The following is a 55,951-nucleotide window of genomic DNA, read 5'->3' on the forward strand; positions in this document are numbered from 1 at the left end:
GGTCACCGAGGAACAGCTCGAAGCGCTTGGCGCGGAACCGGGCATGGCGTTCTGGCTGGGCTGGGCGCCCGAGGCCGCGCATGAGATGGAGGGGTGAGGATGGACTGGCCCAATGGGGCGGGATTTGCCGCCGCGATCACCTTCGACATGGATGCCGACAGCCTGATCCACGCCGCCGGGCCGGACGGGTGGAAAAACGCCTATGCGGTATCGATGGGCCAATACGGGCCGCATGTCGCCATCCCGCGCATCCTGGAAACCTATCGCCGGCTGGGGATGAAGCAGAGCTTCTTCATCCCCGGCTGGTGTGTGCAGACCTATCCCAAGGCGGTCGAGGCGATCCTGGAAGGCGGGCACGAAATCGGCTGCCACGGCTGGATTCACGAAAACCCGGCCAATCGCAGCGCCGATCAGCAGGCCGAGGATCTGGACAAGGCGATCGAGGCCTTGGCGGCGTTTTCCGGCTACCGCCCGCGCGGCTATCGCGCGCCGGTCTACCAGATCACCAACGACCTGCCGGGGCTGCTGCTGGACAGGGGTTTCACCTATGACAGTTCGATGATGGCCGATGACGATCCTTACGCGCTGGACGTGTCGGGGCGGAAGCTGATCGAAATCCCGCCGCATTGGGGTATCGATGATTGGCCGCCCTTCGCTCATTACGAGGAAATCGGCTACATGATGCCGGTGCGGGGCCCGTCCGAGGGGCTGGCACCGTTTTTCGAGGAATTCGTGGCCGCCAAGAAGGATGGCGGGCTGTGGCACGCGGTCTGGCATCCGTTCCTGACCGGGCGGCGGGCGCGCTGGCAGGTGGTCGAGGAATGGCTGGAAACCGCGCTGACCGAAGGCGCATGGTTTGCCACGCTGGGCGAGATCGCCGATCATTCCGCGAAACTGGATGCCGAGGGCGGGCTGCGCGTGTTGCCCTTCCCGGCCTATGAAGGACCCCAGACATGAGTTTTGATCTGATCGTGAAGGGCGGCACCCTGCCCGACGGCACAGTGGCGGATATCGCCATTCAAGGCGACCGGATCGCCGCGGTGGAACCCGGGATCGCGGCCGACGCGGGTGAGGTGATCGACGCCAGTGGCAAGCTGGTCAGCACCCCCTTTGTCGACTCGCATTTCCACATGGATTCGACGCTCAGCTATGGCCGGCCGCGGGTCAACGCGTCGGGCACCCTGCTGGAAGGGATCGCGCTTTGGGGCGAGTTGAAACCGATCCAGACGCGCGAGGAAATCGTCACCCGCGCGCTGGACTATTGCCGCCAGGCGATCGGCAAGGGCATCCTTGCGATCCGCAGCCATGTCGATGTGACCGACCCGGATTTCAAGACGGTCGAGGCGCTGCTGGAAGTGCGCGATCTGGTGAAGCATGTCCTGGACCTGCAACTGGTCGCCTTTCCACAGGACGGCTGGTATCGCGCAAAAGGCGCGGAAGCGCAGGTGATCCGCGCGCTGGACGCTGGTGTCGACGTGGTCGGCGGCATCCCGCATTTCGAACGCACCATGGCCGACGGCGCGGCCTCGGTCCGGGCGGCCTGCGAGCTGGCCGCCGAGCGGGGGCTGATGGTGGACCTGCATTGCGACGAAAGCGACGACCCGATGTCGCGCCATGTCGAAACGCTGGCCGCCGAAACCACGCGGCTTGGCCTGCAGGGGCGGGTGGCCGGGTCGCACCTGACCTCGATGCATTCGATGGACAATTACTATGTCGCCAAGCTGATCCCGCTGATGGCCGAGGCCGAACTGGCCGCCATTCCCAATCCGCTGATCAACATCACCCTGCAGGGGCGGATGGAAAGCTATCCCAAGCGGCGGGGCATGACGCGGGTGCCGGAACTGCGCGCGGCCGGGCTGACCGTCGCCTTCGGTCAGGATTGCGTCAAGGACCCGTGGTATCCGCTGGGATCGGGCGACATGCTGGACGTGGCGCATATGGGGCTGCACGTGGCGCAAATGACATCGCCCGACCAGATGCGCGCGGCCTTCGGCATGGTCACCGAAACCCCGGCGAAGATCCTAGGGCTCGATTATGGCCTGTCCAAGGGTGCAAGGGCGAGCCTGGTGGTTCTGGACGCCCCCAACCCGATCGAGGCGCTGCGCCTGCGCCCGGCGCGGCTGTCGGTGATTTCGAACGGCAAGGTGGTCGCGCAGACGCGGCCAAGCGAAACCACGCTGCAGGCCGGTCTGTAACTTGGGGCCTGTGTCATCGGGGATGCGGCCGGGGTGTTCCGGCCGTGGCCCGGCCGGAGGTAGCGCGCCACGGCGGTCGTTCACCGGCCGCGACTCGGTCCCGGGTGAGTCGCTGAGCAAAATGTAAAAAGACATTGATCATGCACATTTTCTGAGCAGATTGCCGCATTGCAGCATGAGCTGACACCCGCCAGAAAATATCCCTATAGCTAAATCAAATATCTATAGCCAAAATTAATAATGCAGACGTGTTTTAAATTGGTCATTCTTTCCGCCGTTTCGTAAAAGCCATCTGACCCTTACAACCGGGAGGAACCCATGAAACGTTTCCTGAAGACATCCTTTGCGGCGCTTGCCGTACTGGGCGCAGCCAGCGCCGCCCACGCGCAGGAAGTGACGCTCAGCGTTCATCACTTCATGTCGCAGAAAGCCCCGCTGCACGCGAAATTCCTCGTGCCGCTGGCCGAAAACATCGCCAAGGCCAGCGACGGCCGCATCAAGCTTGAACTGTTCGACAGCATGTCGCTGGGCGGCCGTCCGGGCGACCTGTACGACCAGGCCGTCGACGGCGCCGTCGATATCGCCCTGACCCTGCCGGGCTATACCTCGGGCCGCTTCAACCAGTCCGAAGTGTTCGAACTGCCCTTCATGATGCAGGATCCGGTGGCCACCTCGAAAGCCTTCTATGATCTGGTCGAAAGCGACCTGCAGGACGGCGAATTCGAAGAAGCCAAGATCCTCACCGGTTGGGTTCACGGCCCCGGCGTGATCCACTCCGAAGAACCGATCACCAAGCTGGAAGACCTGGCCGGCAAGGAAATGCGCGGCCCGACCCGCCTGGTCACCGACCTGCTGGGCGAACTGGGCGCGACCCCGGTTGGCATGCCGCTGCCGAAGATCCCGGAAAACCTGTCCAAGGGCGTGATCAGCGGCGCCGTGGTGCCGTGGGAAGTGACCCCGTCGATCCGTCTGGCCGAGCTGGTTCACAACCATACCGAGCTTGGTGGCGACAAGGCGCTTTACACCGCGACCTTCGTTCTGGCGATGAACTGGGACGTCTATGAATCGATGCCCGAAGACCTGCGCGCTATCCTGGACGAACAGACCGGCAAGGCGCTGGCGGAATTCGCCGGTAACGTGATGGTCGAAGCCGATGCATTCGGCCGGTCCAAGGCGGAAGGCAACAACATCATCCAGCTGGACGAAGCCGAAGTGGCCCGCTGGATCGACGCGGCGAAGCCGGTCTATGACCGCTGGATCGAACGCGCCAACGGCGAAGGCTTCGACGGCGCCGCCGCCATCGAAAAAGCCAAAGCGCTGATCGCGGAAAACCAGTAATCCGCTCACCCTACGCAGGTCCGGCCCGCCACAGCGGGTCGGACCACCCCCTTTGCTGGATGATTTCATGACAATCTACGAACGTACCGAAAGGGCGATCACGCGCTTTGCGGCCGGTTTGGCCCTGCTGGGCGGATTGGGGCTGATCTTCGCCACTCTCGTCACCTGCCTGAGCATCATTCTGAAACTGGTCCGGCGCGTGCTGGACGGGATGTTCGGTTCCGGCCCCATCGGCGACGCCCTGCCCTGGCTGCACGCCATCCTCGGCGAGGAAGAGCTTGTCACCTATGGCGTCGGCTTCGCCCTGTTCGCGGCGCTGCCCTGGGTGATGATCCGGTCCGGCCATATCCGGATCGACCTGTTCGAACCGGTTTTCGGCCGCCGCCTGAACCGGTTCCTGAACCTGATCGCGGATATCGCGCTGGCGGCGATCGCCTATCTGATCCTGACCCGGCAATGGTTCCTGATCATCAAGAAGGCCCGTGGGTCGAAAGAACCCTTCGGCAACCTTCTGCTGCAGGGCGATTTCGCCCAGGCCGCCGACCGGATCAGCACCAACCAGGAATCGCAAATCCTCGGCCTGCCGCTCTGGCCCACCTATATCGTGGCCGAAATCTGCGTCGCCGCCTTCCTCATCGTCGCTTGCTTCTGCGTCTGGCGCAGCGCCCGCGACCTGTTCAAAAATCCTCAGGCGGGGCAGTGATCCATGTTCGAATTCCTGACATCCACTTTCACTGATTTCCAGCTGGGCCTGCTCAGCTTCCCGGTTCTGCTGCTGCTGATCGCGCTGCGCGTACCACTGGCCGCCGCGATGTTCATCGTCGGCCTGGTCGGTACCTACCTGGTCGCCGGCAACATGCGGATGATGGACAGCCAGCTGAAGACCTTCACCTACGGCACGCTGACCAACTATTCGCTGTCGATCATCCCGCTATTCCTGCTGATGAGCGAATTCGCCACCCGCGGCGGCATGTCCACATCGCTGTTCAAGGCCGCCGAAGCCTGGCTGGGTCACCGCCGCGGCGGGCTGGCCATGGCGGCGATCGGCGCCTCGGCCGGGTTCGGCGCGGTCTGCGGTTCGTCGCTGGCCACCGCGTCCTCGATGGGCCGGGTGGCTTTGCCGGAACTGGACCGCGCGGGCTATAGCGGGGCGCTGTCCACCGGCGCGCTGGCCGCGGGCGGCACACTGGGCATCCTGATCCCGCCCTCGGTGGTTCTGGTCGTCTATGCGATCCTGGCCGAGGAAAACATCGAGAAGCTGTTCACCGCGGCCTTCATCCCGGGCATCCTGGCCATGCTGGGCTACATGGTCACCGTGTCGATCTATACCCGCATGGTGCCGGGGTCGGGCAACGCGCTGCCGCGGATGCCCTATCGCGACCGCTTCCAGGCGCTGTTCCAGGTCTGGCCCGTCATGCTGATCTTCGCGCTGGTGATCGGCGGCATCTATACCGGTGCGTTTTCGCCCACCGCCGCCGCCGCCGTTGGCGTAGCCGGCACCGCTGTCGTGGCCTGGTCCAAGCGCAGCCTGAACCTTGAGGTGATCAAGGAAGCCCTGCTGAACACCGCGCAGTCCTCGGCGATGATTTTCTTCATCATCCTGGCGGCGGGCGTGTTCAATTCCTTCCTGTCCTCGGCGCAGTTGCCGCAGACGCTGGCCGCCTATTTCCTCGAGGCCGACGTCAGCCCGTGGACGATCCTGATCGGGATGCTGCTGCTGTACCTGATCCTGGGAACGGTGATGGATTCTCTGGCGATGATCTTCCTGACCGTGCCGATCTTCATTCCGATCGTGACGCAGCTGGATTTCGGTATCCCGCAGGCGGAAATCGGCATCTGGTTCGGCATCCTGGTGCTGATGTCGGCGGAAATCGGTCTGATCACCCCGCCGGTCGGCATGAACCTGTTCGTCATCAACGCGATGTCCAAGGGTGTCAGCATCGGTCACACCTATCGCGGGGCAATGCCCTTCGTGGCCTCGGACATCATCCGGATCGGGATCCTGGTGCTCTTCCCGTCGATCACGATGTGGCTGGTGCGGCTGTTCTACGGCTGATCGCGCAATCGCGGCTTGACGGCAGCCGCCGTCGCGGATTTCAATCTGAAACGGCCCGGCCCATCGCCGGGCCGTTTTTATTTATTCGCAAGACGGGACGCATCGCATTGGCCGCGACCTTGAATTCCGCCCTCGACCTGCTTGACGATCTGGTCCGCTTTCCCGGCCTGCCGGGGCAGTCCAACCTGGACATCGCGGGTTATGTCCAGGCCTATCTCAAGGATCACGGCGTCTATTCCGAACTCATCTTCGACGACAGTGGCGAACGGGCCAACCTGCTGGCCACCATCGGCCCGGCGGTGGATGGCGGTATCGCCCTGTCGGGACATATGGACGTGGTGCCGGTCGACGGGCAGGCCTGGACACGGCCCGCGTTCGAACTGACCCGCGAGGCGGGCCGCGTCTATGGCCGCGGGGCGGTCGATATGAAGGGGTTCCTGGCCTGCGCCCTTGCCGTGGTTCCAGACCTCGTCACAGCGCCGCTGAAGCGGCCAGTGCACCTGGCCTTCACCTATGACGAGGAACCCGGGTCGATCGGCGCGCCGGGGCTGGCGCGGCATTTCGTGGCGACCGGGATGAAACCGGCGGCGGTGATCGTGGGCGAACCGACGGAAATGAAGGTGGTCGCGGGCCACAAGGGCGGGTTCGAGCGCTGCACCCGCTTCACCGGCGTCGCGGGCCATTCCTCGGACCCTGCGCGCGGTGTCAGCGCTATTCATTACGCCGCCCGCTTCATCACCTTCCTCGAAGGGCTGGGGCAGGAATTTGCCGCCAACCCGCTGCCCGACAGCCCGTTCCATCCGCCCTATAATACGGTCAACGTGGGCACCATCGGCGGCGGTGCCGGGCGCAGCATCATCGCCGAGGATTGCACGCTGGACTGGGAACTGCGCGTCACCCCGCCCGATGACGGGATCGCGGCAATGCGGCGGATCGAGGCGTTCCTGAACGATCTGGAAGCGCAAATGCAGGCCGCCTTCCCGCAGGCGTCGATCGTGACCGAACAGGTTTCGAATTACCCGGGGCTGCGCTTCGATCCGGGTTCTTCGGCGCTGGACGTGGTGCGGCAGCTGAGCGGCGAAAACGGCTTCACCGCCGCGCCCTTCGGCACCGATGCGGGCTGTTTCGACCGCGAGGGCCTGCCCAGCGTGGTATTCGGCCCCGGCAGTATCGAGCAGGCGCATATCCCCGATGAATACATCGAGACGGCGCAGATCGAGGCCTGCCTGGCCTTCCTCGGCGCGCTGTGCGACCGGCAATGCCGGGATTTGTGACCGCGCTTCTATCACAAAGCTCATAGAAATCCGGCGCAGACCCATCGCCCCCTTGCTCCGTGGGCGCAAAGCGGCCGGGCGCCAAGTGATGGGTGACACCGGTGCTTGCGGGCCCTGCGCAAACGATCCGAACGGCCGATATTCAAGCCGATCGCGTGGCAGTGTGGCACCATCCGGCCGGGGCAAAACCCGGGGGCTTCAATTCCGGGTTTTCATGATTCGAAAAGTGATGTTTGTAGACACAGGCAATAACATTTCGATTCTATTTTCTATGCCTGATTGTTTTTTAAATACAAAAATCGTCTTAAGATAGTTAATTGGATTTAACGTCTATTCTACAATAAATTTGATTAGAATTATTCCAAACTACCAAAGCGGTATAAAAGCAACTTATGAGTGTTGAAACAGATTGTTTTCGGCGAATTTGGCGTAAAAGTGTATTTATTTAAATACAATTACAACATCTTACAGTCGGGGCTATTCGAAACATTTGTGACGCCCCGGATAGTTTCTTAATCTAAATCAAAGTTCCTTTGTTCATCAGATGTATACCTGTTCCTAGTAACCCGTACTAATCGCCTTAATCCCTCGTATTAGAACGGACGGTAAATCAAGGTTTTTAAAGTGTGAAACGCGCTCGCAGCGCTTGGAAAATTGGAGTTGAATGAGATGAATTTCGTGACGCTTTATATCGCAGACGTTATCCGCCGCCTTCGTGCCGACGACGACGGTCTGGCGCTCACCGAATACCTGGTCGTTCTCGGCCTGCTGATCGGTGGCGTGATCGCCGCGGTTATCCTTTTCGGCGATAACCTGTCGGCTGCGTGGACAGCATGGGCCGGATGGCTGGATGACCAGTTGGGCACACCCCCGGCCGTCGTCGAATAAATCGCCGGATTCACAACAGAATCTGCCTATCACCAGGGGCATTTATATTAGAAATTTGCCCCTGGCGATGTGGCTGCAACGGAGTTGCCAAGACTCTCGTAACTGGTCCCGGCGGTGCCGCATGAAGCGATCTGTTCGACAGCTCGGTCATGTCGGACCCAATGCAAACAGGCATTCGAATCTACCTTCCACGCATTCCTGAACCTCCGGTTTCCGAAGCAGGAAAGTGTCCCAAGGTTCGATAATAGGAAAAGTATATGCGGCTTTCTGTAGTTATCAGCTTCATCCTGGCCCTGATCCTGGCCGGCCTTGCCGTTGTCGCTGCACGCAACTGGTTGGCGCTGGAAAGGCAGCAAATCACCGCCTCGGCCCCTGCCGTTCTGCGAAAAGACGAAGACAAACCCAAAAACACGATCGTCGTGGCCGCGGAACAGATCAGCTTCGGTGAGCGGCTGATCCCGAACAAGCTGCGCGAAATCGAATGGGCGGCGCAGGTTTTGCCGCAGGGGTCGTTCGCGACCATCGAAGACCTGGTCGTCGACGACAGCGAAGAAAACGCGCGTTTCGCGCTGACGTCGATGTCCGTCGGCGAACCGATCCTGTCCAACAAGGTGACCATCCCCGGTCAGCGGGCGAAACTGTCCACCTCGCTGACGCCCGGGATGAAAGCGGTGTCCATCCGGGTGAACGACGTTCTGGGCGTGGCCGGTTTCGTTTTGCCGGGCGACCGGGTGGATATCCTGCTGACCCGCGGCCAATCCGGCGAAACCTTCGTCGATGTGTTGCTGCAGGGGGTGAAGGTACTGGCGATCGACCAGATCGCGGACGATCGCAAGGATCAGCCCAGCGTCGTGCGCACCGTCACGTTCGAGGTCAGCACGGAAGAGGCGCAGAAACTGGTTCTGGCCGGAAATGTCGGAACCCTGTCGCTGGCGCTGCGCAACGTGGCCTCGACCGATGTGGAACAACCGGAACGGCTGACGTTGAACGATCTGAGCGACGCCGACGTCGCCCAGGCCCTGGCCCGCGAAAACCTGGCCCGCGTGCAGGAAGAGGCCGAAAAGGCGCGGCAAGAGGCCAGCCAGGCCCGCGAGGAGCTTTTGAAGATGCAGGCGGAAGCCGAAAAAGCGGTCGAGGAAGCGCGTCTGCAGGCCGCAGAAACGCGCGACGAGGCCTCGCAACAGCGGCTGGATGAGCTGGAAGCGTTGCTGAAAAACATATCCGAAGGAATTTCAACCCGCCTGGAAGGTGTAGAACAGAAGATTGATTCCCAAGAACCTGTTATAGTCGAAAAGGAAGTTGTTGTTGAACGCCCTGTCGAAGCGCCGGTTCCGACCGTCGCTGCTCCACCGAAGAAGAGTACGATTGGTGTCATCCGGAACGGCAATCGGGATGAGTATAAGGTGGAACATTCCGTGGCAGACGCGTTCGCTCAAGGCGGCGCTGAAGCAAGTCAATAAGCGATAAGCGTTGCCCGTTTTTAGGGAGGAGCTGTTGTTGTTGAAGAAGAGCAGGTTTCAGGGGCAGGGAAAAACAATGAATAGACTTATCTACAAATTTCAAAGGTCAGGCGTGTTCGCCGTGCTGGGGCTGGCATTCGTTCTTGCCGCGGCGCTGGCGGTTCCGGCATCGGCGCAGACGCGGGACATCACCATCGGCGACGGGGTCGTTTCCAAGATCGAAATCGCGCCGAGCACGACGCTCACGGTGCGGACCAACAAACCCTATGCGGATATTCTGATCGGCGACACGAGCATCATCGATGCCTTCCCGCTGACCGACAGTTCTCTCTATATTCAGGCGCGGCAGAACGGCCTGACCAACGTGACGCTCTACGACAGCAACAAGAAGCTGCTGGAGGTCCTGTCGGTTCTTGTCCGCACCGATTTTTCGGAACTGGAACGCGCGATTTCCCGCGCGGTGCCCAGCGCGCAGGTCGACGTCCTGAACGTCAACAACCGCATCCGCCTGTCAGGTCAGGTGAAAAACAACGTGGATGAACGCCGGGTGCTGGAAATCGCGTCGCAGTTTTCCAGCGATCCGATCGTCAACGCGCTGCAGGTCAAAAGCGCCCAGCAGGTCGAACTGGATGTCCGTATCCTCGAGGTCGAGCGCAATTCGGGGCGGAACCTGGGCGTCGATCTGACCGGAACGCGGAGCGACGGTTCGCAGGCGTTCACCACCAATTACGGACAGAGCGCTATACCGGCCGGGGCGCCCTTCGGTTCTGTCGTGGGTCAGTTGCTTGAAGTGTCGGGCTTTCGGATCGACACTGTGATCAACGCGCTTGAATCCAAGGGCCTGGCCCGCCGGCTGGCCAATCCGAAACTGGTCACCACCAGCGGGATCGAGGCGAATTTCGTCGTCGGTGGCGAAGTGCCGATCCCCGAGGCCACGATCAACGAAAACGGCACCGCGATTTCCGGCACCGATTACCGCGAATACGGGGTGCGGCTGAATTTCGTGCCGCAGGTCCTGGACGACGAGCTGATCAGCCTGCGCATCAGCCCCGAGGTCAGCGATATCGACCCGTCGGTGACGGTGAACGGTCAACCGGCCTTCATTTCGCGCAAGGCCGAAACCACCGTATCGCTGCGCAACGGGCAAAGCTTCGCCATCGCCGGCCTGCTTCAGGCCAACAACGCGCGCACCACCGATCAGGTGCCGTGGCTGGGCCAGGTGCCGATCCTTGGCGCGCTGTTCAGTTCGCGCGGATTCCAGAAGCGGGAAACCGACCTGGTGATCCTGGTGACGCCGCGGCTGGTGCAGCCGGTCGGCCCGAACAAGCCGCTGGCCTCGCCGCTGGATGACGCGCGCTCTTCGAACGATGTCGAGCTTTTCCTCCTGGGGATGTTGGAAGTGAACCGCAATTTGCTGCGCCGGTTCCGCGACGGCACCGGGGTCGCTGGCCCCTACGGCCACATGATTGATCTGGAGTTTGAAGATGGCGTCATCAAGAAAAAGTAAGCTGGGGATCGCCGCGCTTTTCGGGGGCATGATCCTGACCCTGTCCGGTTGCGCCGATTACCTCAGCAACCGCGACACGATTACGGCACGGGCGGGGAACGCCTCGATGGCGAACACGGCGATCCAGGAAATCCAGCCCTGGCCGCCGGCCGCCTACCGGACCACGGTCGGGTACGGCGGCTGACCGCCGGCGCCATTATCAGCTCATTGGATGTTGGTGCGGCTGCGCGCACCTCCGTCCCCGCGTTTGTGTATTTGTTCTTGAACGAGATCGAGTCTCGCAATGTCTGAGCACGGCCATACCGGATTGCGACAGGACCAGCAGGGGGTCATCCTTGTTGAGGCCCTCGTTGTTGCGCCCGTTCTCATCATCCTGACCTTCGGCTTGCTGGAATTCGGCAATATGCTGTGGCAGCGGATGCAGTTGCAGACCGGGGTGCGCGACGCGGCCCGCTATTGGTCGCGCTGCGCGAATGCGATCAGCGGCGTCACCTGTTCGCAGGAAATCGCGCGCAACATCGCATTCTACGGCCAGCCAACGGTTGGCGATTTCGAACGGGTCGCCGGCTGGAATGACGCATCGGAACTGACCATCACTCCGGCCACGCCGCCGTCGCCACCCGGTGGCAGCGCTGCGATCTCCGTGGTCACCGTGACGGGGCGGACGCAATATCAGGGATCGCCCGCCCTGGGCTTCATTCTGGGGACGGCCCCGACCATCCAATACTCATACGAGATGAGGTTCATCGGATGGTAACGCGCAATATCTACAGCCGGTTCCTGCGGCAGGAAACGGGCGTCACCATGATCGAGGCCCTGCTGACCATTCCCTTGGTCTTTCTGCTGATGGCGGGCATGATCGAGGTTGGAACCATGATGTACCAGTTCAGCCAGACCGCGAAGGCGATGCAGGTCGGTGCCCGGCTGGCCGCGGTGTCCTCCCCGGCTGTGGCCGACATGACATGGCTGACCGAAGATTATCCCGAGGATTCGGATGGGACACCGGTTCCAACGGATTTCCGCGAAGTAACCTGCGGGCCCGGCGCTGCGGGTTGCGATGCGGATGCCCTGGCGCGGATTTACGATGGCGGCGACGGTCTTTGCGGCGCGACCGGCGACCTGTCCGGCATCTGCGATGTCGCGCCCTTCATATCGGAAGACAACCTTGTGATCACATATCGGCGGTCCGGTCTTGGCTATGTCGGCCGACCAAGGGGGCCTGTCGTGACCGTTTCCGTCGAGGTGGATGGATTGAATTTCGATTTTTTCATTCTGGATGACCTGATCAGGTTCTTCCTTCCATCCTCCACCTTCGCATCGAGCTTCGAAATACCGGCGCAGCGGGTTTCGATGACCAGTGAGGATTTATCCAGTTGCCGGGGAGTATGCCCATGAATTTACGCGCTGACGAAAGCCTTTCCATGTCCAATCAGCCGAATGTCCAGCTCAAGTTGGTGAACGGCCCCGGTGCCGTTTCGACCGATCTAGAAACCCTGATCACAGCCAACCGGCGGATCAAGTTTTCGGCCCTGGCGGACGAAGACCTGACCCAGGGAACGCATCTTTCCAAAGCGGATGTCCTGATCGCCAACCTGTCCGGGATGGACGAGGACAACGTCGATTTCATCAACAAGATCCGAAGCCTCGCGCCCGATATGCCGCTGATCGTCACGACGCCGCCACTGTCGCCGCAGGAAATGCGCGTTCTGTTCAAGTTCAACGTATTGGATTGGCTGCCGGCGCCGGTCGGTCCCGACGAATTGATGGACAGCATCTTCAAGGGGGTCCGGGCCCGCAAGAGCCACAGCAACAGGGTGCATGCGGTGGTGTCGACCGTGGGCGGGGCCGGGGCCACGACGATGGCGGTATCGATGGCGGACCTGGCGGCGACCAAGCTGTTCAGCAAGAAGGGATCGGTCGCCCTGTTCGATCTGGATTTTTCGACCGGCAACTGCGGCTATGTCGTGAACATGGTCAGCAATTTCAACCTGGCCAATGTCGTGTCCACGCCGCGCCGGGTGGACGGGGAATTCATCCGCGTCATCCAGCAGCGCCACGAACACGGGTTCTATCTTTATTCCTTCAAGCGGCCCGAGTTGAATACCGAACTGAACGGCTACGAACTTGTCCTGCGGATGCTGGATGCGGTCAGCGCCGAGCATGAGCAGGTGTTCCTGGACATTCCCTATTACGAAACCGAGTGGAAAGACGACGTGTTCGCGGCGGTGAACACCCTGACGCTGGTGACGGTGCTGAACCTGCCCGCGATCAAGCACACGCTCGAACTGGTCGATCGGATCAAGCAGTTGCGGGGCTCCGATTTCCCGGTGCAGGTCGTGTTCAACAAATGGGAAACCAAACTGTTAGGGCAGCGCATCGGAAGCCGGCGTCTAAAGGAACTGTTCGGCGACACCCCGTTGCATTACATCCCGCAGGCCAACAGCCTGATCGGGGAAAGCATCGACCGCGGCGTACCGCCGAGCGCCGTCAGCGCGCATTCGAAATACCTGCGCTCCCTGCTGCACTACTTGAAGCAGATCGAGCTTGAGGAGGTGGCGGGATGATCCGTCGGGCGATCCTGTCCCGGCGACGCTTCGTCCTTGGCGCAGCGTTGAGCCTGATCCCGGCCGCTGGGGTCAGGGCCGAGATGATGAAAGTGCCCCGCGATCACGGCGAAAAGACGCTGGAGATCGTGCCTTTCCCCAGCACGGAAAAACCCGGGACGATCATCATTTCGAACAGCGACCGGACGCTGCACCGCGTGCTTGGCGGCGGCAAGGCGGAACGCTATCGGATTTCGGTCGGCCGCGACGGCTTCAGCTGGACCGGCACCACCTATGTCGGGTCCAAGAAGGAATGGCCCGGCTGGCGCCCGCCGTCGGCGATGCGGCAGCGCGATCCGTCACTGCCCGACTATGTCCCGCCGGGGCCGTATAACCCGCTGGGGGCGCGGGCGCTGTATCTTTATTCGAATGGGCGCGACACGCTGTATCGCATCCACGGCACCAATAGCGCCGACACGGTCGGCGGCTATGAAACGTCGGGCTGTTTTCGCCTGACCAATCGGGATGTGCTTGATTTATTTCAGAAAGTTCCAACGGGGACAAAAGTTATCGTTCACTGAACAAGGTGACGGAAAGGCGATCATGGTCGGAAGGTTTTTTAAAAAGTTCCAAGACGCAGATGACCAGCAGGATGCGATACCGATTTCCCCGGATATTTCCGGGAATGCCGAACCGCATGTGATGGTGAAAACCAAGGCAAGCGCCGAGGCCGAACTGCCGGATTTCGTCAACGAACGGGTGACGCTGCACCACTACCTGATCGACAAGATCAACCTTTCGATCCTCGACACGATGGAAGAGGATGAAATTCACGCCGAGCTTCTGCCGCTGGTGCGGGCCTATGCCAAGGAACACAATTTCCCGCTCAGTTCGACCGAGCTCGACGCGCTGGTCGAAGATATCGGCGACGAAATGCTGGGGCTCGGCCCGATCGAACCGCTGCTGGATGACGATACCGTCTCGGATATCCTGATCGTCGGCGCGGACCGGGTCTATATCGAACGGTTTGGCAAGCTGGAAAAAACCAAGGTCCGGTTCAAGGACGAAGACCACCTTTTGCGGATCATCAACAAGATCGTCGCCTCGGTCGGGCGCCGTGTCGATGAAAGTTCGCCGCTGGTGGATGCCCGCTTGGCCGACGGGTCGCGGGTGAACGTGGCGATCCGGCCGGTCGCGGTGGACGGGCCGCAGGTGTCGATCCGGAAATTTTCCAAGCGGCCGTTTTCGCTGAGCCGCCTTGTGCACAACGACGCGCTGGCCACCGGCATGGCCGATCTTCTGGCCGCCGCGGTCGAGGCCAAGATTTCGGTCATCGTGTCGGGCGGCACCGGGTCCGGTAAGACCACCATGCTGAACGCGATGTCGGCCTATATCCCGCATGACGAACGCCTGGTCACCATCGAAGACGCGGCCGAACTGCAGCTGCAACAGCCGCATGTGGTGCGGCTGGAAACCCGCCCGCCGACGGTGGACGGCCGCAACGAAATCATGCAGCGCGACCTTGTGAAGAACGCCCTGCGGATGCGCCCCGACCGGATCATCATCGGCGAGGTGCGCGGCGCCGAAGCCTTCGACATGCTGCAGGCGATGAACACCGGCCACGAAGGATCGATGTCGACGATCCACGCCAACAGCCCGCGCGACGCCATCGCGCGCCTGGAACAGATGGTCGGCATGGCCGGCATGCCGATGAGCCAGCTGTCGATCCGGTCGCAGATCACATCCGCCATCGATCTGATCGTGCAATTGTCGCGGCTGCGCGACGGCACCAGGCGGGTGGTGTCGATTTCCGAAATCACCGGGATGGAAGGCGATGTCGTCCAAATTCAGGAACTGATGTATTTCAAGCGGCTGGGCGTCGACGAACACGGCAAGGTTCTGGGCGAATTCCGGGCGACCGGCATCCGTCCGCGTTTCCTCGACGAATTGGCGATCCTCGGCCTGGATCTGAAACCCGAATTTTTCGACCCCTCAAAGGTGCTTTGACGCATGTTGAATTCTCTGATCGTCATTTACGGCCTTGTCTTCGCTTCCGCCCTGCTTCTGGTCGAAGCGGCGTTTCAGGCGCTGATCACCTCGCGGCGCCATTCGCAGGAAGTGCAGAACCGTCTCGAGGCGCTCAAGCTCAAGGTCGGCACCGATGCCGCCTATTCGCAGCTTCTCAACCGGCGCGGTGTGCGCGGGGGCGACGATGAAAGCCTGGGCACGATGCTGTGGAATTTCTATGCCCAGTCGGGGCTGGAAACCAGCGTGCCGCGCCGCATCATGTATGCCGTGGTGCTGTTCATCATCGGCTTTGCGGTGACCGATCTGTTCATCACCAACAACCTTTTCGTCAAGATCCTGTTCGGTGTCGTGCTGTTGCTGCTGGTCGCGTTCCTGGTGGTCTATTTCGCACGCGCCCGCCGGATCAAGAAATTCACCGCGCAATTGGCGCCTGCGCTCGACATCATCGTGCGCAGCCTGAACGCAGGGCACCCGCTGACCGCGGCCATCGGCCTTGTCGCGCGGGAAATGCCCGATCCGATCGGGTCCGAATTCGGCATCCTGACGGATCAGATCACCTTCGGGTCGGAACTCGAAGACGCGATGCTGAACATGATCACGCGGGTCGGATCGCCCGAACTGAACCTGCTGGCCGTGACGGTAAGCGTTCAGCGCGGCACCGGCGGCAACCTGTCCGAGATTCTGGAAAATCTCGCACAGATGCTGCGCGACCGTTTGATGCTGCGCGCCAAGATCCGCGCGATTTCCGCCGAAGGGCGCTTCACCGCCTGGTTCATGATGCTGTTCCCGTTCGGGCTGTTCGCGATGATCCGGTCGCTGGTGCCGACCTATTTCGACCCGCTTTGGGATAGCGGCTACGGCGGCATGGTCATTGGAACCTGTATCATGTTCATGATCTTCGGGTTCTTCATCGTGCGTCGGCTGGTGAGCTTTGATTTCTAGGGCAACAGGCAGGGAGAGGAAGACAGAAACGTGACTGAAAATCTCATCCTTCTTGCGGTTTTCACCGCCGTGCTGCTGGCCACTTTCAGCATTTTTACGGTGGTCGCTCAGCGTCGGGACGTGGAACGCAACATTGAAAGCAGCAACAAGAGCAAACGCGCGCGCGCAAACGATGCGCTGCTGGCGACCGGCAACGAAAAGCTGCGCTATTACCTGGACGTGGTCGCCAACCAGGGCCCGAACAGCGTGCGGATGCGCCTGGTTCGGGCCGGGTATTACGACAAATCGGCGGTGCTGCGGTTCAACCTGATCCGCTTCGTATCGGTGGCGGTGGTGTTCACGGTGATGCAGGTCGGCCTGCCGCAGGTCCTGCCCACGCTCAGCCGGAACCTGACGCTGATCCTGTCGCTGTGCCTGGCCGGGATCGCCTTCATCGGCTGCTCCTTCGTCCTGGAAAAGATGGGCAACAAGCGGCTGCGGGAATATCGCAAGATTTTCCCCGACCTGCTGGACCTGCTTCTTGTCTGCGTCGATTCCGGGCTCAGCATCGACGCGGCCTTCGACCGGGTGACGCGGGAATTCCTCAACACGGTGCCGGATTTCGGGATGCAGCTGTCGATCGTCAACCTTGAAATCCGCGCCGGGCGTCCGATGCACGAAGCGCTTTACAACCTGTCGGACCGGATCGCCGTCGAAGAGGCGCGCAACCTCGCTATCCTGTTCCGCCAGTCCGAAGAACTGGGGTCGAGCGTGTCGAAAACGCTACGCACCTTCGCCAACGAAATGCGCCAGTTGCGGATCATCAAGGCCGAGGAAAAAGCCAACACGCTGCCGGTCCGCATGCTGTTCCCGATGGCGTTCTTCATGTTTCCCGTCAGCCTGATCATCGTGCTGGTCCCGATCATGATTTCGCTGATCAGCCTGCTGCAGCAGATGGCGCCGGGCTGATTTCACGGCGCTTGCGGCAATCGGACGGCACAGAGCAAAGAGGATGGTATCGACGTGATCTTAAGGATTTTCGGACAGGACAAGACTCCCGACCTCCCCGAACCCCGGGACGCGGCGGCGCTGCCGGACACGCCCGCCCCGCTGCCGCAACCGGATGACCCGCAGCCACAGCCCGAAGAAGGCGCGCCGATGACAGAAGCCATTCAAGACCAGCCGGACCCGACGGTTCAGGCGCCCCCCCTGCATCACCAGGAACATTACTTCGCCGCGCCGCCGCCGCCGAAAACGATGGAGGAAACCGGGCTTGGCGAGTCCTTCCTGATCGGGCTGGTCAGCAAGGTTCTGCAGCAGGGCGGCACAATGACGCCGACCGAAATTTCCGGGGTGATCAAGCTGCCCAAGGTGATCTGCCGGCAGATCATCAAGGAAATGACCCACCTTCTTCTGGTCGAGGCGCAGGGGCTTGAAACGCAGGATATCAAGTCGGATATCCGCTATACGCTGACCGACCGCGGCAAGAGGTGGGCCTTGGACGCGATGCGGGTGTCACAATATGTCGGCCCCGCCCCGGTCACGCTGAAGATGTTCGAAGAGCAGATCCGCAAGCAATCCATCGATCATGAAAAGATTCACCGGGCCGAGCTCGACAAGGCGTTTTCGCATCTTGTGATCCCCGACATCCTGAAGGCGCAGCTGGGACCGGCGGTGAATTCGGGCCGGTCGATGCTGATGTACGGGGAACCGGGCAACGGCAAGACATCGCTGGCCGAAGCGATCGGCACCTCCTTCATCGATGTGGTCAGCTTTCCCTACGCGATCCTGGTCGGCAACCAGTTGATCCGCTTCTACGACGAAACCCTGCACCAACTGGCCGACCTGCCCGAAGGCGCCGACCCGGTCGATCCGCGTTGGGTCGCCTGCCACCGCCCGGTGGTGATCGCGGGCGGCGAGTTGACGCTGCCGATGCTGGATTTGGAATTCGAACACACCGCCCGCTATTACGAGGCGCCGATGCATCTCAAGGCGCTTGGCGGCATTTTCGTGCTGGACGATTTCGGCCGTCAGCTCGAACGGCCGCAGGCCTATCTGAACCGTTGGATCGTGCCGCTGGAAAAGGGCTACGATTTCCTGTCACTGCACACCGGCAAGAAATTCATGGTGCCCTTCGATCAGCTGGTGGTGTTCTCGTCCAACTTCTTTCCCGAGGAACTGGGCGACGAGGCGTCATTGCGCCGGATCTATTTCAAGATCCACGTGCCCTCGCCCACCCGTGAAGATTACATGCAGATCTTCCGCGATGTCTGCCGGGCTGCCGGGCTGGAATGGAAACAGGACGTGATGGAAGAGTTTTTCGAGCGCAAATACGAGACGGAGGAATACGTGACCTCCGGCGCCCATCCGGGGTTCCTGGTCAGCCATATCCTGGCGGCCTGCCGATATCTCGACCGGGAACCGGAATTGAATCCCGAATTGCTGGACCTCGCCTGGCGCAACGTCGCGGCCAGCAAGAAGCGGCATTGAATCGGTTTTTTGCATTCGGCCGGGGCGAAATTGCCGGAACCCCGGACTGCAAGTAGGAGAAAAGGATATACCTCTTTTTCATCTTTGAGTGCGTAGATTGCCGGTTGTGACCCGCCTGCGTTGGCCGAAACACGGCTAAACTGTGAGAAAGTTACAACTTATCTGCCTTCGAACACCGTGAAGAGGCATAGTAATGCTAAAATTTTAGCCCATCCTGTAGTAGGCTAATAAAAAGTTTTATGAAGAAATCGTGCCGGCTGCGGCGCGACAATTGATCGAGGAATGGTGATTATGAAACGACTGATCGTTCTCGTTATGGCGTTCGCTCTGGTTGGCTGTGACGGATCCTCGTCATTCTCGGAATCGCCCGCCTCCAACAAAGATACGTCGAATGTCAGTTTCTATCCTGACGACGAATTGATCGTTTCGGCCAAGGTTCAATTCCGCGAAGGTAATTACGGCAAATCCTACACGATGTTCAAAAAGGCGCTGGACGTGACGCCGAACGATCCGCAGGCGTGGCTCGGTTTCGCGGCAAGCGCGGACATGCTGAACCGGTTCGACAAGGCGGATTACGCCTATCGCAAGATGCAGCCGGTCATCGGCAACCGGATCGAGTTCCTGAACAATTACGGCTATTCGATGCTGCTGCGGGGCGAATTGAAGACCGCCCGGCAATATTTCCTGAAGGCCTACGAAAAGGACCCGTCGAATCCGGTCACGGCGAACAATCTCGAAATGCTGCGCAATTCGGTCAATTTCCCCCGGCGCACGCGTGAGGATCTCAAGGGTATCTGATCGTCGTGGCGGTCACGGTCTCCATCATCGCCCAAATCGCGACGGTCTTGCTGATGATGGGGGTCGCATGGCACGACGCGCGGCACTTCAAGATCCGCAATACCGTGGTTCTGACCCTGCTGGCGCTGTACCTTCCGGTGGCGGGAATGATGGGGTTTCACGACTGGCAGGGCGATTTGATCGCCGGTGGGGTGCTCTTTGCCGTGGGCTTCGTCATGTGGATGCTGCGGGCGCTTGGCGGGGGCGATGCGAAGCTGATGCTGCCGCTGGGAATGCATCTTGGGTTTGATGGGCTGCTGCCCTTTGCGGTGCTGCTCATGGCGGGGTCGTTCCTGCTGTATCTGGGCATCGTCATGTCCCGCGCCCTGGGCGCAGAACGGGGGATCGGCGGCTGGATGGCGGGTATGAAGGAAACCGGAAGGGTGCCATATGGCGTGTTGCTGGCCCTGGCATCGGTGCCGGTGCTGATCCTGAAGGTCTTGATGATCCCCTGACAGATAAGGGGATCGGCGAGAAGGTTTTGTGTTGAAGAACTGCGTCGCGGTCTGACCCGACCGCTATTCTGCGCCGCGCGTTTCGCTGCACGGCGGATGGAGGTTCCGATGAAAAGGTTTTACGCAGCCCAAGACGGGTACGTCCTGATCCTGTCGCTTCTGATTTTGCCGGTGTTCCTGGTCTTCGGCCTGTTGCTGATCGATATCGGCCGGGGCAACAACGCGCAGGGGGATCTGCAGGCCGCCGCCGATTCCGTGGCGCTGGCCGGGGCGCGGGAACTGGATGGCGGGGCGGATGCGATCACCCGCGCCCAAAGCGCGATGGCGCAGGTCACCAATTCGGTCAGCATGCTGGCGCATCGGGGCAGCGACGTTCACATCGGGCTGACCTATGCGGATGCCGAGGGCAACGCATTCACCGTCTTTTTCCTCGATGACATTCCCGAACTCGACACCAGCCCGATCGACGCGGCCTGGATCACCGCCCATGCGACCAATGTCGGGTCCGACGCGGAATACGTCTATGTGCAGGCGCAGTCGCGCGATCTCGACACGATCTTCTTCGCGGACATTCGAAACCCGGAACAGCTGACGGTGCCGGTGGGGGCGACGGCTGTGGCGACCTATGTCGCGGCGATCTGCCGTATCCCGCCGCTCTATATCTGCAATCCGTTCGAATATGATTCGAACGGGACCTATGTCGGCGACCAGTTACAGGAAAATTTCCGACGCGGCGACCTGCACGGGCGGTTGTTCCGGCTGCACCCCGCGGGCAACCAAACGGCGTCGCCCGGCAATTTCGGTTTCCTGCAGGTGAACGGATCGTCCAGCGCCAACGCGATCCGAGATATCTTTGCCGGGGCCGACAACCCGACCTGCTATGATGCCGATACGGTGACGACGAAACCCGGCGCGGCCACCTCGATCAGCCAGGGGATCAATGTGCGCTTCGATATCTATGAAGGCACGTTCAGCCACTACAACAACAACAGTTTCCCGGTCCCGCCGGCCCTGAACGTGCGCAAGGGCTATGCGCCGGATGAAATCGGCAATAGCGGCAACTACGACTATTGCGACATCACCGCCGGCGATGACCATTTCAATCCGACGCTTGGCGACGATGGCATCGACAACGGCGTTTACAGTTTCGAAGACAACTCGATCATGGCGCAGCCCAACGAAGGCGTTCCCGGGTCGTATATCGGCAGCGGCGACTGGCATCTGCAGCGCTATCTCGAGGAGGTTTACCTCGATGATAACGGCGGCGAGCTGAGCGCTTCGGAAGTCGCGACCGTGCTGGCCAGCATCCCGAGCTCCTTCGACCCGCTGCCCGCCGGAAGCGAGGGGGTGCCGGGGCCGTCGCGCTTTGACACCTATCTCTATGAACAGGTCGCGGGCAGCGATCCCAGAAGCCCGACCGGCAGGCTGATCGATCTGGCTTCGGCCGCCGGGGAACTGGGCCGGGCCCAATGCATGGCGGGGTCGAACGATCCCGACATGGCCCCGATCGCGTCTGATCCGGTCAACTATATCGACAGGCGGATCACCTATGCCGCGATCATCGATTGCGGCGAAGGCGCGGCCGAAGGCGGCGGCGTGAACACCTATAACGTCAACAGCTATGCCAGCATCTTCCTGACCCGCCCGATGGAAAACAACGGTTCGGCAGACGGGACGATCGATGTTGAAATCATCGACATCACCGGCTGGGGCGGCAATGGCAGCCTGGAAAGCGTGCTGCGGGAAGAGGCCGTTCTGGTCCGATAGGACGGCGCGCGGCGAACCGACGGAATTTTTCTTGAAAATTTGGGCCGTGACATGTCGCCGGCGGTGGATGAGCCGTGGGCCTTGCAGATTCATGCCTGCCTATTTTGTAGACAATAACGCTATTGTTAATCCATATTGTATACAATATTGCGAATGCAGCATTTAGAAGTTGGGGCGAAACATGGCGCAGGGGCGAAAACTCTTCATCGTCGCGGCATCCGCAACCGATCATGAAGGACATGACAATGGACAGACGCAAGTTCCTTGCCGCCTCGACTACCCTCGCCGCCGCCCCTCTCGCGGCGCCCAGCATTGCCAGTGCCCAGACCAGCTTTAACTGGAAGATGACCAACGCCTACGGGCCCGGTTCGCCCTTCTATGTCGAAGGCCCCGGCAGCCCGACCGATTTCTGCAAGAAGGTCGCCGAAATGTCGGACGGCCGCCTGAAGATCCAACACTTCGCCGCCGGTGAACTGATCCCCGCGATGGAAGGTTTCGACGCGGTGCGCAGCGGCGCGGTCGAAATGAACGCCGCCAACGCCTATTTCTGGGCCGGTAAAATCCCCGCGGCGCAGTATTTCACCACCGTGCCCTTCGGCATGAACTTCCAGGGCATGAACGCCTGGCTGTATCACGGCGGCGGCATGGAGCTGTGGGACGAACTGTATGAACCGCTGGGCCTGAAGGCGCTGCCGATGGGCAACACCGGCGTCCAGATGACCGGCTGGTTCCGCGAACCGATCGAAAGCGTCGCCGATTTCAAAGATCTCAAGATGCGTATCCCCGGCCTGGCCGGCAAGGTTTATGCCGCGCTTGGCGTCGACGTGAAACTGCTGCCCGGCGGTGAGATTTTCCCGGCGCTGGAACGCGGCGTGATCGACGCGGCCGAATTCGTCGGCCCGTTCCAGGACCGTCGTCTTGGTCTGCAGAACGCGGCCAAGTACTACTACACCACCGGCTGGCATGAACCGTCCAACGTCACCGAACTGCTGATGAACAAGGCCGCGTGGGAAAGCCTGCCCGCCGACCTGCAAGCGATCGTGAAATCGGCGGCCATGGCCTGCAACCTGGAAAGCCACACCTGGAGCGAGGCGAACAACGCCGCCGCGCTGAAGGACCTGGTGGAAAACGAAGGTGTCATCGTCAACACCCTGCCCGACGACGTGGTGGCCGAGCTGAAGACCGTCACCGAAAAGGTGCTGGCCGAATTCGCCGCCAAGGACCCGGCGGCGCAGAAGGTTCACGACGCCTTCATGGCGTTCAAGGCGGAACATGCAAGCTGGGCGGCGGTTTCCGAAAAGCCGCTGTACAGCCTCTGATGTCCGGCGTGATCAAAACCGTAGCGGACGGGGCTTCCAGCCTCGTCCGCCACACCGGCCAGATCGCCGCGTGGAGCGCTCTCGCGCTGGTGCTGGTCGTCGCGTTCAACGTGCTGTCCCGCTATCTGTTTTCCTACGGCACCGTCGCCCTGCAGGAAGCCGAGTGGCACATCATGGCTGTCACCGCGCTGTTCGGCATGGCCTACGGGCTGAACCAAGGCGGCGAAGTGCGGGTCGATATCTTTTACGGCTCGATGAACCGGCGCGCGCAGGCGCTGATCGATCTGCTGTCGAACATGCTGCTGTGCGCCGTTGCGCTGATCATCGCGTATCTGTGCATCGCCTACGTTCAATCGAGCTATGCCATCAACGAAGGGTCCCCCGATCCCGGCGGGCTGGGATACCGCTATCTGCTCAAGGCGACGATGCCGGTGGCCTTCGTGCTGCTGGCCATCCAGGCGGTGGCGATGACGGGCGAGGCCGCGGTGAAGCTTTTGAAGCCTTCGCCGCTGAAACAGGAATAAACAAGTGCCCTATACCGAGATCCTCGCGCTCTGCATGATCGGAGCGTTTTTCCTTATGCTGCTGATCGGCATGCCCGTGGCCGTGTGCCTGGGCGTGACCGGTTTTGCCTTTGGTTTCATGGGCTTCGGCCCGATGCTGTTCACGCTGATGCCGGCGCGCATTTTCGGGGTGGTGACCAATTACACCCTGCTGGCGCTGCCCTTGTTCATCTTCATGGGCATCATGTTGGAAAAGTCACGAATAGCCGAAGACCTGTTAGAGGTCATAGGTTTCGCCATGGGCGGGCTGCGCGGCGGCATGGCCTTGGCGATCATCCTGGTGGGCGTGCTGATGGGCGCGGCATCGGGCGTTGTCGGCGCCACCGTGGTCACCATGGGTCTGATCGCGCTCGGGCCGGTGCTGAACCGCGGCTATAACGCCGGGGTGGCGTCCGGGGTGATCTGCGCCTCGGGCACGCTGGGGCAGATCATTCCGCCCAGCCTGGTGCTGATCCTGCTGGCCGACATCATGGGCGAAAGCGTCGGCACGCTGTTCGCCGCGGCACTGTTCCCCGGGCTGCTGCTGGCGGGGCTGTTCGTGGCCTATGTGCTGATCCTCGGGCTGGTATCCCCCAACACCCTGCCCGCGATCCCGAAAGAGGAACGCGATGCGATGCCGCGCGGCGAACTGGGGCGCAAGCTTCTCAAGGTGGTGCTGCCGCCGATCGCGCTGATCGTGCTGGTGCTGGGATCGATCATCGGCGGCGTCGCTGCCCCGACCGAAGCCGCTTCGATGGGCGCGTTCGGGTCGATCCTGCTGGCGCTGATGGCGCGGCGGCTGAACTTCACCATCCTGAAAGACGCGGTGCGCGGGGCCTTCGTGACCTCGGCCATGGTGTTCCTGATCCTGATCTTCGCGCAGCCCTTCGGGCTGGCCTTCCGCGGGCTGGGTGGCGAACACCTGGTGCAATCGGCCTTTGCCGGGATGCCGGGCGGCTTCGAAGGGCAGATCTTCTTCCTGATGCTGCTGCTGTTCGTGCTGGGCTTCTTCCTCGAATGGATCGAAATTTCCTATATCGCCCTGCCTCTGTTCCTGCCGATCTTCCTGCAATCGGGCGCCGACATGGCCTGGATCGCCATCCTGGTGGCGATGAACCTGCAGACCTCGTTCTTGACGCCGCCCTTCGGCTGGGCGCTGTTTTTCCTCAAGGGCGTTGCCCCGCCCGAGGTGAAGACCTCGGACATCTACAAGGGCGTGCTGCCCTTCATCGGGATCCAGCTGATCGGGCTGAGCCTGGTGTATTTCTTCCCCGGGCTGGCCACGTGGCTGCCCCAAGCAATCGGATGGTAAGACATGCTACATGCAGCATTGGGATATGAAGGCGCGGTCACCGCGCCCCATCGCCACGCGGCCCAGGTGGGCCGGGACGTCCTGCGCGACGGCGGCACCGCGGTAGAGGCGATGGTCGCCGCCGCCGCGGCGATCGCGGTTGTCTATCCCCATATGAACGGGATCGGTGGCGACGGATTCTGGCTGATCAAGCGCAAGGGCGAAGCACCGGTGGGCATCTTCGCGGGCGGTCAGGCAGCAGCGCTTGCCACCCCCGAATGGTACGCCGAACAGGGCCATGGCGACGCGATCCCCGCCCGCGGCGGATTGGCGGCGCTGACCGTGCCGGGCACCATCGGCGGCTGGCAGGCGGCGCTCGACCTGCATGACACCAAGCTGCCGCTGGACCGGCTGCTGGCCCCGGCCATCGCCTATGCCGAAAACGGCATCGCGGTAACCGGTAACCAGTCGCGCACCACCGCCGAGAAACTGGATGGGCTGCGCGACGTGCCGGGGTTTGCCGACACCTTCCTGCAGGACGGCGAGGTGCCCGCAACCGGCGCGCTGATGAAGCAACAGGCGCTTGGCCGCACCCTGCGACACCTGGCCGAAAACGGGCTGGGGTCGTTCTACAAGGGACCGATCGCCGATACCCACGGCGCCTACCTGGCGGCCAATGGCAGCCCGCTGCGGGCCGAAGATTTCGCCGCATACGGTGCCGAACGGGTGACCCCGCTGGAGGTCGAAACCTCGCACGGGACGCTGTACAACATGGTCGCGCCGACGCAGGGCGTGGCATCGCTGATGATCCTCGGCCTGTTCGACCGGCTTGGCGTGACCGAAGGCGAAGGGTTCGATCATATCCACGGGCTGATCGAATCCACCAAGCAGGCCTTCATCCGCCGCAACGCGGAACTGGGCGACCGCACCCATATGGATGTCCCGGCGCAGGATTGGCTGGAGACCGACGCGCTGGACGCGATGGCGGCGCGGATCGACCGCGAAAAAGCGCTGCCCTGGCCCTATGAGCCGAAACAGGGCGACACGATCTGGATGGGTGCCTGTGACAGCGACGGCACCGTCGTCAGCTTCATCCAGTCGGTGTTCTGGGAATTCGGATCGGGGCTGACCTGTCCGGAAACCGGCGTGTTCTTCCAGAACCGCGGCGCGGGGTTCTCGTTGCAGCCGGGCCCGAACCAGCTGGCGCCGGGCAAGCGGCCCTTCCACACGCTGAACCCGGCGATGGCCGATCTCAAGGACGGACGGGTGATGGCCTATGGCACCATGGGCGGCGAAGGCCAGCCGCAGACGCAATCGGCGGTATTTTCCCGCCACGTACAATTCGGCATGGACCTGCAGGCAGCCGTCACCGCGCCGCGCTGGCTGCTGGGCAAGACCTGGGGACAGGACACCACCACGCTGAAACTGGAAAACCGCTTCGACCCGGAGCTGGTCGCGCAACTGAAACAGGCCGGGCACGAGGTCGAACTGATCGATCCCTATTCCGACCTGGCCGGCCATGCCGGCGCGGTGGTGCACCATCCTTCGGGCCTGATCGAGGCGGCAACGGATCCGCGCTCGGACGGCGCGGCGATCACGGACTAAGGAAAGACTGAATATGACCGATTTCACACTCATGGAACTGGGCTTGCTGCTCGGCACCGTCATCCTGTCGGCGATCCTCGCCGGGATCATGGCGGGGCTTCTGGGCGTCGGCGGCGGCATCGTTTTGGTGCCGATGCTGTTCTGGCTGCTGTCGTTCACCGACTTCCCGCCCGAACTGTTCATGCATATGGCGGTCGCGACCTCGCTGGCCACCATCATGTTCACCTCGGTGTCCTCGGCGCGGGCGCATAACAAACGCGGCGCGGTGGATATGAGCCTGCTGAAGCTCTGGGCCCCGGCGATGGTTGTCGGCGCTTTGTCCGGCGGGCTGGTGTCGCGCTATATCGATGCCGGCGGGCTGAAGGCGATCTTCGGTTTCATCGCGCTGCTGGTGTCGGTCAACATGGCGCGGCCGAAACCGCTTGTGCTGCGCGACAGCCTGCCCGAAAGCAAGATCGTCCATGTCGCGATTTCCGGTGTGACGGGGCTGTTTTCGTCGCTGATGGGGATCGGCGGCGGCACCCTGTCGGTGCCGATCCTGTCGGCATTTTCGGTCGAAATCCGGCGCGCCGTCGGCACCGCCTCGGCCTTCGGCGTGGTGATCGCGGTGCCTGCGGTGATCGGTTTCGTCGTGTCGGGCTGGGGCGTCGAAGGCCGCCCGCCGCTGTCGCTGGGCTACGTCAACGTCGCCGCGGCGATGGTCATCCTGCCCTTCACCGTGGGCTTCGCCCCGGTCGGTGCACGGATCGCCCATGCGGTCGACACGAAATGGATCAAGCGGGTGTTCGCGCTGTTCCTGTTCATCACCGCGATCAGGATGCTGCTGTCGGTCTTCGGCTGACGCAGTGCGCGCCGGGCCTGTCACTTCATCCGTGACAGGACCTCGCGCGCCGCACTGACAAGATGACGACGCAGGGCCCGTTCGGCGCCCTGCGTATCTTTTTCAAGGATCGCGGTGACGATGGCCGCGTGTTCTTCGTTCGACCGCGCCATCCGCTCAAGCGATTGCAGCTGGGTCTTGCGGAAGGGGGCCAGCTTCAGCCGCAGCGTTTCGGCCAGCCCCTCGATATCCTCGTTATGCGTCCCGGCATAGATCATCGCGTGGAACTCGGTATTGGCCTCCTCGTAAGCCGCCGAGTCGCCGCCGGCCGAGATGTTGGTCATTTTCTTGTGCAGCTCTTCCAGCTGCCCGCGTTCCCCGATGGTCATCCGTTCCGCCGCGAAACGGCCGCACAGCGCCTCGACCTCGCCCATCGCTTCGAACATCTGTTCGATTCGTTCGCAGGTGATATCCACCACCACGACGCCGCGATAGGGCAACCGTTCCGCCAGCGACCGGGCCACCAGCACGTGCAGCGCCTCGCGCACCGGGGTGCGCGACACGCCGAAACGGCGGGTCAGGGATTGTTCGTCAAGCTTCGTTCCCGCGCCGATTTTGCCGGTCACGATCTCGGCCTCCAGCTCCGCCGCGATCGCGGTGCTGTGGACTTCCCGCACGGCGGTACGGTCGCTGGAGAGTTTGGCCTGTTGCATGGTCGCGTTACGCTCCCCGATATTCCTATTTATCAGCATCCCTTGCGGGCTTGCCACGACAACGGCGCGTCGCGGCAGGGCTATAACCATTTTGCGCCGGATGACCCGGCTTGCCAATAAACGATCTGGCCAATCGCCGACTGCCGTGTGGTCAATCGGCCAGATGACCGTGACGGCAGCATCCTTGGCCGCATTGCACCCGATTTAACCGCCGAGCATACGCTGCAGCATGGTCCTTCCCCGCGCGGTCCCGTAGCGCCGCGGCGGTGCTCAGCCCAGCATGGCCTCGACCAGTTTCTGCACCCGCAGCGCCTCTTCCGGGGTGGCAAGCCGGTTGGGCTTGCCTGCCAGGCACAGCAACAGATCGTCCAGCTGCGCCTTCAGGCTGACCGCGCGCGGGTCTGCGGGGCGGGTGGTCAGTTCGCTGAAATCGCCGCCGTCCGAAACCGCATCGACATAGAAATCGGTGATCCGGCGGCTGGTCTTCGACCCCTTGATGGTCAGTTCCTGCCGGTCCGGCTGCGCGCCGCCGACGCTGGCCATGACGGTCACCGGGCGGCCATCCGCGGTTTCCAGGCGCGCCAGCATATGGGTTTCGCACAGCGCCGGGTCGGCCGGATAGGACGGATGCGCCCAGGCCACCGAAAGCGGCCCCAAGATGCGTTCCGAGAAGAACAGGAAATGCGAAATGACTTCGCGGGTCATGCCGCCTTCGTCCTTGAAGCGCAGCCAGTCCGCCGCCTTTTGCCAGGCGCGCGGCCAGGCCGCGTAGGTCACCACTATATCGGCCCCCACCACGTCGCCCATGGCACCGCTTTGCGCGGCCTCGGACACATCGGTCAGCGCGGCACCTGCCGCCTGGGTGAAATTGACCGCCGCGGGCACGCCGAAGGATTTCAGCCGGGCGACAAGGTCTTCGCTTTCTGCCACGTCGACGCCCAGCGGTTTTTCAAGGAACACCGCCTTGCCTGCCGCCGCGGCCGCCAGCGCATAGGCTTTGCGCGGCACCGGCGGGCAGGCCAGGTAAACCAGATCGGCCGCTGCAATCGCCGCTTCGGCGCTGTCCGTGATGGTAGCACCCGGTGCCAGCAGGCTGGCGGCATCGCAGGCGTCAGAGGACGGGTCCCACAGGGCGACCGGGTCGTATTCCGGGTGCCGCACCATGTGTTCCAGCATCCGCTGTCCCATGATGCCCAATCCGATAATCGCTGTCTTCACGCCCATGCGTCTTTCTCCTTAACCCGCTTTGGCCTGCAATAAAGCGGTTTCCATCATCATATGCACGCCCTTGTTGCCGTTGACCGTCTGGGTGACCCGCAGATCGCCGATCAGCGAACACAGCATATAGGCGTCTTCCCGGCTCAGCCCCGTGCGGTCCACGATCAGCGCGATCATGTCGCGCAGCGCCATTTCGGCGCAGCGGTCCAGGTCTTCGTGGATGCCCATGGTGATCAGATGCGTCGGCGTTTCGGCGCGGGGAAAGGCGAAATCCAGATCGTCCCGCACGGTCAGGCGGAACGTGCCCGACAGCGCGGTTTCGATCGCGGTGACGCAGACCTCGCCATCGCCCTGCACGCCGTGACCGTCGCCGCAGGAAAACAGCGCGCCTTCGGCGAAGACCGGCAGGTAAAGCGTGGTGCCCGCGACCAGTTCCTTGTTGTCGATATTGCCGCCATGGGCGCGCGGCTGGATCGTCGAAATCCGGCCCCAGTTCGGCGGCGGCGCCACGCCCATCACGCCGAAGAACGGCTTCAGCGGCAGCTCCAGCCCCCAGGACATCCGCCCGGTCATCGCCTCGGTGTCCAGCGGGATGATGACATTGCGGTAGGTCTGGAAATCGTCGGGTAAAGTCCCCGCCAGCGGCCTGATCATGTTCCAGCCCCAGTCCTGGCGCAGGGTTATGTCGAGGATATCGACCTGCAGAACATGCCCCGGTTTCGCCCCCTTCACCGCCACCGGCCCGGTCAGGATATGGCCGGGCACCTGCCGGTCGGATCGGGCGTGGATATCGAACAGCTCGGGCGGGATGTGGAAACCGGCATCCTTTGCCGGGATCTGCTCGGGGCCGCCCGACACGGTTTCGATGGTCACGATCTCGCCGCTGTCCACCTCGAGCGCCGGCTCCAGCGTGGCGTCGAAATAGCCCCAGGCGCAGGTTTCCGGGCTGGCTTTCAGAAGATGGGTCATGTTGAGGGCCTCAATTCATTTCAAACTTGATGTACGCCGCCAGCGGGTCAACCCGCAAGCGGCGGGCGTTCGGCGGCAACGCCCAGCTTCGCCTCCAACGCTTGGCCGAGGTTGAGGATCGTGCCTTCCTCGAACAGCCGCCCCCAGAGCGAAATGCCCTGCGGCACCCTGAAGCGTTCAGCGGTTTCATCGACGGTACCCGCCACCAGGTTCTTCGAGCCAAGCGCCGTGAGACCGCGCGATCCCAGCATGTCGAATCCCGCCCGCAGATGCAGGCAGGGATGGCCGGTGAAATTCGACGCCACAAGCATCGGGCCGGTCGCATAGGGGCCGATCAGCGCGTCCACCTCGTCAAACAGCCCGTCCAGCGCCTGCATGACTAGGTAACGCAGCCGGTCCAGCTGCACGTGATCCACAGCCGACAGGAACCGGGCCTTGCGGAAACTGTTGGGCCAGGCCGCTTCGTCCTGCCGGGTCAGGGTATCGTCCTGACCGGTCAGCGTCAGGTCCTCGAAGGCGGCGGCGGCTTCGGCGAAAAGCGTGTTCATCAACGACCCATAGGGCAGATCGGGCAGCGACACCTCGACCACCTCGATCCCCAGATCGCGGGCGGCGGCAAGGGCGGCATGATCCACCTCTGTCGCGCCGTCGCCGAAGGCTTCGGGCAGGTAACCCAGCTTCAGCCCCTCGATCCCCTTGGCGGCATCGAAGGCGAAGGGCGCTTTGATCGTGCCGCGGTCGGCCATGTCGGCGCCGTTCAGCGCGTCCAGCACCAGCGCGGTGTCCGTCACGCCCCGGCAGATCGGCCCGACTTTGTCGAGCGACCAGCACAGGGTCATGCCGCCCGCCCGGCTGACCCGGCCGAAGGTCGGGCGCAGCCCGGTAGTGCCGCAGCGCTGGCTGGGCGAGGTGATCGAGCCCAGCGTTTCGGTCCCGATGGCGAATGCGCACAGCCCCGCCGCCGTGGCCGAGGCCGATCCGGCGCTCGACCCCGACGATCCTTCCCCGGTGTTCCACGGATTGCGGGTGCGCCCGCCATACCAGATATCGCCATAGGCCAGCGCGCCGAGCGTCGTCTTGCCCAGCAGCACCGCGCCCGCGTCGCGCAGCAGGGTCACGATGCGCGCATCGCTGTCCGGCACCCGCGATTGATAGGGTTCGGCGCCCCAACCGGTCACAACATCCTTGGTATCGAACAGGTCCTTCACGCCGTAGGGAATGCCATGCAGCGGGCCCAGCGACTTGCCTTCAGCGGTCAGTGCATCCATCGCGTCGGCTTGGGCCAGCGCGATCTCGGGGGTCACCGTGGCGAAGCAGAAAAGAGTCGGGTTAAGGCGTTCGATCCGGGCGAGGTAAATCTCGGTCAACCGGCGGCTGGTCAGCGTGCCGGAGGCGATCCACGCGCCCAGTTCGGGCAGGGAAGCAAAGGCGATGTCTTCGTCGCTGTCCGGCAGCGGCATATCGGGGCGTTCGACGCTGACCCCGTCGGCGGTCGACATTTCGAACCCCGGCAGCCGGGGATCGAAGCGCAGCGCCATCGGGGTGTGATTGCCCAGCTCGACCTTGCGCAGCTCTTCCGCCAGTTCGATCTGCCCGTCGAGATTGCCGATCATCTGCGCCCGTTCACGCGCGCTGTAGGCGATCCCCAGCAGCCGTTCGGCGGCTTCGATATCCGCTTCAGTAATGGTGCGGTTTTCCATGACGTCCCCCTTGGGCAAACGCGATTCAACAGGCGGCAGAAGCCGCCGAAGTCGAAGATGTGAAAGGAAAAAGGCGGCGGGGAAATCCCGCCGCCCTGATATCAGCCGTCGATCGCCTGGCGCACGTCCAGCGCGTCGCGCAGCCAGTCGCCGACGAAGTTGATCGCCAGCACCACCAGCATGATCGCCAGCCCCGGGAACACGCCCAACCACCACGCCTGGGTGATGAAGCCGCGCCCGTCGGCCAGGATCAGCCCCCAGGTCGGCGTATAGGCATCGACGCCCAGGCCGAGGAAGGACAGGCTCGCCTCGCCCAGGATGGCGTAGGACACGCTGACCGTGGCCTGCACGATGATCGGCGCCACCGCGTTGGGCAGGATGTGAATGAACAGCGTCCGTGCCTTGGAAAAGCCCAGCGTGCGCGCGGCGTCGACATATTGTTCCTCGCGCAGCGTCAGGGTCATCGACCGGGCGACCCGGGCGAAGTCATCGACGAAGGCCAGCGACAGCGCGACGATCACGTTCAGAAGACCGGTGCCGAAGACGGCGACCAGGTAGACCGCGATGATGAAGTTCGGGAAGGCCCATTGCAGGTCGATATAGCGCATGATCACGAAATCGAGCCACCCGCCGAAATAGCCCGCGACCAGCCCCAGCACGATCCCGATCACCAGGGCAATGGCGACGGTGGACACGCCGATGAACAGCGACACGCGGGTGCCGTGCAGGATACGGCTCAGCAGGTCGCGGCCCAGGTCGTCGGTGCCCAAGGGATGGGTCCAGGACAGGCCCGACATCATGTCCAGCGTCATATCGTTCGGGTCGAACGGCGACAGCAGCGGCGCGAAGATGGCGCCGAGCACGAACAGCAGCAGCACCAGCAGACCGGCCTGCGCCTTGCGGTCCTGTACCAGCGTGGCGTGGAACCGCGACCGGCGCTTGGCCGGCGCCATTTCGAGGGCTTGAGTAGTATCGACCATCAGTTCAACCGGATTCTGGGGTCGATCACGCCATAGAGCAGATCGACGATTAAGTTGGAGAAGACAAAGATCGCGGAGACCACCAGAACGGCGCCCTGCACCACCGGGTAGTCGCGGTTCAGAATGCCTTCGATCAGCACCCGCCCCAGCCCCTTGATGGCAAAGACGTTTTCAACCACGACCGCGCCCGAAATCAGCAGCGCGAAGGCGATCCCGATCACGGTGATCACCGGGATCATCGCATTGGGCAGCGCATGGCCGAACATCACCATCCAGGGCGTCAGCCCCTTGGCGCGCGCGGTGCGCATGTAATCGGCCTTCAGCACTTCCAGCAGCGACGACCGGATCATCCGCGCGATGATCGCCGAAAAGGCGGTGCCGATGGCGATCGACGGCAGGATCAGGTGGCTGAACCACGGCCAGAACCCTTCGGCCAGCGGCACGTAGCCGATGGCGGGCAGCCATTGCAGATTGGCGGCGAAGACGATGATCAGCAGGATCGCCAGCCAGAAATCCGGCATCGACAACCCGAGGAAAGCCAGCAGCGACACCGTCGTATCGGTGGCCGAATTGCGCCGGGTCGCCGACAGGATACCGGCCGGGAGAGCGATGACCAGCGCCACGACGAAGGCGATCAGCGACAGCGACAAGGTGCGCGGGATCGCTTCGGACAACACGCTGGTGACCGCGACGCGGCTGCCATAGATCGAATTGCCCAGGTCGCCCTGCAGCATGTTCTGAATCCAGATTCCGTATTGCACGAACAGCGACCGGTCGAGACCGAGGCTGCGCTTCATCGCCTCGATTTCATCGGGGCCGCCGGCATCGGCCAGCATCGCGGCAATCGGATCCCCCGGTACGAAACGCAGCATGAAAAAGACCAGAGTCGCCACCGCCCACATGACGATGACGGACCCGATCAATCTGCGAAGCATGTAGCTTGCCACTGGAGCAGTCCTTTCAAAAGAGGGCCTGCCGGGGCGGGTTCAAACCGCCCCGGCAGGATTGGTTTAGCCTTAGCCCAGCGTCACGCGGTCAAGGTCGTGCAGGCCGGGAATCCGGCTTTCGGCCGGGTAGTTCACCGACTTGTGGCGCACCTGAACGTCGACGGGGTGATACAGGAAGCCGCAGGCCACCCGGTCCGAGGTGATCTGGTTGGCCTTCTGCACCAGTTCCTTGCGCTTCTCGAGATCGGCGGTCACCGACTGTTCGTCGATCAGCGCGTCGGCCTCGGCGTTGCTGAAGTAACCGAAGGCGTATTTTGCGGTGTCGCGAGTACTGCCGTTGAACTTCGACGTGGTTTTCATCCAATCGACGACACCGTCATCGGGATCATAGTCGCCACCCGAACCGCCAAGGCGCATGTCGTATTCGCAGTTGTTGAAGTCCTGGATACCGACCGAGAATTCCTTGGGAACGACCTTGATCGTGATGCCCAGGACCTGCTTGAAGATATTGGCCAGCACCAGACCGTTACGCTTCTGCGACGGGGTGGTGATCAGTTCCAGTTCCGGGAAACCCTTGCCGCCCGGGAAACCGGCATCGGCAAACAGCTTGCGGGCGCCTTCGGGGTCAAAGGCCTGCATGGATTTGTCCGCGATGCCTTCGTCATAGTAGAACGCCATTGCCGGGTTGATGGTGCCATAGCCCGGTTCGGCATAACCGAAATGCGCCTGTTTGACATAGGTTTCGCGGTCCAGCGCCTTGGCCAGCGCCAGGCGGACCATGAAGCCCTTGTCCTTCATCAGCTCTTCCATCGGCTTGTCGAAGTCGGTGACCTTCATCGGTTCGCGCCACGGGTTCATCCAGACCGACTGGAAGCCCGGTGCCGCTTTGATGTCGACGATCAGGTCGGAATTGGACTTGAACCGGTCGATCAGCTGAGCCGCCAGCGGGTTGCCGCCGATATACTGGATGTCGCCCGCTTCCATCGCGGCCGCCAGCGGTTCGACGCCGTCGATCGGCTTGATGACCACCTTGTCCAGCTTGGGACGCTCGGGATCGTAGTAGTCGGCGAATTTTTCCAGCACGACACCCTGACCCAGGACGTGTTCGACCACCTTGAACGGACCGGTGCCGACCGGGGTCAGGCCGTACTGGGCGTCACCCATGGATTCCAGCGCGCCCTTGCAAACGATGGTCATGGCGCGGCCCGAGGCACGTTCCAGCGTCTTGGTCAGGAACGAAGCCTGCGGCTTCTTCAGGGTGAATTTCACCTCGTAATCGCCCAGCTTTTCGAGGCTGGCGACATTGCCCAGAACCTTGTAGTGGATCGAGATATCCGGGTTCGACGAACGCTCGAAGGTATAGAGAACGTCATCGGCGGTGAACGCGTCGCCATTGTGGAAGGTCACGCCTTCGCGCAGCTTGAAGGTATATACCAGGCCGTCATCCGACACGGTCCAGGTTTCGGCCAGGTCGCCCTGCGCGACCAGGTTCGAATCGATATGCATCAGCCCCGACAGCACGTTCGAGGTGACCTGGAACTGCAGAACCTGACCGATCTTGGCCGGGTCCAGGGTCTGAATTTCGGCCACGCCGGCCCAGCCGCAGGTCAGGGTACCGCCCGGTGCGCCCGACGCGCGCGCCATGCCCGAGAAACCGGGCGTCAGATGCGCAGCGGTCAGGGCGCCACCCGCCGCCAGCAGGCGCAGGGTGGTGCGGCGCGACAGTTTGGGCCCCGACAGGTCCTTGCCGGTCAGGCCCACCATCGGGTCCTTGGGATCGAAGTCGTGGGCGTCATCCCACATCTTTCGCATTTTCTTGCTGAAGCTTTTGGTATCAGTCATTTTCTACTTCCCTGTTGTTGTTACTGAATGAGTGGAAATTCAGGCACTCGGAACGGTTATGCCGGTTTCCCAGCAGGCGGCGAGGTGACCCGGTTCGACCGGATCGAGAGGCGGTACTTCGCTGCGGCAGCGATCTGTCACGAGCGGGCAGCGCGGGTGGAAAAAACATCCGGACGGCGGGTTGGCGGGGCTGGGCACCTCGCCTTCGAGCGGCACGATTTCGCGGCCCTGCTCGTAATCCGGATCGGGATTGGGCACGGCGTCGATCAATGCCTGGGTGTAGGGATGGCGCGGCTTGGCGAACAACGGATCGGACGGTGCAGCTTCCGCCATCCGGCCCAGATACATCACCCCGACCTGATCGCAGATATGGCGCACCACCGACAGGTCGTGACCGATGAACAGGTAGGTCAGGCCCAGTTCCTTCTGCAGGTCTTCCAGCAGGTTGATAATCTGCGCCTGGATCGACACGTCGAGCGCCGACACCGCTTCGTCGCAGACGATCAGTTCCGGGTTCATCGCCAGCGCCCGGGCGATGCCGACGCGCTGGCGCTGACCGCCCGACATTTCATGCGGGTAAAGATCGGCGAAGCGCGCGGGCAGGCCGCAGATATCCAGCAGGCGGGTGACCTCGGCCTTGATTTCGCTTTCCGGCTTGAGGCGATGAACCCGCAGCGGTTCGGAAATGATCCGCCCGGTGCTCATCCGCGGATTGAGCGACGAAAACGGGTCCTGGAACACCGCCTGAACGCGGCTGCGGAATTTCTTCAGCGCCGGGGCGTCCATCTTGGCGATATCCTGACCATCGAAGCGGATGGTGCCGGCGCTGGCTTCGACCAGCTGCAGCACCGCGCGGGCCACGGTGGTCTTGCCACAGCCGGATTCGCCGACCAGCCCGAAGGAGGTGCCGCGCGGGATCTTGAACGACACCCCGTTGACCGCCCGGACGACGCCGACGGTGCGCTGCATCAGACCCTTTTTGATCGCGAAATTGACTTCGAGGTTTTCGACCTCGAGCAATGGCGTTGCGCTGCTCATGCCACGGCCCCTTCTTCTTTGGATGCGTCCGCGCCGGCATTCCAGCAGGCGACCTCGTGACCGTCGGTCATGGAAAAATCGGGAACCTTTTGTGCGCAGATTTCGGTCGCCATCGGGCAACGCGGGTGGAACCGGCAACCGGTCAGTTCGACCGTCGCATCCGGCGGCGCCCCCGGGATCGGGCGCAGCGGCGTATCGCGCGGCAGGTCAAGACGCGGCACCGAGGCCAGCAGCCCCCGGGTATAAGGGTGCTGCGGATCGCGATAGAGCTGCCGCGCGGATGCGCGTTCGACCACCCGACCGCCATACATCACCGCCACGTTCTGCGCATAGCGCGCCACGATGCCGAGGTTATGGGTGATCAGCACCATCCCGATACCGTGATCGCGGCACAGGCGCGAAGTCAGGGCGAGAATCTGCGCCTGGATCGTCACGTCCAGCGCCGTGGTGGGTTCGTCCGCCAGGATCAGGTCGGGTTCGCAGGACAGGGCGATGGCGATCATCACCCTCTGCCGCATGCCGCCCGACAACTGGTGCGGATATTGGTTCAGCCGCCGCTCGGGATCGGAAATCCCGACCTCGGCCAGCAATTCCAACGCGCGGGCCCGGGCCGCCTGGCGGTTTAGCCTCAATTTTAGGCGCATTCCCTCGATCAGCTGGTGCTCGATCGACCGAACCGGGTTCAAAGAGGTCATCGGTTCCTGGAAAATCATAGCGATCTTGCTGCCGCGAAGCGCGTTGCGCTCTTGCGGCGGAAGGGCGGTCAGATCGGTGCCGTCGTACAGGATCTTGCCGCTGGCAACAGACAGGCCTTCGCCCAGAAGATCCATCACAGCCAGGGCGGTCAGGGATTTTCCGGACCCGGATTCTCCAACCACCGCAAGGGTTTCTCCGCGATCCACAGAAAAATGCGCATCATGCACCAGACGGCAAGTTCCGCCGTCACGTGCCACGTCAATCGCCAGGTTTTCAACGCGAAGAAGCGTCATTTTCTTGCTACTTTCCGTTAGGTTTGTCTGGACATCAGACAACATTATCATTATCGATATTGATACTAGAAGTGAGAAAATTTGAATGTCAATACCTGTAGCCACCTCTCTCGATGAACTGATGAACGATCTGCCGAAAGTGGGCGGAAAAAAGTCAGATCTGGTTTACGCCGCATTGAAGAAGGCGATTTTGTTCCGGCTTTGCCCGCCGGATTCGCAGTTATTGGAAACCGAACTGGCCGGGCGGTTCGGCTGCAGCCAGGGCACGATTCGCGAAGCCCTGCTGCGGCTTGACGACGACGGATTGGTGCGGCGCTCAGGCTATCGCGGCACCCGGGTCACCGAAACCAGCCCCGAAGAAGCGGTCGAGATGGTGCGCATCCGCCTGTCCATCGAACGCGGTGTCGCGCGCAAGATCGCGACGGCCGATATTTCACAGCATCGCGACACGCTGGACGATCTGATCCGGCAGATGGCCGACGCCCATAAGAAAGGCGACCTGTATCGCGGCAGCGAATTGGACCGGTCCTTTCACTGCGCTCTAGCAAATGCGGCGGGGATGGAGCTGCTGTCGCCGCTGCTGCTGCGCTGCGCCCTGCACATCCACCGCTTCACGCTCGGCAGCGTCGAGGTGCCCCGCTACTTCTTCCAGGAAGCGGGAGTCGACGCCGAACACCGCGCGCTGCTGCAGCAACTGACCTGCGGCGATCCCGATCGGGCCGAGGCGGCCATCTCGGCGCACCTCGCTCATGTTCTGAGCCGCTGGACACCCTCTCTCTATGAAGCGGTGGGCCCCGACGTATTCAGCACCCTTAGAAAATAAGACAGCCGCCAGGCTCAACACGGGAGACCCGCATGGTTTCATTCACAACACGCCCAGAAATCACCGGCACCTTCGGCGTCGCCACCTCGACCCATTGGATCGCGTCTTCTGTCGGCTTCGGGATTCTCGAAAAGGGCGGCAATGCCTTCGACGCGGCCGTCGCGATGGGATTCACCCTGCAGGTGGTTGAACCGCATCTGAACGGGCCGGGCGGCGAATTCCCCGCCATCACCTATTCGGCCAAGGACGACAAGGTGCAAGTCCTGTGCGCCCAGGGCATCGCGCCGCAGGGTGCGACGATTGAAAAATACCGCGACGAAGGGTTGGATCTGATCCCCGGATCGGGGCTGCTGGCCACCGTGATCCCCGGCGCCTTCGACGGCTGGATGCTGATGCTGCGCGATCAGGGCACGATGACCCTGCGCGAGGTGCTGGAACCGGCGATCTACTATGCCCGCAGCGGTCACCCGGTGCTGGAACGCGTATCGCTCGCCATCCAAAGCCTGGAAGAGCTGTTCACCAAGGAATGGCCCAGCTCCGCCGCGGTCTGGATGCCGGGCGGCAAGGCCCCTGCCCCGGGCGAAATGTTCCGCAATCCCGACCTGGCCGACACCTGGGAACGCCTGCTGAGCGAGGCCGAAAGCGTCACGGATCGGGAAGAACAGATCGAAATGGCGCGCAACTGCTTCTATCGCGGTTTCATCGCCGAAAAGATCGGCGCCTACCTGTCCGAAGCCTGCGTCATGGACGGCACCGGTGAACGCCGCAAGGGCGTGCTGAGCGCCGAGGACATGGCCGGATGGAGCGCCAATTGGGAAGCCCCGCTGACCCTCGATTACGACAACTGGACCGTCTGCAAGACCGGCCCGTGGAGCCAGGGTCCGGTAATGTTGCAGAACCTGCAGCTGCTGAAACAGGCCGGTATCGCCGACATGGATCTGATGGGCGCGGATTTCATCCATACCGTCATCGAATCGATGAAGCTGACCTATGCCGACCGCGAAGCCTATTACGGCGATCCGAACTTCTTCGACATCCCGATGCAGGAATTGCTGTCGGCCGATTACGCCGCCAAGCGCGCCGCGCTGATCGGCACCACCGCGTCGCTGGAACAGCGTCCGGGCATGATCAAGGGGCTGGAACACCTGGCACAGGCCGCGATCGACCGCGCCAGCGGCGTCGGCAAACACGCGGTGGGCGCCGATGCAGGCGAACCGACCATGGCGCATCTGGCCAAACCGTCCAACCGGCGCGGCGACACGGTGCATATCGACGTGGTCGACCGCTGGGGCAACATGGTGTCGGTCACGCCCTCGGGCGGCTGGCTGCAATCTTCGCCCATCGTGCCGGGGCTGGGCTTCGCGCTCAATTCCCGGGCGCAGATGTTCTGGCTCGACGAGGGCCTGCCCACCAGCCTCGCCCCGGGCCACCGCCCGCGCACCACGCTGACCCCGTCGCTGGCGCTGAAGGACGGCAAGCCGCATCTGGCCTTCGGTACGCCCGGCGGCGACCAGCAGGACCAGTGGCAGCTGATCTTCTTCCTGCGCCTGGTGCACGGGCAGCAGAACATGCAGGAAGTGATCGACGCGCCGCTGTTCCATTCGCAGCATTTCACCGGGTCGTTCTATCCCCGCCAGGCCATGCCGGGCCGGATGATGATCGAACCCTCGGCGGGCGAAGCCATCATCGCCGATCTGCGTGCGCGCGGCCACGATGTGGACGTGTCCGATCCCTGGTCCATCGGCCGGCTGACCGCCGCCGCGCGCGATTCCGACGGGTTGCTGCGCGCCGCCGCCACGCCGCGCCTGATGCAGGCCTACGCCATCGGCCGGTAAGGAAGAGCGATGACCTATTCCATCGTCGCCCGTGATCCCGCGACCGGACATCTGGGCATCGCCGTCGCCAGCCGCTTCTTCGCGGTTGGCGCGCTGGTGCCGCATATCCATCCCGATGCCGCCGTGGCGACTCAGGCCTTCGTCAACCCGATGTGGGGCGTCGAAGGATCGGCACGGCTGCAGGGTGGCGAAGCCGCCGACACGGTGATCGCCGACCTGATCACCCGCGACGGCGGACAGGCGCAGCGGCAGGCGCATATGATCGACGCCAAGGGTGGGATCGCCGCCCATACCGGGGCGGACTGCATCGACTGGGCCGGGCATTGCAGCGCCGTCGGGGTATCGGTCGCGGGTAACATGCTGGCCGGTCCGCAGGTGATCGAGGACACGCTGGCCTGCTACCTGAACAATCCGGACAAGCCCTTCGCGGACCGGCTGCTGCTGGCAATGAAAGCGGGAGAGGCTGCGGGCGGCGACAAGCGCGGACGGCAATCGGCCGCGCTGCGCATACACCGCGGTCAGGATTATCCGTGGCTCGACCTGCGCGCGGACGATCACGCCGACCCGCTGGCCGAACTGGAGCGGCTGCTGTCGGTGGCGGGCGAACGCTACCTTCTGTTCGCCGAAGAATTCGCCACGACCGGGAATTTCTCGGGCTGCCCCGACCGAACCGCGCTTGATCGCGCCATCGCGGAGCATGAAGCGAAAAGACAATCCGACGGGGTGACCTCGCGCTCTTTCGCCAGCCTGCCCTAAGCCTGCGCAGGCCGCCGCTTTCGGCTGGTGCGCCCCCGCGAAATGGCGTTAAGTCCGCGCGGTTATCCATTCTCGAAAGGCCGGAAGATGAACCTCCCCAGAACACGGGCTCTTGGACTGGTGGCAGCGCTTGCCACCGTGACGATCTGGGCGACGTTCCTGCTGGTCACCCGTTTCGCCGTGAAAAGCAGTTTCACGGTCGAAGAGGTTCTTGTCCTGCGCCTGATCCCCGCCGCCCTTCTGATGGCCCCGGTCATGTGGAAACTGGGGGTGATACCGCGCGGGCAGTCCGTGCCGCGCGCGCTGTTGCTGATGCTCGGCGCCAGCGCCGTCTTTCCCTACGTGGTGTCCAAGGGGCTGGCGTTCGCACCCGCCTCTGACGGCGGCGCGCTGGCCCCCGGGATGTTGCCGTTCTGGACCGCGCTGGCGGCCTTCGCCCTGGCGGGCGAAATCCCCGGGCCGCGCCGCCGGATCGGGCTGGCGCTGATCCTGACCGGCGCGATGGTGGTCAGCCTGTGGCAGATCCTCGCCGGGGCGGATGACGGCGCCTGGCGGGGCCACCTGATGTTCCTGTCCGGCTCGGGGCTCTGGGCGGTCTATTCCGTCATTTTCCGCCAAAGCGGGCTCAGCCCCCTGCACGGGATGGTGATCGGGCTGTTCTGGGGGGCGCTGCTGTTCACCCCGATCCTGTTCGCGACCGGCAATGTGAGCTTCGCCACCGCCGGCCTGGGCGACATCGCGGTGATGATCGTGCTTCAGAGCTTCGTCATCGGCATTCTGGCGATGTTCCTGTTCGGCTACGCGGTGCAGATCCTCGGCGCCGCCGAAGCGGCCGCCTTTGGCGCCTTGACGCCGATCCTTGCCTTGCTGGGCGGCGTGGCTTTCCTGGGTGAAACCGTCACGCCGCTCAAGGTCGCAGGCGTCGCCCTGGTAGCGGTCGGCGTCTTCCTTGCCTCGGGCGTTCTGAGCAAGGCCCGGTCGGCGGCTGCATCCTGAAAGCCGGATTCCCGCGTTTAAAAACGCATCAGGTATCTTAAGTTTTTAAGGTGAAGTGGTGCCGCTGAAGGGACTCGAACCCCCGACCCCATCATTACGAATGACGTGCTCTACCAGCTGAGCTACAGCGGCCTGGTAGGCGGGGCTATAGCACCCCGCCCGACCTTGGAAAAGACCTATTTTTGGGCGGCTTCTTCGATGCCTTCGGCCATATCCCCGGCGCGAACCGTCTCGTCCTCGAGTTCGGCGATCGGGTCGAGAACCTCCGCCTCCTCGACCGGTTCGGGCTGCTCGGCCGGTGCGGCTTCTTCCGGTTCAGCCGGTGCGCTGTGATCCTCCAGCGATCCGACGATCAGCGGCAGCATGGCGACACCGGTGGCCGAGGCGACCTCGGCCTCGGGCGGGGATTTCCAGCTCAGCGTGTCGAAGCCGCCGCAGTTTTCGCAGACCGGCACCCATTCGTGATGGATGTTGTGGCATTTGTCGCAGACCCATTGCGGCCCGCGCGGCGCGCTCAGCGCCCGCGCCAGCCAGCCCTTGACCACCGTGTCCGACGCGCCTTCGCCGCGCGCCACAGCCGCCATGATGGTCAGCACCCGCGAATCCGGGGCCTGATCGATCAGGTCGCCCAGGGCGCGGCGGGCGGCGGGGAAATCTTCCGCCGCGATCTGCAGCTCGGCCTCCAGCAGCTTGGTTTCGCGGTGATCGGGCACCAGCTGCAGCAGCGGATGGAACCGTTTCAGCCGCTCGGCCGGGGTTTCATCGGGATGAATCGCGGCAAAAGCCGCGGCCAGGTCGGGATGCGGATGCACCGACCAGGCTTTCTTCAGCATCCTTGCCGCCTTGCGCTGCTGCTGCTTTTCGATCATCGCGCGCGCCGCCAGCGCCGCCGCCGGCACCAGGTCGGGCGACAGGCGGTTGGCCTCGATCGCTTCGTCCAGCGCCTCGGGGCTGCTGCCTTCCTGCAGGATCGCCTTGGCTTCCGACAGGGCCAGAACCGCATCGCGGCGCTTGTGCACGTCGCGCGGCAGCGACCCGTTTTTCAGCTTCAGGTTCAGCGTGCCGCGCGCGCCGGACCAGTCGCGCGCCTGCGCCTGCAATTGCAGCAGCGTGTCCTGGGTTTCCTCATGCTTGGGCTTCAGCGCGATGGCCTTTTCCGCCAGCTTGCGCGCGGTGTCGGTATCGCCCTCGGACAGTTTCTGTTTCATGATGCCGCGCACGCCGACGAAACGTGTCTTGTCGTCCTTCAGCAGCCGCTTGTAGACATCCTGCGCCTTCTTGGTGTCGCCCGCCATTTCCGCCGCCTGCGCGGTCAGAAGGTTGGTTAGTTCCGGCTTGCCGAGGTATTTTTCCGCCCGCGCCGCCTTGTGCATCGCGGTGCGCGGTTCGCCCGAGGCCAGCGCCATCATCCCTTCGGTCAGCGCCTGGTATCCCTTGCGTTCGCGGTTGCGGTCGAAATAGCGCGACAGCGCGGTTTCATCGCCGTTGAGGAACTTCAGAACCGCCACGGTCAGCGAGGCCAGTTTCAGCAGCAGCCAGACCGACAGCAGCAGCACCAGGAAGGCGATCACCGCCATCAGCGGCGTCAGGTTCAGTTCGATCCCGCCGAAGGCGATGCGCACACCGCCGTCCATTTCCAGCAGATACCCCGCGCCCAATGCCGCCGCGGCGACGAGGACAACGAAAACCACAATCTTGATAAGAGACCAAAGCATCGATCGTTATCCCCTTAGTTATTCATCAACTGCTGGCTCAGCGCCTCGGCGGCGGCCATTGCATCGGCCCGCTGGGTGGCCAGCGCCATCCAGTCGGTCAGTTCGACCCGGCCCTGTTCGGGCAGGGTCTGCAATTCGGCCATCGCATCGCTCAGGTGGCCGGCTTTCAGCGCCGCTTCGGCGCGCGACAGGATCGCGTCGGCATCATCGCCCTCGCGCGGTTGCAGCGACCGCACGCCCAGCTGATCGCGCAGGAAGGTCAGCGCGCCACCGCCGGTTTCGGTATCCCGCGATGCCCGCAGCGCGGCGCGGGCAGCCTCCGGGAAGGCTTCCAGCAAAGCGGCCTGGGTCGGCGCGCCGTCGGCCATGCGATCCAGAACATCGGGCACCTTGATCCCAGCCTGTTTCAATTCGCTCACCGGTTCTGCGAAGGACGCGCCGGTATCCATCGCGACCTGGATCTTGGCCAGCGCACCGCGCAGCACCACGTCGCGGGCGCTTGCCGCGGCGTCGGCCTTCTTGGCCTCGGCGGCGGCCAGCATGTCCTCGATCTCGCTGCGCTGCTTGGCCATCGAGTCCTGCAGCGCCTTCAATTCGCGCTCATAGGCATCGACCGCCTCTTTCGACGCGAATTCGGTGATCGGTTTCTTTTCCATCTCGCTCAGGCGGGTGTCATAGCCCGCGATCTGCGCCGCGATCTGATCGAGCCGGTCATTGGTTTTCGCCACGTCGCCAGACAGCCGCGCCAGGTCGGCGCTTGGATCGGCCGGCATCTTGATGCCGTCGATCCGGCCCGACAATTCGCCGATCTTCTTGTCCTGCGCCGCCAGGCTGGATTGCGTCTGCGCTTGCAGTTCGGCGATCCCGGCACCGCCCGACAGACCCTCGGGGAACAGGTAAAGCGCGCCCCCTGCCCCGATCCCGGCGGCGATCACGCCACCCAGAAGCGCGGGAAAGAAACCGCCCTTGCGGATAACGACCGGTTCGGATGCGGATGCCGTGGGCGTATCTTCGACGGAAGCTTCTACCGGTTCTTCGGCGTCTTCTGCGGGCAGTTCCGCCTCCGCTTCGGGTTCCTCTTCAGGCTGCAGGTCTTCCGCGTCGATGTCGGCCTCGGATCCCTCAGCATCTTCGCCCGTCTCGACGGCCTCTGCGGTTTCCTCCTGCGATTCCTCGCTTGCGTCCTCCGCTTCGGTTCCCTGTTCGGAAACCTCCTCACCCTGTTTCACATCCGTCTCGTCCACGGTGACCGCGTCTTCGATCTCTGCCGCTTTATCTTCGGATTTCTCTGGGTTTTCCTTGGGATCGGCCACCTGCGCCTACCTTTCGAATCTGTAATATCCGTAAACCTCAAAACCGAGGTCAGCTTACTTTCCGCCGCCGGAAGCCTCAAGCGATCTGGCTGCGTCCATCAGTCCCTCTATCGTGTCGATCATCGCCGCCGCGTCGGGTGCCGCTGCCCGCGCGACCTGTTGCACCGGCAGCCCGCCCAGGGCATCGGCCACCGCATCGCTCATCGCGGCGATGAAAAGCGGCGCATCGCCCGCGTACTGACTGACAAAGATTTTCGCGCTGCGCGGCGAAAAAAGCGGCACAATCACAGGTTCCTCGCCCGAAAGCAGCGTTTCGGCCTCATCGCTCAGCGCCGTTTCGCGCTGTTCGTAAACCACTTTTTCGTCCGTCGCGATCCCTGCCCCGGTCAGCCGTTCGGCCAGTCGCCCACGCGCATGGTGGCCGCGCAGATGCAGCAACGGCCCCGCCGGGCGATCGGCCATAATCCGCTGAAACAGCGCCTCGGCGTCCGGTTCCACCGCGATCGGATCGAATCCCGCCGCCTGCGCCGCAGCCGCTGTCGCGTCGCCGACGGTATAGCAGGGCCTGCCCTGCCCGTCTGGCACCGCTGCCAAGGCGTTTTGCGAGGTGAAGATCAGCGTCCCGGCCCCTACCAGATCGGGCGCCGTTCCAACCGGTTCGATCCGCATCAGCGGCGAAATCACCACCTGCACATCGCCCAGCCGTTCCCGCAATTGCGCCGCGAAACGCTGCGAAGACGCCAAGGGCCGGGTCAGCAGAAGTGTCGCCATGTCACCGCCGGGATTGTTTGAACCTGCCTGCGGTGTTACCTGCGGGGCAGCATTCATGCAACGGGCGGGATCATGGGCCAGACGCGCACCATTCTGGGATTGGAAAGCAGCTGCGACGACACCGCGGCCGCCGTCGTGCGGCAAAACGACGGGGAAAAGGCGGAAATCCTGTCCTCGGTCGTCTTCGGCCAGACCGAACTGCACGCCGAATTCGGCGGCGTGGTGCCCGAAATCGCCGCCCGCGCCCATGCCGAAAAAATCGATCTTTGCGTGAAACAGGCGCTGGACCAGGCCGATATGCGGCTGTCCGACATCGACGCCATCGCGGTGACCGCCGGTCCCGGGCTGATCGGCGGCGTGTTGTCCGGCGTGATGTGCGCCAAGGGATTGGCCGCCGGGTCGGGCAAACCCTTGATCGGGGTGAACCACCTTGCCGGCCACGCGCTGACGCCGCGTTTGACCGATGGGGTCGCCTTTCCCTACCTGATGCTGCTGGTATCGGGCGGGCATTGCCAGTTCCTGCTGGTGAAGGGCCCGGAGGATTTCACCCGTTTGGGAGGCACCATCGACGACGCACCGGGCGAAGCTTTCGATAAGACCGCGCGGCTTCTGGGCCTGCCGCAACCGGGCGGACCGTCGGTCGAGGCCGAAGCGAAAATGGGCGATCCCAAGCGGTTCCGCTTCCCGCGTCCGCTACTGGACCGGCCCGGCTGCGACATGTCTTTTAGCGGGCTGAAAACCGCGCTGCTGCGCGCCCGCGATCAGGTTGTGGCGGAAAAAGGCGGGCTGACGGTGCAGGACCGCGCCGATCTGGCCGCCGGGTTCCAGGCCGCCGTGGCCGATGTGCTGGCGGAAAAGACCCGCCGCGCGCTGGCGATCTATCTGGAAGAAAACCCCGCGCATCCCACCCTGGCCGTGGCTGGTGGTGTTGCGGCGAACAAAGCGATCCGGGCGGGATTAGAGACTGTTTCGGAGGAAATGGGCGTTTCCTTCACCGCCCCGCCGCTGAAACTGTGCACCGACAACGCGGCTATGATCGCCTATGCCGGGCTGGAACGGTTCCGGCTGGGCCACGCCGATGACATGACCCTGGTTGCAAGGCCGCGCTGGCCGCTGGACAAACAGGCCAAAGCCCTGCTTGGATCGGGGAAGAAAGGGGCCAAGGCATGATCGCGGTTGCAGGATCGGGGGCATTCGGAACGGCGCTGGCGATTTCGCTGGCCGCAAACGGCCAGGCCGTGCAGCTTTGGGCGCGCGATCCCGACCATGCCGAGGAAATGCGCCGGACCCGTGAAAACGCCCGCCGCCTGCCGGGGGTGGCATTGCCCGACGCCCTGCAGATCATCACCGAATTAGAGACTATTCCGGCCGAAATTCCGGTTCTTCTGTCCGTGCCGATGCAGCGGCTGCGCGATATGCTGGTGCTGCACAAGCTGGCGCTTGGCGGCCGGCCGCTGGTCGCCTGCTGCAAGGGGGTGGAGCTGTCCACCGGGCTGGGCCCGACGGCGATCATCGAGGAACTGATACCCTCGGCCATGCCCGCGATGCTGACCGGGCCCAGTTTCGCCGCCGATATCGCCCGCGGGCTGCCCACTGCCCTGACGCTGGCCTGCCACGACCGCGCGGCGGGCCGGGCGCTGCAACAGGCGCTGTCCACGCATAACCTGCGCATCTACCGCACCACCGACACGATCGGCGCCGAACTGGGCGGCGCGGTGAAGAACGTGATCGCCATCGCATCCGGCGCGGTGATGGGCGCCGGCCTGGGCGAAAGCGCCCGCGCGGCGCTGATGACACGCGGTTTCGCCGAAATGCAGCGCATGGCGCTGGCGCTTGGCGCGCAGCCCGAAACCCTGTCGGGCCTGTCGGGTTTCGGCGACCTGGCGCTGACCTGCACCTCGGACCAGTCGCGCAATTACCGTTTCGGCCAATCGCTGGGCCGCGGCGAAAGCTTCGACGCCTCGATCACCGTCGAGGGCGCCGCCACCTCCCGCGCCGTGCTCGAGCGGGCGCGCGAGATGAAAATCGACATGCCGATCACCGAAGCGGTGGTGGCGATGCTTGACGGCACATTGCAGCTGCGTCAGGCGATGGAAATGCTGCTGTCCCGACCCCTGAAGGAGGAATGAATGCTGATAGCCCTGATCGCCCGCGACAAGAAAGGCGCGCTGGAAATCCGCAAGGCCAACCGTGATAACCACCTGGCCTATATCGAAAAAACCGGCGTCGTCGCCCAGGCCGGGCCGCTGATCGAAAACGGCGACATGGCCGGATCGCTGGTCATCCTTGACGTGGCCGACATGGCGGCGGCCGAAGACTGGGCCGCGAACGATCCCTATGCCAAGGCGGGCCTGTTCGATAAGGTCGAGCTGATCGAATGGAAAAAGGTGGTCGGCTGATGCGCTACTGGCTGTTCAAATCCGAACCCTCGACCTGGGGCTGGGACGACCAGATCGCCAAGGGCGATGCGGGCGAGGAATGGGACGGCGTGCGCAACTACCAGGCGCGCAATTTCATGCGCGAAATGAAAATCGGCGATCGCGGTTTCTTCTACCATTCGCAGAAGGAAAAGGCGGTCGTCGGCATTATTGAGATCTGCGCCGAGGCGCATCCCGACAGCAAGACCGACGATCCCCGCTGGGAATGCGTCGACATCAAGGCGGTCGGGCCGCTGAAAACCCCGGTGACGCTGGACCAGATCAAGGCCGACGAACGGCTGGCCGACATGGTTCTGGTCAAGAATTCCCGCCTGTCGGTACAGCCGGTGACGGCGGAAGAATGGCAGATCGTCTGTGCCCTGGGCGGCGTAAGCCCCTAGCCTTGTTCAAAAAGATCGGGCAGTCTTCCCGCGCAACACATTGCGGATAGGGGAGAAAGCAATGGAATTCGTGAACGTCTTCGTGGCGGCAATCGCCGCCTATGGGTTCGGTGCGATCTGGTACATGATCAACACCAAGGCCTGGACGGCGGCCTCGGGCGTGGAAACGAACGAGGACGGGCAGCCCAAGGACCGTTCGCCGATGCCCTATATCGTGTCCTTCATCTGCGTGGTGATCGTGGCCGGGATGATGCGGCACATCTTTTCGCTGGCCGGCATCGATACGCTGGGCATGGGTGTGGTGGCCGGGCTTGGCGTCGGGTTGTTCTTGGTGACGCCGTGGATCGTCACCAATTACGCCTTCGCCCGCAAACCCCGCGCGCTGAGCCTGATCGACGGCGGTTACGCCACCGGCGGCTGCACCATCATCGGGGCGGTGCTGACGCTGTTCTGATCTTTAAAACAGGCTCTGTTTCGGCTTAACAGACAGTTTCGACCGCGCTGCATATCGAGGTGATGACCTCGTCCAGCAGGGCCTGATCGGTGGATTCGCCCATCACCCGGATCAACGGTTCGGTGCCCGATTTGCGGATCAGCAGCCGCCCGTCGCCGTTCAGCCGCTTTTCGCCCTCGGCGATGGCCTGCTGCACGCAATCGGTTTCCAGCGGCAGCTGCCCCGGCGCGAAGCGCACGTTGCGCAGGATCTGCGGCACCGGATCGAAGACGCGGGCCAGGTCGCTGGCCTTGCGGCCGGTTTCGACCATCGCGCGCAGGAATTGCAGTGCCGCGATCAACCCGTCGCCGGTGGTCGCGTAATCGGTCATCACGATATGGCCCGACTGTTCACCGCCCAGGTTGAAGCCCTGCGCGCGCATCTTTTCGACCACGTAGCGGTCGCCCACGGCGGTGCGTTCCAAAGCGATGCCCTGACCTTCGAGATAGCGTTCAAGCCCCAGGTTCGACATCACCGTCGCGACCAGGGTGTCGCCCGCCAGCGTCCCGTCGCGTTTCCACAGCGACGCGATCAGCGCCATGATCTGATCGCCATCGGCCTGTTCGCCGTTTTCATCCAGGATGATCACCCGGTCGGCGTCGCCATCGAGGCAGATACCCAGATTGGCGCGGGTTTCGCGCACCTTGGCCGCAGCGAACGCGGTGTCGGTCGATCCGCAGCCGTCGTTGATGTTGAGCCCGTTCGGGGTGACGCCGACCGGCACCACCTCGGCGCCCAGTTCCCACAGCACCGAGGGGGCCGCCTTGTAGGCGGCGCCGTTGGCGCAATCCAGAACCACCCGCAGCCCGTCGAGCCGCAGCTTGTTCGGGAAGGTGGTCTTGGCATATTCCACGTAACGGCCCAGGGCGTCGTCGATCCGCTTGGCCCGGCCGATATTTTCCGGTGCGGCCAGCGCCACGCCTTCGTTCAGCAGCCGTTCGATTTCCACCTCGGCCTCGTCCGACAGCTTGAACCCGTCGGGGCCGAAGAACTTGATGCCGTTGTCATAGGCGGGGTTGTGGCTGGCCGAAATCATCACGCCGACATCGGCGCGCATCGAATGGGTCAGGTATCCGATCGCCGGGGTCGGCATCGGGCCCAGCAACAGCACGTTCATGCCGGTCGAGGTGAAGCCAGCGGTCAGCGCGTTTTCCAGCATGTAACCGGACAGCCGGGTATCCTTGCCGATCACCACCCGGTGTTCCTGCTGGTCGCGGCGGAAATACCGCCCCGCCGCCGCGCCGAGCTTCATCGCCAACTCCGCCGTCATCGGGAAACTGTTGGTAAGCCCGCGCACCCCGTCCGTGCCGAAAAGAGACCGTGTCATTGCCTGACCCTTCAGTTTGCTTCGATCTTTCCCGTTCCTAACCACCGGGTTTGATCAAGTCCAGCCGCAGCCCCGCGTCATCGCTTTTGCAATGCGCATAAAGCTGCCGGTTCCGGCGCGATCCCGATACAGTCTGAAACATTTACCCCGGCCCCTTGTCAGCGATAGAGGTTTTCCCGGCCGAAATGCTTGACCAGCATGTAATAGACCACGGCGCGGTATTTGCGCGGCTCATCCCGACCGTAATCGTCGATCACCGACCGGATCGCCGCCATCAGCTCCGGCCCGTCGTCGAGGCTCAGCTTGCGGATCAGGAAATTGTTGCGGATCAGCGCCAGTTCGGATTGCTGGCTGGCCGCCACGATCGACCCGTCGGGATCATAGATCACCGGGCCGCAGCCGATGGTCACCCTTTCCAGCAGGTCCATATCCGGTTCCATGCCGCATTTGGTTTTCAGATCCTCGGCGTATGTCGCGATCAGCTCGTCCCGTTTTCCCATCAATCAGCCCATGAATATCGTCGTTAAAATATCGTTCTGCCCGACACAGGTGATTGAAGGCTAGCCAGCCTTGCCTCGGACCGGAAGACATTTCTGCACCCACCAACCCGAAGCAATCGAGTGGCTGTACACCAAATCTTGACCTCACGCCCCGCCAGGTTCGCTTGTATCACCGGGCGTATCACGGTCGTATGGGGCTTCAATTGCTTTTCCGGATACCCCTTTCATGATCCCCGCTCAGAAACAGGAAATCACCTTCACTCGGCTGCCGGAAATTTCACCGGACGCGTTGATCGCCCATATGTCCGATCCGCGCGTGGCCGAACATATGCCGCTTCTGACATTCGAATGGGATCGCGACATGGTTGCCAAATTCGTCGCCGCAAAAGAAGGTTGCTGGCGCCGCGACGGGCTTGGCCACTGGGCCTTTCTGTGTGACGGCAGCTATGTCGGGTGGGGCGGTTTCCAAAGAGAGGGCGATGAATGGGATTTCGGCCTGGTATTGCGGCCCGACGCCTTTGGCTTGGGCGCGCGCATCGCGTGGAAAGCAATCGCCTTCGCGCGGGCCGATGATCGCATTCCCTTCGTGACCTTCCTGTTGCCGCCGTCACGCAGGAACCTTGGCGCGCTCGGACGGATGGGCGCGGAATTCGTTGAGGAGATCGAATATGACGGCGCGCGTTTTCTGAAATTCCGCCTCGATACCGCCTGACACCCCGAACCTGCGGGCGGTCAGCCCGCGATCAGCGCATCCAGCTCGGCGCGTTCAAGCGATGCCGGCGCAGCGCCGTCACGGGCAAGACGTGCGCCCAGCCGGGTCATCGCGTCGTTCAGCGGCGTGGCCACACCGTGCAACCGGCCCAGCAGCGAAATTTCACCGTTCAGGTAATCGGTTTCGACCGACCCCGCGCCACGGGCAAGGCTTTGCGCCGTGGACCCGCCGACGCGCGGCACATCGGGCACTTCGCCCGTTTTCATGAGCGCGTCGCGCCGGGGATCGGCGGCGGAAACATCTTTCCAAGCAATTCCGGCGGCTTCGTATACCGCGATCGCCTCGGCTTTCAGACGTTCCGAGAGATCCTTGTAATCCACCTCCCGGCCCAAGGCGGCCTGAAGGATGTTGGACAGGTTCATCAGCAGCTTGCCGTATTTCGACGCCATCGCATCGTCGGCGACGAAGGGTTCGATCATGCTGCCTTCAAACGCCTTTGCCAGCGCTTCGTCGGCGGCGTCGTGCCCCGACGGGTAGCGGCCGAAATCGAACATGCCGAAACGCGGCGCGCACCAGCCGACCACTTCGCCGGGTTCAAGGAAGCTCGCCGGCAGCATGACACAAAGCGCATGGACATTGGGGAAACGGCGCAGCGCGATGCGTTCGTTTTCCACGCCGTTCTGCAGGCAGAAGATCGGCTGCTCCACGACCCCCGCCGCGCGCAGCCGCTCCAGCGCCGCCTCGGTATCCTGCGTCTTCATGCACAGCAGGATCGCGTCGTCTTCGCGAAAGTCGATTTCCGCCGGATCAGAGACGCAGTCGAAGCGCACCCGTTCGTCGAAATCCGGCGAACGCATGCGCAATCCGTTTTCCCTGATCGCATCCAGTTGGGCACCGCGTGCGATGCCGATCACCTCGATGCCGTTCTTGGACAGGGCGGTTGCCACCGCCCCGCCAATCGCACCGACACCGTAGACGATTGCCCGCATATCAGTACCGATAGTGTTCCGGTTTGAACGGGCCTTCGGGGCTGACGCCGATATAATCGGCCTGGTCCTTGCTCAGCTTGGACAGCTTCACGCCGATCCGGTCCAGATGCAGCCGGGCGACCTTTTCGTCCAGGTGCTTGGGCAGGATGTAGACCTCGTTCTTGTATTCCTCGCCACGGGTCCACAGTTCAATCTGCGCCAGCGTCTGGTTGGTGAAGCTGGCCGACATCACGAAGGACGGGTGACCGGTGGCGTTGCCGAGGTTCAGCAGACGGCCTTCGGACAGCAGAATGATCCGTGCGCCGCTCGGCATTTCGATCATGTCCACTTGGTCCTTGATGTTGGTCCATTTGTGGTTCTTCAGCGCCGCGACCTGAATTTCGTTGTCGAAATGGCCGATATTGCCGACGATCGCCATGTCCTTCATCTCGCGCATATGCTCGATGCGGATGATGTCCTTGTTGCCGGTGGTGGTGATGAAGATATCGGCGGAGGACACCGCGTCTTCCAGCGTCACAACCTCGAACCCGTCCATCGCGGCCTGCAGGGCGCAGATCGGATCGACCTCGGTCACTTTCACCCGGGCGCCGGCGCCGCGCAGCGACGCGGCCGAGCCTTTGCCCACATCGCCGTAACCACAGACCACGGCGACCTTGCCGGCCATCATGGTGTCGGTGGCCCGGCGGATACCGTCGACCAGCGATTCCTTGCAGCCGTATTTGTTGTCGAATTTCGACTTGGTGACGGAATCGTTCACGTTGATGGCGGGGAAGGGCAGGTGGCCCTTTTCCATCATCTGGTACAGGCGATGCACGCCGGTGGTGGTTTCCTCGGTCACGCCCTTGATCATGTGGCGCTGCTTGGTGAACCAGCCGGGGCTTTCCTTCAGCCGCTTCTTGATCTGCGCGAACAGCGCGACCTCTTCCTCCGAGGTCGGGGTTTCGATCAGGTCGGTTTCGCCTTCTTCGACCCGCGCACCCATCAGGATGTACAGCGTCGCGTCGCCGCCATCGTCGAGGATCATGTTGGCGCCGCCTTCTTCCTCGAATTGGAAGATGCGGTCGGCATAATCCCAGTATTCTTCCAGCGTTTCACCCTTGATGGCGAAAACCGGAACGCCGCTGGCCGCGATCGCGGCCGCCGCGTGGTCCTGGGTCGAAAAGATGTTGCACGAGGCCCAGCGGACATCGGCGCCAAGCGCCACCAGCGTTTCGATCAGAACAGCGGTCTGGATCGTCATGTGCAGCGACCCGGCGATGCGCGCGCCTTTCAGCGGCTTGCTGTCGCCATATTCCGCGCGCAGCGCCATCAGGCCCGGCATTTCGGTCTCGGCGATGTCGAGTTCCTTGCGGCCGAACTCGGCCAGATTGATGTCTTTTACGATATAATCGTTTGCCATCCGGATGGCTCCTTACAAACACGGTTTGCTAGGCAGATAACATCCACCCCATGACCAGACAATGAAGGATTGGGGTTTCGCGCCTTTTGGGGGTAACGGGCCCGCGAAATTTCGATGCCACCGCGTTCTGCGCCCGCCTATCCGTTGCGCCACCTTTCGCAGGGCGCTACCTAGGGTCCCAGGATCAGGAGATCGCGACATGGCCGCCAAACAACCCCGCGCCTGGCAAAGGATGCTTTCGGGCCGCAGGCTGGACCTGCTGGACCCGACCCCGATGGATATCGAGGTCGAGGACATCGCCCACGGGCTGGCCTTCGTGGCACGCTGGAACGGGCAGACGCTGGGCGATTTCGCCTATTCGGTGGCCGAGCATTCGCTGCTGGTCGAGGATCTGTTCACCCGCATGTATCCCGGAACGCCGGTGAAATGGCGGCTGGCGGCACTGCTGCACGATGCGCCGGAATACGTGATCGGCGACATGATTTCGCCGGTCAAGGCGGCGGTGGGGCCGGGATATGACGAATTGGACAAGCGGCTGATCGCGGCGATCCATATCCGCTTCGGCCTGCCCGCGGCGATCCCGGTAACGGTGAAGAAACAGATCAAGAAGGCCGACCGGGTCAGCGCCTGGATGGAGGCCACGCAGATCGCCGGGTTTTCGGTCACAGAAGCCAACAAATTCTTCGGCAGGCCCGACCCGCAGGTAATCGAGGGCCTGTCGATCCGGCTGCGCCCGCCGGTCGAGGCGCGCAACGATTACACCGCCCGGATCGAAGCCCTGCTGCAGGACTGCTGAAATGAAGATCCGCCGCGCCACCCGGCTCGACACCCGGCAGATGGCCGATCTGCTGAACGGCATCATCGCGGCGGGCGGTACGACGGCGATCACCGATCCGGTCACCGGCGACATGCTGTGGGACTGGATCGAAGCGGGCGCCGGTCGCGCCGCGTGGCACGTGGCGGAACAGGATGGCGAAATCATCGGCTTCCAATGGATCGGGCCGCAGGATTACCTGCCTAGCGTGGCCTGCGATATCGCGTCTTTCGTGCGGATCGGGCAGACCGGGTTGGGGATCGGGTCGCAACTGTTCGACGCGACGCAGGCTGCGGCGCGCGATCTTGGCTATGCCTGGATCAACGCCAATATCCGCGCCGATAACGAAAGCGGGCTGACCTATTACCAAAGCCGCGGATTTCGCACCTATGACCATTGGCACGATTACCGGCTGAAGGACGGGCAGGTGGTCGACAAGGTTCTGAAACGCTTCGACCTCGATTGATCCCCGGCTTTCCCCCCTGTGCAATCGCGCAACACCGGGCGCGGGCATAGGGAATTTCCCTTCAACAATCCCGCGAACCTGCCGTTGGGGATTCAGATGGCGCATCTTGCCCCGACAGGCGGGGCGGCGCGGTACCTGGCAGGATGGGGGTGGCCCATGACGACCGATATACTGGCGCTTGTCGCAAGTTATTTCCTGTGCAGCGCAGCAGCCGAACGGCAGATGCTGAGCGAGGATCAATCGGCGCAATGTTCCGCCATCCTGAGCGAACTGAAACAAAGCTTTGCCGAGCTTCAGCAAGACGGTGCAGACCGGCAAAACCATGCGATGATCGTCGGCCAGGGTGATGACGGCTATCACAGCTGGCTGGCGGAAAACCCGCAACTGGCCGCAAGGCTGCGGGCCGAGGCCCGGACCCAGCTGGCGATGTTCAGTTTCTGAGGGTCAAAGCAGGCCGCTCACCCGCCCTTGTCACAGCGATCAGCGCGGGCT

57 protein-coding genes and 1 tRNA gene (2 of these 58 only partly in view) are annotated in these 55,951 nt (G+C 62.9%); 40 read left to right on the top strand and 18 right to left on the bottom strand.

All coding sequences use genetic code 11. The annotated features are described in order from the left end of the window. The 27 genes from GR167_RS08175 to GR167_RS08305 form a co-directional block, all read left to right on the top strand. A protein-coding gene (locus GR167_RS08175; RefSeq protein ID WP_160972976.1) for an ABC transporter ATP-binding protein crosses the window boundary here: on the top strand, window positions 1-97 show its 3' end. Its footprint begins 905 nt before the window's first position; the window shows 97 of its 1,002 coding nt (coding positions 906-1,002); the start codon falls outside the window, past its left edge; its stop codon occupies window positions 95-97. Between the two features lie 2 nt (window positions 98-99). Then, window positions 100-957, top strand: coding sequence for a polysaccharide deacetylase family protein (locus tag GR167_RS08180; protein WP_160972977.1), 858 nt, complete (start codon window positions 100-102; stop codon window positions 955-957). Beyond that, window positions 954-2,195: an amidohydrolase family protein gene (locus GR167_RS08185; RefSeq protein ID WP_160972978.1), complete on the top strand. Its 1,242-nt coding sequence runs from the start codon at window positions 954-956 to the stop codon at window positions 2,193-2,195. The genes GR167_RS08180 and GR167_RS08185 overlap by 4 nt, the downstream gene beginning before the upstream one ends. Before the next feature lie 318 nt (window positions 2,196-2,513). Further along, on the top strand, window positions 2,514-3,533 hold the full coding sequence (locus GR167_RS08190) for a TRAP transporter substrate-binding protein (protein ID WP_160972979.1): 1,020 nt from the start codon (window positions 2,514-2,516) through the stop codon (window positions 3,531-3,533). 67 nt (window positions 3,534-3,600) lie between these two features. Then, entirely contained in the window at window positions 3,601-4,236 is a 636-nt protein-coding gene (locus GR167_RS08195; RefSeq protein WP_160972980.1) for a TRAP transporter small permease subunit, read from the top strand. A 3-nt stretch (window positions 4,237-4,239) separates the two neighbouring features. Further along, entirely contained in the window at window positions 4,240-5,589 is a 1,350-nt protein-coding gene (locus GR167_RS08200; protein WP_160972981.1) for a TRAP transporter large permease, read from the top strand. 107 nt (window positions 5,590-5,696) lie between these two features. After that, on the top strand, window positions 5,697-6,863 hold the full coding sequence (gene argE, locus GR167_RS08205; protein WP_160972982.1) for an acetylornithine deacetylase: 1,167 nt from the start codon (window positions 5,697-5,699) through the stop codon (window positions 6,861-6,863). Between the two features lie 669 nt (window positions 6,864-7,532). Then, the gene (locus tag GR167_RS08210; RefSeq protein WP_160972983.1) at window positions 7,533-7,751 is read left to right on the top strand and encodes a Flp family type IVb pilin; all 219 of its coding nucleotides are present in this window, start codon (window positions 7,533-7,535) and stop codon (window positions 7,749-7,751) included. Between the two features lie 257 nt (window positions 7,752-8,008). Continuing rightward, window positions 8,009-9,211, top strand: a complete 1,203-nt coding sequence (gene cpaB, locus GR167_RS08215; RefSeq protein ID WP_160972984.1) for a Flp pilus assembly protein CpaB — start codon at window positions 8,009-8,011, stop codon at window positions 9,209-9,211. A gap of 76 nt (window positions 9,212-9,287) precedes the next feature. Beyond that, entirely contained in the window at window positions 9,288-10,718 is a 1,431-nt protein-coding gene (locus GR167_RS08220) for a type II and III secretion system protein family protein (RefSeq protein ID WP_160972985.1), read from the top strand. Then, a complete protein-coding gene (locus GR167_RS08225; protein WP_160972986.1) occupies window positions 10,696-10,902 on the top strand; it encodes a hypothetical protein in 207 nt (68 codons plus the stop codon). Before GR167_RS08220 ends, GR167_RS08225 begins: the two co-directional genes overlap by 23 nt. Window positions 10,903-11,001: 99 nt before the next feature. Continuing rightward, window positions 11,002-11,475, top strand: coding sequence for a TadE/TadG family type IV pilus assembly protein (locus tag GR167_RS08230; protein WP_160972987.1), 474 nt, complete (start codon window positions 11,002-11,004; stop codon window positions 11,473-11,475). Continuing rightward, entirely contained in the window at window positions 11,469-12,113 is a 645-nt protein-coding gene (locus tag GR167_RS08235; RefSeq protein WP_160972988.1) for a TadE/TadG family type IV pilus assembly protein, read from the top strand. The genes GR167_RS08230 and GR167_RS08235 overlap by 7 nt, the downstream gene beginning before the upstream one ends. A gap of 26 nt (window positions 12,114-12,139) precedes the next feature. Then, window positions 12,140-13,282 carry a P-loop NTPase family protein gene (locus GR167_RS08240; RefSeq protein WP_160972989.1) on the top strand — a complete coding sequence of 381 codons (1,143 nt, stop codon included), beginning with the start codon at window positions 12,140-12,142 and terminating at the stop codon, window positions 13,280-13,282. Beyond that, entirely contained in the window at window positions 13,279-13,842 is a 564-nt protein-coding gene (locus tag GR167_RS08245; protein WP_160972990.1) for a L,D-transpeptidase, read from the top strand. Before GR167_RS08240 ends, GR167_RS08245 begins: the two co-directional genes overlap by 4 nt. Before the next feature lie 121 nt (window positions 13,843-13,963). Continuing rightward, window positions 13,964-15,268 carry a TadA family conjugal transfer-associated ATPase gene (locus GR167_RS08250; RefSeq protein ID WP_235915886.1) on the top strand — a complete coding sequence of 435 codons (1,305 nt, stop codon included), beginning with the start codon at window positions 13,964-13,966 and terminating at the stop codon, window positions 15,266-15,268. A 3-nt stretch (window positions 15,269-15,271) separates the two neighbouring features. Beyond that, on the top strand, window positions 15,272-16,231 hold the full coding sequence (locus tag GR167_RS08255; RefSeq protein ID WP_160972992.1) for a type II secretion system F family protein: 960 nt from the start codon (window positions 15,272-15,274) through the stop codon (window positions 16,229-16,231). A gap of 30 nt (window positions 16,232-16,261) precedes the next feature. Then, window positions 16,262-17,179: a type II secretion system F family protein gene (locus tag GR167_RS20400; protein ID WP_160972993.1), complete on the top strand. Its 918-nt coding sequence runs from the start codon at window positions 16,262-16,264 to the stop codon at window positions 17,177-17,179. Window positions 17,180-17,368: 189 nt separating this feature from the next. Beyond that, complete coding sequence (locus GR167_RS08265; RefSeq protein ID WP_160972994.1) at window positions 17,369-18,700, top strand: DUF8689 domain-containing protein; 1,332 nt, start codon at window positions 17,369-17,371, stop codon at window positions 18,698-18,700. 291 nt (window positions 18,701-18,991) lie between these two features. Continuing rightward, window positions 18,992-19,498 (top strand): tetratricopeptide repeat protein, encoded by a 507-nt coding sequence (locus GR167_RS08270; protein WP_160972995.1) that lies wholly within the window; start codon window positions 18,992-18,994, stop codon window positions 19,496-19,498. A gap of 5 nt (window positions 19,499-19,503) precedes the next feature. Continuing rightward, entirely contained in the window at window positions 19,504-19,992 is a 489-nt protein-coding gene (locus tag GR167_RS08275) for an A24 family peptidase (RefSeq protein WP_160972996.1), read from the top strand. Window positions 19,993-20,100: 108 nt separating this feature from the next. Beyond that, the gene (locus GR167_RS08280) at window positions 20,101-21,759 is read left to right on the top strand and encodes a TadE/TadG family type IV pilus assembly protein (protein WP_160972997.1); all 1,659 of its coding nucleotides are present in this window, start codon (window positions 20,101-20,103) and stop codon (window positions 21,757-21,759) included. A gap of 245 nt (window positions 21,760-22,004) precedes the next feature. Further along, a complete protein-coding gene (locus GR167_RS08285) occupies window positions 22,005-23,078 on the top strand; it encodes a TRAP transporter substrate-binding protein (protein ID WP_160972998.1) in 1,074 nt (357 codons plus the stop codon). After that, window positions 23,078-23,602, top strand: coding sequence for a TRAP transporter small permease subunit (locus GR167_RS08290; protein WP_160972999.1), 525 nt, complete (start codon window positions 23,078-23,080; stop codon window positions 23,600-23,602). Before GR167_RS08285 ends, GR167_RS08290 begins: the two co-directional genes overlap by 1 nt. Before the next feature lie 4 nt (window positions 23,603-23,606). Further along, window positions 23,607-24,932 carry a TRAP transporter large permease gene (locus GR167_RS08295; protein WP_160973000.1) on the top strand — a complete coding sequence of 442 codons (1,326 nt, stop codon included), beginning with the start codon at window positions 23,607-23,609 and terminating at the stop codon, window positions 24,930-24,932. Window positions 24,933-24,935: 3 nt separating this feature from the next. Continuing rightward, the gene (locus GR167_RS08300; RefSeq protein WP_160973001.1) at window positions 24,936-26,516 is read left to right on the top strand and encodes a gamma-glutamyltransferase family protein; all 1,581 of its coding nucleotides are present in this window, start codon (window positions 24,936-24,938) and stop codon (window positions 26,514-26,516) included. Between the two features lie 13 nt (window positions 26,517-26,529). After that, window positions 26,530-27,357: a sulfite exporter TauE/SafE family protein gene (locus tag GR167_RS08305; protein ID WP_160973002.1), complete on the top strand. Its 828-nt coding sequence runs from the start codon at window positions 26,530-26,532 to the stop codon at window positions 27,355-27,357. A gap of 20 nt (window positions 27,358-27,377) precedes the next feature. Here the strand turns inward: GR167_RS08305 and GR167_RS08310 are convergent, their stop codons facing one another. The 9 genes from GR167_RS08310 to GR167_RS08350 form a co-directional block, all read right to left on the bottom strand. Beyond that, window positions 27,378-28,049, bottom strand: coding sequence for a GntR family transcriptional regulator (locus GR167_RS08310; protein WP_160973003.1), 672 nt, complete (start codon window positions 28,047-28,049; stop codon window positions 27,378-27,380). 270 nt (window positions 28,050-28,319) lie between these two features. Further along, entirely contained in the window at window positions 28,320-29,273 is a 954-nt protein-coding gene (locus GR167_RS08315) for a Gfo/Idh/MocA family protein (RefSeq protein WP_160973004.1), read from the bottom strand. A gap of 12 nt (window positions 29,274-29,285) precedes the next feature. After that, window positions 29,286-30,236, bottom strand: coding sequence for an acetamidase/formamidase family protein (locus GR167_RS08320; RefSeq protein WP_160973005.1), 951 nt, complete (start codon window positions 30,234-30,236; stop codon window positions 29,286-29,288). Window positions 30,237-30,283: 47 nt separating this feature from the next. Further along, entirely contained in the window at window positions 30,284-31,936 is a 1,653-nt protein-coding gene (locus tag GR167_RS08325; protein WP_160973006.1) for an amidase, read from the bottom strand. A 101-nt stretch (window positions 31,937-32,037) separates the two neighbouring features. Next, window positions 32,038-32,916: an ABC transporter permease gene (locus GR167_RS08330; protein WP_160973007.1), complete on the bottom strand. Its 879-nt coding sequence runs from the start codon at window positions 32,914-32,916 to the stop codon at window positions 32,038-32,040. Next, entirely contained in the window at window positions 32,916-33,851 is a 936-nt protein-coding gene (locus GR167_RS08335; protein WP_212769886.1) for an ABC transporter permease, read from the bottom strand. The genes GR167_RS08330 and GR167_RS08335 overlap by 1 nt, the downstream gene beginning before the upstream one ends. A gap of 81 nt (window positions 33,852-33,932) precedes the next feature. Further along, window positions 33,933-35,705 carry an ABC transporter substrate-binding protein gene (locus GR167_RS08340; RefSeq protein WP_160973009.1) on the bottom strand — a complete coding sequence of 591 codons (1,773 nt, stop codon included), beginning with the start codon at window positions 35,703-35,705 and terminating at the stop codon, window positions 33,933-33,935. A 39-nt stretch (window positions 35,706-35,744) separates the two neighbouring features. Beyond that, window positions 35,745-36,743, bottom strand: a complete 999-nt coding sequence (locus tag GR167_RS08345; protein ID WP_160973010.1) for an ABC transporter ATP-binding protein — start codon at window positions 36,741-36,743, stop codon at window positions 35,745-35,747. Continuing rightward, window positions 36,740-37,732, bottom strand: coding sequence for an ABC transporter ATP-binding protein (locus GR167_RS08350; protein WP_160973011.1), 993 nt, complete (start codon window positions 37,730-37,732; stop codon window positions 36,740-36,742). Before GR167_RS08350 ends, GR167_RS08345 begins: the two co-directional genes overlap by 4 nt. Before the next feature lie 121 nt (window positions 37,733-37,853). Between GR167_RS08350 and GR167_RS08355 the strand changes: the two genes are divergently transcribed. The 4 genes from GR167_RS08355 to GR167_RS08370 all read left to right on the top strand — a co-directional run bounded on the left by GR167_RS08355 (window position 37,854) and on the right by GR167_RS08370 (window position 42,142). After that, on the top strand, window positions 37,854-38,555 hold the full coding sequence (locus tag GR167_RS08355; protein WP_160973012.1) for a GntR family transcriptional regulator: 702 nt from the start codon (window positions 37,854-37,856) through the stop codon (window positions 38,553-38,555). Between the two features lie 32 nt (window positions 38,556-38,587). After that, complete coding sequence (locus GR167_RS08360) at window positions 38,588-40,390, top strand: gamma-glutamyltransferase family protein (protein WP_160973013.1); 1,803 nt, start codon at window positions 38,588-38,590, stop codon at window positions 40,388-40,390. 9 nt (window positions 40,391-40,399) lie between these two features. Next, window positions 40,400-41,146 carry a DUF1028 domain-containing protein gene (locus GR167_RS08365; protein WP_160973014.1) on the top strand — a complete coding sequence of 249 codons (747 nt, stop codon included), beginning with the start codon at window positions 40,400-40,402 and terminating at the stop codon, window positions 41,144-41,146. 87 nt (window positions 41,147-41,233) lie between these two features. Continuing rightward, entirely contained in the window at window positions 41,234-42,142 is a 909-nt protein-coding gene (locus GR167_RS08370; RefSeq protein ID WP_160973015.1) for a DMT family transporter, read from the top strand. 56 nt (window positions 42,143-42,198) lie between these two features. On the opposite strand, the gene GR167_RS08375 is transcribed toward GR167_RS08370, so the two are convergent. From GR167_RS08375 to GR167_RS08390, 4 genes are all read right to left on the bottom strand, one after another. Next, window positions 42,199-42,274, bottom strand: a tRNA-Thr gene (locus tag GR167_RS08375). A gap of 44 nt (window positions 42,275-42,318) precedes the next feature. Then, complete coding sequence (locus tag GR167_RS08380) at window positions 42,319-43,857, bottom strand: heme biosynthesis protein HemY (protein ID WP_160973016.1); 1,539 nt, start codon at window positions 43,855-43,857, stop codon at window positions 42,319-42,321. A 14-nt stretch (window positions 43,858-43,871) separates the two neighbouring features. Continuing rightward, entirely contained in the window at window positions 43,872-45,170 is a 1,299-nt protein-coding gene (locus tag GR167_RS08385; RefSeq protein WP_160973017.1) for a COG4223 family protein, read from the bottom strand. 54 nt (window positions 45,171-45,224) lie between these two features. Continuing rightward, window positions 45,225-45,941: a uroporphyrinogen-III synthase gene (locus GR167_RS08390; protein WP_160973018.1), complete on the bottom strand. Its 717-nt coding sequence runs from the start codon at window positions 45,939-45,941 to the stop codon at window positions 45,225-45,227. 72 nt (window positions 45,942-46,013) lie between these two features. Here GR167_RS08390 and tsaD point away from each other — a divergent pair, with 72 nt between their 5' ends. From tsaD to GR167_RS08415, 5 genes are all read left to right on the top strand, one after another. After that, window positions 46,014-47,111 (top strand): tRNA (adenosine(37)-N6)-threonylcarbamoyltransferase complex transferase subunit TsaD, encoded by a 1,098-nt coding sequence (tsaD, locus tag GR167_RS08395; protein ID WP_160973019.1) that lies wholly within the window; start codon window positions 46,014-46,016, stop codon window positions 47,109-47,111. After that, the gene (locus GR167_RS08400; RefSeq protein ID WP_160973020.1) at window positions 47,108-48,070 is read left to right on the top strand and encodes an NAD(P)H-dependent glycerol-3-phosphate dehydrogenase; all 963 of its coding nucleotides are present in this window, start codon (window positions 47,108-47,110) and stop codon (window positions 48,068-48,070) included. The genes tsaD and GR167_RS08400 overlap by 4 nt, the downstream gene beginning before the upstream one ends. After that, window positions 48,071-48,340: a YciI family protein gene (locus GR167_RS08405; protein ID WP_160973021.1), complete on the top strand. Its 270-nt coding sequence runs from the start codon at window positions 48,071-48,073 to the stop codon at window positions 48,338-48,340. Continuing rightward, the gene (locus GR167_RS08410; protein WP_160973388.1) at window positions 48,340-48,759 is read left to right on the top strand and encodes an EVE domain-containing protein; all 420 of its coding nucleotides are present in this window, start codon (window positions 48,340-48,342) and stop codon (window positions 48,757-48,759) included. Before GR167_RS08405 ends, GR167_RS08410 begins: the two co-directional genes overlap by 1 nt. 61 nt (window positions 48,760-48,820) lie before the next feature. Further along, complete coding sequence (locus GR167_RS08415) at window positions 48,821-49,213, top strand: DUF1761 domain-containing protein (RefSeq protein ID WP_160973022.1); 393 nt, start codon at window positions 48,821-48,823, stop codon at window positions 49,211-49,213. A gap of 25 nt (window positions 49,214-49,238) precedes the next feature. Here GR167_RS08415 and glmM read toward each other — a convergent pair whose 3' ends face one another. Next, window positions 49,239-50,579: a phosphoglucosamine mutase gene (gene glmM / locus GR167_RS08420; protein ID WP_160973023.1), complete on the bottom strand. Its 1,341-nt coding sequence runs from the start codon at window positions 50,577-50,579 to the stop codon at window positions 49,239-49,241. A gap of 158 nt (window positions 50,580-50,737) precedes the next feature. Continuing rightward, on the bottom strand, window positions 50,738-51,079 hold the full coding sequence (locus tag GR167_RS08425; RefSeq protein WP_160973024.1) for a DUF2853 family protein: 342 nt from the start codon (window positions 51,077-51,079) through the stop codon (window positions 50,738-50,740). A gap of 226 nt (window positions 51,080-51,305) precedes the next feature. On the opposite strand from GR167_RS08425, the gene GR167_RS08430 reads away from it, so the two are divergent. Beyond that, window positions 51,306-51,791 carry a GNAT family N-acetyltransferase gene (locus GR167_RS08430; protein WP_160973025.1) on the top strand — a complete coding sequence of 162 codons (486 nt, stop codon included), beginning with the start codon at window positions 51,306-51,308 and terminating at the stop codon, window positions 51,789-51,791. Between the two features lie 20 nt (window positions 51,792-51,811). On the opposite strand, the gene GR167_RS08435 is transcribed toward GR167_RS08430, so the two are convergent. Continuing rightward, on the bottom strand, window positions 51,812-52,780 hold the full coding sequence (locus GR167_RS08435) for a ketopantoate reductase family protein (protein WP_160973026.1): 969 nt from the start codon (window positions 52,778-52,780) through the stop codon (window positions 51,812-51,814). 1 nt (window position 52,781) lies between these two features. Next, complete coding sequence (ahcY, locus tag GR167_RS08440; RefSeq protein ID WP_160973027.1) at window positions 52,782-54,179, bottom strand: adenosylhomocysteinase; 1,398 nt, start codon at window positions 54,177-54,179, stop codon at window positions 52,782-52,784. Between the two features lie 199 nt (window positions 54,180-54,378). Here ahcY and GR167_RS08445 point away from each other — a divergent pair, with 199 nt between their 5' ends. From GR167_RS08445 to GR167_RS08455, 3 genes are all read left to right on the top strand, one after another. Next, complete coding sequence (locus tag GR167_RS08445; RefSeq protein WP_160973028.1) at window positions 54,379-54,975, top strand: HD domain-containing protein; 597 nt, start codon at window positions 54,379-54,381, stop codon at window positions 54,973-54,975. A gap of 1 nt (window position 54,976) precedes the next feature. Further along, on the top strand, window positions 54,977-55,459 hold the full coding sequence (locus GR167_RS08450) for a GNAT family N-acetyltransferase (protein ID WP_235915887.1): 483 nt from the start codon (window positions 54,977-54,979) through the stop codon (window positions 55,457-55,459). Between the two features lie 156 nt (window positions 55,460-55,615). Beyond that, window positions 55,616-55,900 carry a hypothetical protein gene (locus GR167_RS08455; RefSeq protein ID WP_160973029.1) on the top strand — a complete coding sequence of 95 codons (285 nt, stop codon included), beginning with the start codon at window positions 55,616-55,618 and terminating at the stop codon, window positions 55,898-55,900. A 39-nt stretch (window positions 55,901-55,939) separates the two neighbouring features. Here the strand turns inward: GR167_RS08455 and GR167_RS08460 are convergent, their stop codons facing one another. Further along, window positions 55,940-55,951, bottom strand: the final stretch of a protein-coding gene (locus tag GR167_RS08460) for an ActR/PrrA/RegA family redox response regulator transcription factor (protein WP_160973030.1). It continues 540 nt past the right edge of the window; only the last 12 of its 552 coding nucleotides appear in the window; its start codon lies beyond the right edge, outside the window; the stop codon is at window positions 55,940-55,942.

The sequence above is a fragment of the Thalassovita mangrovi genome (assembly GCF_009857745.1).
In the GTDB taxonomy this organism is placed as follows: domain Bacteria; phylum Pseudomonadota; class Alphaproteobacteria; order Rhodobacterales; family Rhodobacteraceae; genus Thalassobius; species Thalassobius mangrovi.

What these genes read in the sequence shown, in the direction of transcription:
- GR167_RS08315 (WP_160973004.1), bottom strand. Translation starts at nt 29,273, where the DNA reads ATGGGCGTGAAGACAGCGATTATCGGATTGGGCATCATGGGACAGCGG.
- GR167_RS08355 (WP_160973012.1), top strand. Translation starts at nt 37,854, where the DNA reads ATGAACGATCTGCCGAAAGTGGGCGGAAAAAAGTCAGATCTGGTTTAC.
- ahcY (WP_160973027.1), bottom strand. Translation starts at nt 54,179, where the DNA reads ATGGCAAACGATTATATCGTAAAAGACATCAATCTGGCCGAGTTCGGC.
- GR167_RS08270 (WP_160972995.1), top strand. Translation starts at nt 18,992, where the DNA reads ATGAAACGACTGATCGTTCTCGTTATGGCGTTCGCTCTGGTTGGCTGT.
- GR167_RS08255 (WP_160972992.1), top strand. Translation starts at nt 15,272, where the DNA reads ATGTTGAATTCTCTGATCGTCATTTACGGCCTTGTCTTCGCTTCCGCC.
- GR167_RS08300 (WP_160973001.1), top strand. Translation starts at nt 24,936, where the DNA reads ATGCTACATGCAGCATTGGGATATGAAGGCGCGGTCACCGCGCCCCAT.
- GR167_RS08235 (WP_160972988.1), top strand. Translation starts at nt 11,469, where the DNA reads ATGGTAACGCGCAATATCTACAGCCGGTTCCTGCGGCAGGAAACGGGC.
- GR167_RS08455 (WP_160973029.1), top strand. Translation starts at nt 55,616, where the DNA reads ATGACGACCGATATACTGGCGCTTGTCGCAAGTTATTTCCTGTGCAGC.
- GR167_RS08360 (WP_160973013.1), top strand. Translation starts at nt 38,588, where the DNA reads ATGGTTTCATTCACAACACGCCCAGAAATCACCGGCACCTTCGGCGTC.
- GR167_RS08325 (WP_160973006.1), bottom strand. Translation starts at nt 31,936, where the DNA reads ATGGAAAACCGCACCATTACTGAAGCGGATATCGAAGCCGCCGAACGG.
- GR167_RS08310 (WP_160973003.1), bottom strand. Translation starts at nt 28,049, where the DNA reads ATGCAACAGGCCAAACTCTCCAGCGACCGTACCGCCGTGCGGGAAGTC.
- GR167_RS08305 (WP_160973002.1), top strand. Translation starts at nt 26,530, where the DNA reads ATGACCGATTTCACACTCATGGAACTGGGCTTGCTGCTCGGCACCGTC.
- GR167_RS08380 (WP_160973016.1), bottom strand. Translation starts at nt 43,857, where the DNA reads ATGCTTTGGTCTCTTATCAAGATTGTGGTTTTCGTTGTCCTCGTCGCC.
- GR167_RS08340 (WP_160973009.1), bottom strand. Translation starts at nt 35,705, where the DNA reads ATGACTGATACCAAAAGCTTCAGCAAGAAAATGCGAAAGATGTGGGAT.
- GR167_RS08225 (WP_160972986.1), top strand. Translation starts at nt 10,696, where the DNA reads ATGGCGTCATCAAGAAAAAGTAAGCTGGGGATCGCCGCGCTTTTCGGG.
- GR167_RS08450 (WP_235915887.1), top strand. Translation starts at nt 54,977, where the DNA reads ATGAAGATCCGCCGCGCCACCCGGCTCGACACCCGGCAGATGGCCGAT.
- GR167_RS08405 (WP_160973021.1), top strand. Translation starts at nt 48,071, where the DNA reads ATGCTGATAGCCCTGATCGCCCGCGACAAGAAAGGCGCGCTGGAAATC.
- GR167_RS08200 (WP_160972981.1), top strand. Translation starts at nt 4,240, where the DNA reads ATGTTCGAATTCCTGACATCCACTTTCACTGATTTCCAGCTGGGCCTG.
- GR167_RS08350 (WP_160973011.1), bottom strand. Translation starts at nt 37,732, where the DNA reads ATGACGCTTCTTCGCGTTGAAAACCTGGCGATTGACGTGGCACGTGAC.
- GR167_RS08445 (WP_160973028.1), top strand. Translation starts at nt 54,379, where the DNA reads ATGGCCGCCAAACAACCCCGCGCCTGGCAAAGGATGCTTTCGGGCCGC.
- GR167_RS08390 (WP_160973018.1), bottom strand. Translation starts at nt 45,941, where the DNA reads ATGGCGACACTTCTGCTGACCCGGCCCTTGGCGTCTTCGCAGCGTTTC.
- GR167_RS08365 (WP_160973014.1), top strand. Translation starts at nt 40,400, where the DNA reads ATGACCTATTCCATCGTCGCCCGTGATCCCGCGACCGGACATCTGGGC.
- cpaB (WP_160972984.1), top strand. Translation starts at nt 8,009, where the DNA reads ATGCGGCTTTCTGTAGTTATCAGCTTCATCCTGGCCCTGATCCTGGCC.
- GR167_RS08430 (WP_160973025.1), top strand. Translation starts at nt 51,306, where the DNA reads ATGATCCCCGCTCAGAAACAGGAAATCACCTTCACTCGGCTGCCGGAA.
- GR167_RS08410 (WP_160973388.1), top strand. Translation starts at nt 48,340, where the DNA reads ATGCGCTACTGGCTGTTCAAATCCGAACCCTCGACCTGGGGCTGGGAC.
- GR167_RS08185 (WP_160972978.1), top strand. Translation starts at nt 954, where the DNA reads ATGAGTTTTGATCTGATCGTGAAGGGCGGCACCCTGCCCGACGGCACA.
- GR167_RS08250 (WP_235915886.1), top strand. Translation starts at nt 13,964, where the DNA reads ATGGTGAAAACCAAGGCAAGCGCCGAGGCCGAACTGCCGGATTTCGTC.
- GR167_RS08280 (WP_160972997.1), top strand. Translation starts at nt 20,101, where the DNA reads ATGAAAAGGTTTTACGCAGCCCAAGACGGGTACGTCCTGATCCTGTCG.
- GR167_RS08220 (WP_160972985.1), top strand. Translation starts at nt 9,288, where the DNA reads ATGAATAGACTTATCTACAAATTTCAAAGGTCAGGCGTGTTCGCCGTG.
- GR167_RS08320 (WP_160973005.1), bottom strand. Translation starts at nt 30,236, where the DNA reads ATGACCCATCTTCTGAAAGCCAGCCCGGAAACCTGCGCCTGGGGCTAT.
- GR167_RS08195 (WP_160972980.1), top strand. Translation starts at nt 3,601, where the DNA reads ATGACAATCTACGAACGTACCGAAAGGGCGATCACGCGCTTTGCGGCC.
- GR167_RS08425 (WP_160973024.1), bottom strand. Translation starts at nt 51,079, where the DNA reads ATGGGAAAACGGGACGAGCTGATCGCGACATACGCCGAGGATCTGAAA.
- tsaD (WP_160973019.1), top strand. Translation starts at nt 46,014, where the DNA reads ATGGGCCAGACGCGCACCATTCTGGGATTGGAAAGCAGCTGCGACGAC.
- GR167_RS08335 (WP_212769886.1), bottom strand. Translation starts at nt 33,851, where the DNA reads ATGCTTCGCAGATTGATCGGGTCCGTCATCGTCATGTGGGCGGTGGCG.
- GR167_RS08400 (WP_160973020.1), top strand. Translation starts at nt 47,108, where the DNA reads ATGATCGCGGTTGCAGGATCGGGGGCATTCGGAACGGCGCTGGCGATT.
- GR167_RS08435 (WP_160973026.1), bottom strand. Translation starts at nt 52,780, where the DNA reads ATGCGGGCAATCGTCTACGGTGTCGGTGCGATTGGCGGGGCGGTGGCA.
- glmM (WP_160973023.1), bottom strand. Translation starts at nt 50,579, where the DNA reads ATGACACGGTCTCTTTTCGGCACGGACGGGGTGCGCGGGCTTACCAAC.
- GR167_RS08345 (WP_160973010.1), bottom strand. Translation starts at nt 36,743, where the DNA reads ATGAGCAGCGCAACGCCATTGCTCGAGGTCGAAAACCTCGAAGTCAAT.
- GR167_RS08230 (WP_160972987.1), top strand. Translation starts at nt 11,002, where the DNA reads ATGTCTGAGCACGGCCATACCGGATTGCGACAGGACCAGCAGGGGGTC.
- GR167_RS08245 (WP_160972990.1), top strand. Translation starts at nt 13,279, where the DNA reads ATGATCCGTCGGGCGATCCTGTCCCGGCGACGCTTCGTCCTTGGCGCA.
- GR167_RS08180 (WP_160972977.1), top strand. Translation starts at nt 100, where the DNA reads ATGGACTGGCCCAATGGGGCGGGATTTGCCGCCGCGATCACCTTCGAC.
- GR167_RS08290 (WP_160972999.1), top strand. Translation starts at nt 23,078, where the DNA reads ATGTCCGGCGTGATCAAAACCGTAGCGGACGGGGCTTCCAGCCTCGTC.
- GR167_RS08190 (WP_160972979.1), top strand. Translation starts at nt 2,514, where the DNA reads ATGAAACGTTTCCTGAAGACATCCTTTGCGGCGCTTGCCGTACTGGGC.
- GR167_RS08285 (WP_160972998.1), top strand. Translation starts at nt 22,005, where the DNA reads ATGGACAGACGCAAGTTCCTTGCCGCCTCGACTACCCTCGCCGCCGCC.
- GR167_RS08370 (WP_160973015.1), top strand. Translation starts at nt 41,234, where the DNA reads ATGAACCTCCCCAGAACACGGGCTCTTGGACTGGTGGCAGCGCTTGCC.
- GR167_RS08240 (WP_160972989.1), top strand. Translation starts at nt 12,140, where the DNA reads ATGTCCAATCAGCCGAATGTCCAGCTCAAGTTGGTGAACGGCCCCGGT.
- GR167_RS08265 (WP_160972994.1), top strand. Translation starts at nt 17,369, where the DNA reads ATGACAGAAGCCATTCAAGACCAGCCGGACCCGACGGTTCAGGCGCCC.
- GR167_RS08415 (WP_160973022.1), top strand. Translation starts at nt 48,821, where the DNA reads ATGGAATTCGTGAACGTCTTCGTGGCGGCAATCGCCGCCTATGGGTTC.
- GR167_RS08330 (WP_160973007.1), bottom strand. Translation starts at nt 32,916, where the DNA reads ATGGTCGATACTACTCAAGCCCTCGAAATGGCGCCGGCCAAGCGCCGG.
- GR167_RS08210 (WP_160972983.1), top strand. Translation starts at nt 7,533, where the DNA reads ATGAATTTCGTGACGCTTTATATCGCAGACGTTATCCGCCGCCTTCGT.